Origin of the sequence: Zavarzinella formosa DSM 19928, from assembly GCF_000255705.1 — a bacterium.
Classification (GTDB): domain Bacteria; phylum Planctomycetota; class Planctomycetia; order Gemmatales; family Gemmataceae; genus Zavarzinella; species Zavarzinella formosa.
In genome coordinates this window covers 192,082-241,641 of sequence record NZ_JH636450.1, presented here as the reverse complement: position 1 = coordinate 241,641, position 49,560 = coordinate 192,082, and the positions used below count along the sequence as shown (strand labels likewise).

Sequence of the window (49,560 nt, the reverse complement as noted above, 5' to 3'; positions counted from 1 at the left end):
AAACCAACCTTTGAAAACCCAAACCTCAAAAAGCGCAACTTCAAAACATTGCCCCTTGGGGCGAATACCATCAACACCAAGGCCGGGACCGGCAAACAAAAGCGGTCATCGGTCGTCTAACAAACGGGCATTATTGTCAACCCCGCCCGACGAGGAGACCGGTCATGAACGCGCGAACGTGTTGTTTGCCTTTGCTGGTGGTCGCCGGCATTTTTCTTTCCGCAAATCCCGCGGGGGCCTTGGGCTTTCAGCTTGGCGAAACGAAAGAGCAACTCAAGCTGAAATACGACGTGTCGGTGACGGATCACGGCAATGGCCGGGTGAGCATCACGCTGACCATCGCCGACGAAGGCCGGCTGACACCGCTAAACTCGGTGGATTTGCACATTCCAAGCCAGGACGAAACCGGTTATGCCGATCTCTCGCTGTCAATGGCCGCGAAGAAGGTTGACGGGAAACTGGTGGCCTCGGTTCATTTGAAAAAGGAACTGGCCGAACGGGCGCAGATTCAGCTCCGGACATCAAGCCTTGATGGCAAACGGTTGGGGCTGACGTGGTACTACCTCTCGATCCCGCTGGCCGAACATCTCAAGAAAGCGGCCCCGAAAAAGGACTGACCCGCGAACGGCATGCCCCGCGAACGGCACGAAACCGGCTTTTTCCACCCCTGACGAGCAACCTCTTTGCGGCGACCACGGTGCCGCTGGCGTGCCCAATCTTCCGGGCACGCCACACCCTTCGTTCGCCTCAAACCGCGTTGACGGTTTTCGCCCCAAACAGAGGCCGGAGTTCGCTGTCACATTTTCACGGGCTTAAGTCATCGGAGGATTCCAGCCCTCTCTCAGTCATTGACAATCAACCCCGGCCAGACACTCAAGGGCTGCTTGGGCGGCCGCGGGCAATCCTCTCAAGCTCGAAACTTGGTCATGCCGGAACTACGATTGATCAGACGGGGGGGGCGAAAACATGGCCGCCAGGAAACAGACATACTCCTCATGGTTTACCGAGGAAATGTGGCTGACCAGCGAAGACCCGCACAGTCTCGGAACCGGGATGGCGGGATTGATTCTTGATGGCTTCTCGGGGATCACCGCCCGGAAAGTCCAGTTGTTCATGGTGGCGTGCGCCCGGCGGGTCGTCCATTTGTTGCCGGGTGATCTCTGCCGCCGGGCAATCGACTTGGCCGAAACCGCCGCCGACGCGCCGGGAGGATTGTTCGCCATCTCACAACTTCCAACCTTCGACCAGATTCAACGAGAGTTGAATCCGCAAGAACCGCCGCCGGACATGCTGACCATCATGGGGCTGGCGATGGCGAAGGAGTTGACCCGCCCCGAGGACACGGGCGCCCGCATGCGGCACATGATCGGCGGCTGGGCGGCCGGCGTCGTCGCCATTGCCACCAACGAACCCGGTTCTGACGCCGAAATTGGCCCGCAAGTGTTGCTCCTCCACGACATCTTCGGCAACCTCTTCCGTCCCCCCGCCCTCGACCCGGCCTGGCTGACATGGGACGCCGGGACCATCCCCGCCATCGCCCAAGGCATTTACGAAGAATCAGCCTTCCACCGCCTCCCCATCCTCGCCGACGCCCTCGAAGACGCCGGCTGTGAAGACGCCGACATCCTGGCCCACTGCCGGGGACCGGGGCCTCACGTCCGGGGGTGTTGGGTGGTTGATTTGATGTTGGGCAAGAAGTAGCCTCGATCCATCATTAGGCGAAAGAGGCTGTCAACGGCTCGGTGACCGGAGTCGGAAGCGATGGAGCCCCGATTGCTCCGCGGGACGATTCCAAGGGAGGATATGTAAATGACGAAGGGCCTGCGGTTTAAGAAGACGGGGCGGGAGGTGAAGGCAGCAGTCTCCAAACGGATCGAGCGCCTTCAAGGGCGGCTTGCCCGGCGAGATCATGCGCTGGACGAATTTCTCAATGATCGCGTGATGGTTCGCTCGCTATTGATTCGGGCCATCGGCGGCCGAGTCCGGCGTCGGAACCCGTCGGATGCGACCCCGTTGTATCCGGAGACCGATATCTCTGGCGAGCAAATGGAAGAGGTTCGCAAGATATGCGAACGGATATTCGAGTTGGAGGCCGAACTTCGGCGACTGCGTCTCTTGGTCAGTCATCTGGCCGACGACGAAGTCTTTGAACTCAGCTTCGCCCAACTCTCCTCGTATGGTTTCGAGCCATAAAACGCCGAAATCAGCCGAATTTAAACAGCCGGAAAATTGACGGCTGATGTGGCAGGACGGGGTCGCCTGACCGGAGAGGACGCCATCATCTGCCGGCAAAATACAATGGCAATTGCTCCACCCATGGAAACTCAGCGGCAAAGGTCATCGCCAATGCGGATTTTTGTGCGAAACGATCCTTGGGCGAAGACATACTTCGACTTCGATGAAGTGCCTTTGAGGCCGGACATTGGGAAGCTAATTCGTGAAGTGGTCGAGCCATTTTGCCGTGGCCACATGGTCATGGACATTGCCGGGCGACTCTGGCTTCGGCCAACAGGCATGGAAAAAGAGTTGCAATACATTAACTGCCGTGTGGAGACGCTGGCCAACGCTTGCGAACGCTGGCTTGCGACGCCTAAACAACCAGGCCCGATTGCTGATTTTGAGGAATGGCTTTATTCCGTCGACGAGGCTTGCAGGACGTATGAAGAAACTCACCCGTTCACTTTCTGGGGTTGCGAGATCGGAGATTGCCTGGAGCCGTTTTTGCCACTCCCGGAGTAATTGCCCCCGCCTTGGTCATTGATCGGCGGCATCTTGGTTTTGCATGTGTTTTCTGATGTTTGCCAGGTTCGGCCACGGAGCGAATGCCTGGCAATAGAGGATGTCTCAATGGACAATAAAGCCATCGCCCGCGAGGCCATTCACCGCCATGTCTGGTCGGGGTTCCCCGATGAGGATGAGATATTCGAGATTATCTCCGAATCACATTTCTGGCAGAACGAGATTGATCCAGGTTGGCTCCGGCGTGAGATCGCCGAGGGATTCCGTCTGAAGCAAGCCGAAGAAGCAAGCTGGCCCGAGGTCAGCGATTGCGATCGGCTCGACGCGGTCTTCGGCGCGCTTCATGACGACGGCATTCTGGCCTTGCATAACGCCGGTTACACCCAGTCCGACGGGACGTCCGACGTGGCCGAGTTCTACCACGAAGATGGCGGCGAAGAGTCGGGCATCGACGGATACTGCTTTTATCACGGCCAGGACCTTGAGGGAGTCATTGAAACAGGCGATCTGTTTCTGACGTTCGGGGACATCGACGGCGATGACGCCAGGGGAGTCGAGGTCGGCCGCCGCATCAAGGGCGAATTCGAGTCGGCCGGGTTCGTGGTCGAGTGGGACGGCTCGATCAAGACGCGGCTGTTGGTCAAAGGCATCAAATGGCGGAGACGAGGCAGGCCGGACAATTCGCAATGACGAACGTGACGGGCGTGTTTTCAGGACACATCATTATTTGCTGATCTGTTGATAATTAACACGGATCGCCTGTTTGCCCCGATGGCCTTTGCGAGCGGGCGGGCGGGAATCCGCCGGGAAAGGCTTTGACAACCGATGACGGGGCGGGTTAGCCTGACGATATGGACGAGTGCGGCCAAATGATTGTTGGCCAACGGAGTGATGTGCGGGGCGAATTCGCCTCGTCTTTCGACATGAGCGAGGCGGATCGAATGAAGCAGACATCGGCCGGGCATTCGACTTGTGACGAAGCACCCGGCCGGGTTGTGCCGGTTGTCGATCCTCGCCGGTGCGAAGACAAAGGACCGTGTGTGGAGGCCTGCCCGTATGATGTGTTCGAGATCCGAAAGCTGACGCCGGGGGAACGGGGGGCGTTGCCACTGCTGACCCGGTTCAAGGTCTGGGTTCACGGCGGCCGACAGGCGTTTGTCGTTCGCCCGGACAGTTGCCACGCCTGCGGCTTGTGCGTCACCGCCTGCCCGGAGAAGGCGATCACGCTGGCCAAGGCTCCGGGAGCCTGAACTGGTTCGCGAGATTTCCCAATGCGTGGCGAGATTGTCTATCGCGTTTATGCCCTTCACGAAGGCCGCGAGAAGGAATACTACTTCGGGGCCTTCCGCTCCGTCGCCGAAGCCGAGGCCGAGATCGCGGCGCTTCGCCTGCGGGAAATGAACGGGCGCAATTGGGCGGAGCAATATCACAACCGGGGCTTCGTCATCCGCGAGGCAGCCGTCGAGACTGATTTCGAGATTCCCCCGCTTCCGAAGCCTCGGGACAAGTTTGCTGTCCGAGGCACAACGAAAGCAAACCAACCGGGGGCTTGGGACTCAACCATTGTCGAGGTCTTTCGACGGGCCGGCCCGCAAGGCGCTCCCGAGAAGATTTGCGAATACGAACGATATTACTCCCTGCTGCAAACATTTGAGCCGTTCCGACAAGGAGGGCGAGAGTTCGCCCTGATCTCGCGCGATTACACAAGAACGGCAGTGCTGGACCTCGCGACCGGCGAAGTGATCGCCGAGGAGACCGATGACAGCGGAGCCGGTTTTTGCCCGGTCGGCTTCTATGTGCCGGACTGGTGGGACGTGAACGACGGGTCGATCATCCCCGGAAGCGAGCATTGGAAAACCGGTCATGAGTGGCCCAACGGGAACTTTGGCTTCGTCTGGGGCTGTCACTGGGGTGACGACGGATCTTGGAAAATCCAATACCTCGACCTGAGCCAGATCCAACAGGGAGTCGTGCGCCGAGAGGAACGATTCGGATACGTGGAACTGGCGACGTTCGGCCACAAAAACCACTGTCTGGACTTGGAAGCCGAGGTTCCCCGGAAAAGCGCCCCGCCCCCGTTCATCAGGGTTTCGAGTGACGGCGGCAAGCCCCGGCTAACCTTCGCCGTCGAGATGCGATTCGATCTCGAATCGGGCCAGCCGACAGAATGGCGGCGACTGAACGTCACGGACATGGAATGAGGGACAACGATCCTCAACCCCTCGCTCCAAGACATCGAACCAAGGTTCCCTCCGAAGTGACGCCACCGAACCAACCACCGCGTCCGGGTGTCTGTGGGCGTCGCGATTTCAAGCTCCCCAAACGGGGAGCGCTCATCCACAGCATTCGGGGAATCAGATGGCTTTCACTTACATGCAAGGCGAGCGGGGCGAGCGTAACGGCTGGCTGTTCCATTATGTCGGCGAGGAACTCTCGCCTCGCGCGAAGGTCAAAGCGATGGCCCTGCTCGATGATGAGCGGAGCATCGAACGGGCGTTGACGACCTGTCTGTCCGGCGCGGCGTACTCCGGGCGGGAGGAAGACATCAGCCGGTTCCGCAAGCGCCTACGAGAAAAGGGCGAGGAACGGGAACGGTGCGAACTGCTCGCGCGGGAACTGGCCCGCGCCGGGGAGCGGGTGTTCTCGCTGGCGCTGGGCGACCTCGTTTACTTCGGGATGGACGAGGCAATCAGCGACCCGGCAACGGTTGTCGTCTCCGGGGAGTCGTCAACCTTCCAGACCGATGACGACGAGTGAACTGGTTGCGTGCCATCAGACCACCGGAGTCATCGCACATTGTCTTTTCGGCAACAAAGAGGTGATTCATGGCGCCGACACTTCACCAATGGTATTCGGCGAACGACGCGATCGCGGCGTTCGGGGCCGGGGAGCCGCCGGAGTCGTTTTGCGAGGGGCAGTTTCTCGTTCTGCCGTCAGTGGTGCTTTGCTTTGTCACGGTCGGGCACGCCGATGACGGGCCGGATGTCTCGTCGCCGTCGAACGTCGCGTGGCGGCCGAAACCCGGCCGCACACCGGTCAGCGAGGATGATTGGCTGCCGGAGAAAGTGCAAGATGTCTGGGACCGGTCCGGCGAAAAGATCCGGAAGCTCAGGGATCATCACATCTTCATCCGCCCCACGGACGACGACCTGTTCTTCAATGCCGGCGAGGCCCACTTGGGCGCCCTCGCCAATGGGCGCACGAGCGACGGCCAGCCGGGATGGGCCGCCTATTTCTCCCTCACCCATAAATTGCCCCGCGAGATGTGGCTCAAGCTCGGCGGCTATCCGGGGTGGCTGGTCGAGATTAATCACAATAGCCACCGCATCGCGGCCGACGACCTGACGGCGTTCGAGCGGCTGGCAGGCCAATTATCCTCCCAAGAGTTCTCGCACCTGTCCATGACGCGCTACGAGGAGGATTCGCTCACCGTCCACACCAACGCCTCGCGCGGCTGGCTCATGTACCTGCGTCACCCGTCCGACGGCGGGCTGTACACTCGCGACTTGGAATACGACGGTCCTCCGGAATCGGAGGAAGTATTCCTGTGCGGATGCGGAATCGACCTTGAGTTTTCCGCCAGCCGGACCATCCCGCGCGAACTGGCCGCCCAAGCCGCCTTGGAGTTCTTCCAAACCGGCCGGCTGCCTCAATGTGTGCATTGGGAGTTGGAATGGCGTTGATAAACGAAGCTGCATTCCTGCTGGCAATTGACGCGGCCTCCGGAGACATGGCGCCCGTGTTGGCGTTCGCCGACTGGCTTGACAGTGGCAACGACCCTCGCGGGGAGTATGTGCGATTGCTCATGATTTTGGAGACGCCGGAAGCCGTGGGGTTGTGGCCGTCCGTCCGCGTCTGTCTGCGTGAACTCCGGCCCGGCATCAATCCCGACTGGACTGAGCAGGTTGGCCGCCGGTTGCTGCGATGGCGGCGGCCGCTCTGGTCAGCCCTTGGCGACCTGTTTCTGGACCAAGACTCGGAGGTTGACGGAACCTATCCGTTTGTGGCCTCGCGGGTGGCGGATTCGATTTACACCCCGGCCGGGGTTCGGGCCATCCTCTGGGACGAGGTATTTCCAGCCGTCGAATGGAACCGCCGACACCCGTGTGGGGAATGGACCCCGTTCCCGGAAGACTGGCTGGAGGCCAGGATTCTTAGCGTCAGCCCTTGGCCGACGGCAGCCGACTCGCCCGAGATTGCCCGGTGGGTGCGGAAAGATTGGGAGGCCGTGTGCCGCCACTTGCCGCCGGACTTCAGATAACTGGTGGCCGAGTGATTTGCAAGCCTCTCGCATTCTAATGAGAGTCAAGTGGCTTGGCGGCCCTGCTCCCGGCTTACGCACGCTTGAATCCGCCGGAAATGGTTTTGACAGGCGGATTAGGGTCGGATAGCTTTGCCAGATTGTCGAAGAGCCTGTCAGCTCCCGTGCGACGGAATGCGAAAATCCTGTCCGCCACAGGCGAGGCAGCCAAAGGGGACGTTCGCGAATGATGCATACCTGTCAATTGTGTGGGATCGACGCCCCGACTCAGGAGGTGATGCTCCATCAGAACATCGGCTTGCTGTTCTTCCGCATTTCGCACTCGACGGAAGGCCACCTGTGCCGGCGTTGCATCACCGCGACGTTCAAGCAATACACACTGGTCAGCCTGACCCTCGGATGGTGGGGGGTTCTCTCGCTCTTTCTGACACCCTTGTTTCTGGTCACCAACCTGATCCAGTACCTCGCCGCCCTCAACCTGCCCCCCGTCCCCGACGACGCCGGCCGGCCGCGCCTGACCGACGAGATCCGGGCGCTGCTGGCCCCGTTCAACGGCGAGATCGTCCTCTGCCTCGGCCGGGGCGACCCGCCGGAACTGATCGCCGTCGCCCTTGCGGAGCAAACCGGCGTCACCCCCGCCCAGGTGCTGCTCTATATCAGGTTCGAGGCCGATGCCGAGCCGACGTGAGGCCAAACCGCCTGATTCTCGCGTCACCGGGGCACATCAATTCTCAAGGATAAAACGATGTTTCAATGGGTGGCGAGACTGTTCGGCCGGACGGAAAAATCTCCGATCCGTCTGGCCTCGCGTCCAAAGCGGCTGATCCCGGAGGCCGCGAGGAAGGTTCTTGAGGGCGCCGAGACGATGATCGTCCACTCGCTTGACCCGTCCAGCCCCGCTGGCGACATTCCCGGGAATTTTCACGATTGGCGGGTGCTTGGATCGGTCTCCGTCGAGTGTGCGGCCACCCGCGCCCGGATCGCCGCCGAGATGATTGCCGCCAATCAGGCAAGCGACGGCGGGCCGAAGTGTTTCAACGCGACACATGGCATCCGGGTCGCTTCACAGGGCCAGGAAGTCGATCTGCTCGCCTGCTTCTGGTGTTCATGGCTGGAGGTCATCGGACCAGACGGCGTGTGGGGCGGGATGGTTCCTGTCGGCTCGGGGCCGAAGAGAATGCTGGACCGCTTGCTCCGAAAGGCGGGCGTGCCGCTTGGAAAAGACCCGCACCGGTGGATTTGAAGCTCCAAACGCTATTCTGAATCGCCTGACCCACGCCATTGCTTCCCGCGCCAACAGGCCACCCGACCCGGCCCTCCGCCTGTCAAAAATGGTTACCCATCGATATGCGGTTCAAGCGTGATTCCCAAGTCACCTAGCAGATGCTCGACGGACTCGACCTTCCCCTGATCGCCGCCGGCGGCCTCGACAAACATCTCCCACTCCCACTGCTCTAGCGGGATGACAGGGGCGGCGGAGGCGACTCGCCGTTCGTAAATTGCCCAAGCCGCGCGCCGGATGAGATCCGGCATGTCCGTTCCCTGCCACCATTCCCGCAGGGCTTCCTCCGGCGGCAGAAGATAATCGCGCAGCACCCAAAGGCTGTGGTCGAACACATCTTTCCAAGGCTCGACCGCCGTGAACTGCTCGCCGATCGCCCACATCGCGGCGGTGATGACCGCCCCGGCCGGGCTCCGACACTGGTTGTCGAGGTTATACATGTGCGAGAGGGCGCGATCACGAGCCGGTTCCAAGTGGCCGGGCATTCCCCGGAAATACCAAGATTGATCGTAGGGCGGCCTTCCGTCCGGGAACGGATTCCGGGAAGACTCGCTTGAAAAGAACACGGCGACCGCCCCGCCTTCGGGGAATGACACGGCCCAATGCTCGCCTTCGCCGTTGGCCCCGAAATAGGTGTCTCCATCGCATTCCATCTCGAAAGCCGGTTCGTGAGCGACAAGCCAGAACGAGCGGGCGATGCAGTTGAGCAAGATGCCCCGGCGCAACTGCCCGATTGTGGGAAAACTGGCGTCACGGACGGGGTCGGGCGGCAGATCACGCATGTGCATCACACTCCTGCTCACGTTCCGGCACCGGAACCTTGTTCATATCAACGGAACCTGCGCCATCAGCCAGTCGCGTTCGTAGAGGCGAAGCGGCCGGGACCAAGGGCCGTGATCCGCCAGCCCGGACGCGGCGGCCAGCAACTGATCCCGGCCAAGATTTTGGTATGGCTCGTCATTCCACACGCCGTCTTCCAAGCAATACGACAGGTAATGGCCGGCCGGTTCGACCAAACCCATGTGTTCGAGTCCGAGGGTAATGTTGAACGGGACGCCTTGAAAGACATAGAAGGGAGAGTGAGGACAGGCAGTGTTCTCCGCCCCGCCAAGCAACATCCAGGCAACGCTCCACCGATCCCGGAGCGGTTGATCTCGGGGCCGGAACAGCAACCGGCAGAGGTCGAAGACGGTCTCGTCATCGGCCTCCGCCATGCGACGGAGTTCGGCGACCCCCGTGCCCGCTTGCCGTGCCTCCAAATCCTGTAACCGGGTGCATTGGGCGCGGGTCTCGGCAATATGCTCCCGGACACTTGCAATTGCCACATCCTCGATCATGTGAGAGTTACCCGGAGGATCATTTCCACTGCCGAACACCGATGTTCAGCCTCAAGCAAATTGATCATGTCGTCCGCCAAAATCCGCGGCCAAGTCATGGCCCTACCACAAGGCCACCACGACCATCCGCACTTGATCCGGCGGTCCCAGACGGACGAATTGCGGAAGAACCTGTCCGACGAACTCGGGGACGATCTCGGCATACGTCTCCAGCCATTCGACTTCGATCCCGTCGCGGCTCCACCCGGCGTAGCTGACCGGCACATCGGCCGGCCAGTGATCCCAAGGGAACCCGCGCGGACAACCCGCGAAAAGCGGAGCCGCCTGCGGGGCGACATACGCCCGTCGGCGCATGATTCGCTTCGTCCACCCGAACCCGGCCGCTTCGCGGGCCGTGAACCATGTCGGGAAGAACCACTGCCTGCCGGAGTGCCATTCCTCGATTTTGTATCGCGAAAGCCAGCCGGCCAGTTCGGGTGACAGATCGGCCGGGAAGCCGCGACGGGGCACGATCGGCACATACGGCTCGCTCGACCGGATGGGATTGCCGGAGTCGGTCAGGATCGCCGCCAGTTCCTTGTGATAAGAGTGGAACAACTGCTCCGGCATCAGTTCCGGCTCGTCGGCATCGTACTCACGATCGGGGTTCGGAACCATTCGCCCGACAAACGCCCACCGTCCGGCGACCAATGCCTCCGCATATCCGTAAATGTCCACTCCCATCCGCCTTGCTCCTTGCTTTTGAAGTTGGGGTTTGGGTTTTCAAGGTTGGTTTTGGTATTGGCGAGCCGAGCAGCGTAAGCTGCCGGGTGGCTTCCGGCGGGGAAGTCGCCTGAGCCACGGTTTAAGTCCGGCTGAGTAAAAGGGAGGCGGCTCAACCACCGAAAGTTCACGCTGCTCGGCTCGTCAACACCAAAACCAACCTTGAAAACCCAAAACGCGCCAGCGAGAAGACCGCGTTTTCAAATGGTCCGACGGATTGGCACCCCCGCCGATCAGCCTTTGGGGATTTGACCTTTAAACCGCCACATTTTTGCGGAACTCTTCGGCGTGTCTTTAGAACTCGAGCAGCAGACCGCCCGGACTGGGCGACACCTGCCCGAAGTACGTCCCCTCGACGACGCCCCCCGCGATGATGAAGTAAACCGACCTAATGCGGCCGCCATCCGATCCGGCCGCATAACGCCACGTTTCGCGGTTCGGCCCGGCGGGGGTCACGTCATTGGGCGCCCCCAGATATCGCCGCACTTGGGCCGGGGTCATCCCCTTGACGCCGGCGACGGCCCACGTCGGCGGACCGGCGAACCGGCGGGCCGACCGGGCGACTTCCTCGACAACGGCCCTCGGTGCAAAGATACGGGCCACACGCCCGGCCAATTCTTGATCGACCGGCGCCGACCAAAGCGCCACCCAGATCAGACTCATCAATCCCATTGGCTTGCCTCCTTGCTACCAGTTATCCGCGGTCGACTGTCCCGCCGGGGAACACAATCGGTTACTCGCCCCCGATCATGAATCCAAGAGCAAGCAAAGCCAGGAACACGATCAGACTGCCATAAACGACGCCACGGCCGACCTGTCCGTTGGCCGATCCCAGTCCGAAGCGAGGCCCCTGGCGGTGCCACAGCCACAGCCCGGTCGGCGCGGTCACCGCGCCGAACAACCACAAATGCCACGGCTGCGAACCATGCTTGAGCATTTCACCGCAGTCGCCGACGCGGTCGAACGCCCCCACACCGATGTACAACCCGTTGGCCAGCAGGCAGAACCCGGCGAAGAACCGCGGCAAGAAGGCCCAAGTCATGCGAATCGCGGCCGTGACACCCCAGACGATTAGCGGGACCGCGACGCCGATCAACGGGCCGGACCACACGACGACCAACGGGCGAGGGTTGTCGGCTAGGTCTGTTCGGGAGATAGTCAGCGGGTTGAGGACCACACGAGCCACGCGGCCGCCGGTCACCCACGCCCCGAGGACATGACCCGATTCGTGAATTGCCTGCATCCCCAGCCAAGAACCGAGAATCGTCGAGCCGATCAGCACAACTTGATACCAGCGTGTCACCGCGTCCTCCGCCGCCAAAGCGCAAATTCCGGCACCCGTCGGGCGGCATCCTGAACCATCAACCAGTGCCGGGGGGCCTTGTCCCGCCGCAACGCGCGGCCTTCTCCCTTTCGCGGCGTGACTCATCCCAAGTGTTGCCGCATCTCGTCGTCGATGCTCTTGCGTAATTCCATCAGACGCTTGGCGTATTGTTCCTGCGACCGGTCCTCTTCCGTCTCGGGCGTCCAAGAGGGGACGGGCACGGTTTCCCCCTTGTCGTTGACGGCGACGAAGATGATGACGCAATGCGTCGTGTGCGTGCGTTCGCCGCCGCGAGGATCTCCGGCCCGCACGTCAACGGCGATGTGCATGCTGGTGCGGCCGGTGTGGATCACCCTGGCTTTCACTTCAACCATATGCCCGATCAGCACCGGCTTGAGAAAGCGGATGCCCCCCACGTAGACGGTGACGCAGTAGCTGCCGCTCCACCCGACGGCGCAGGCATAGCCCGCCTGGTCGATCCATTTCATGACGGCGCCGCCGTGGACCTTCCCGCCAAAATTGACATCCATCGGCTCCGCCAGAAAACGAAGCGTAATCTCCCGTTGACCGTTGCTCACGCCGTCTCCCCCGGATGTTGACTCAGAGATCAATCGCTATTGCACCTTCTCGCCCTTCATGACGATGCGGCCGCCGGGCCTCTCCGACCGATTTACCGGACACTACTTACTACTTGGCGGCTTCCCGCTGGCACCAATCGAAGAGAAGCCGCCATTCGAGAAATTGCACCCGTTTGGCGGTCTCCTCATCGGGATTGCCGGTGTCCCGCACTCGCTCCACAAAATCAATGAAGGCGAAGGGATCGGTGAATTGATAGCCGACGGTCGGCGCCTTCTCCCGAAGTTGGGCGAGGACGGGGTGGTTCCCCGCTTGCCGGAACCAATACTTGCTGTTGAAAGCATCGGGTTCGCGGCGGTGCATGATGCCGTGCCAGTAGGAGCCTGTCGGGGTGTCGATCTCCTGGCTGATCGTGTGGGATTCATCCAGAAAATCGTGAAGGAGCCAAAGGGCTGACAGACAGGCGCGGGCCATCGCCGGGTTGGTGTGGCCCGGAACGACATCCTCGGGAGTCAGGCCGGCCAGCAAGGGTTTGACGGCCATGTTCGGCGTTCCCGGCCCCAGTTCGGCCAGCCGGTCGACGAGGAGATTTTGCCGGATGTCAACGGATTTGGAGTTCATTGAGTCATGTTAAACCCTCCGGGAATCGCCAACAAGACCCGGCGACTTGCACCCCGCGTGTCGAATCGTAAAAAATCCGCATGTGTCAACGGGGGTTCTCATGAAGTTTGATTTGGCGGTGGTCGGTGGCGGGATCGTTGGCTTGGCGACGGCCTACCAATTCACCAAGCGGTTGCCCGGCAAGCGGGTCGTCGTGCTGGAAAAAGAAGCCAGGGTGGCCGAGCATCAAACCGGGCATAATTCCGGCGTGTTGCATTCCGGCATCTACTACAAGCCCGGCTCACTGAAGGCCATCAATTGCCGGGCGGGCAAGAAGGCGATGGAGGCTTTCTGCGCGGCCGAGGGAATCGCCCACGAGATTTGCGGCAAGGTGATCGTCGCCATTGATGACAAAGATCTGGAATCATTGCAACGAATCTATGATCGCGGCGTCGCCAACGGTATCAATTGCGCCATGATCGGGAAAGAACGGCTGAAGGAACTGGAACCGCACGCGGCCGGGATCAAGGCGATCCATGTGCCCGAGGCCGGGATTGTCAACTATCGACAGGTCTGCGAACGGTTGGCCGAACGGGTGCGGGAATCCGGCGGGGAAGTCGTCCTTGGGGCGCGCGTCACCGGAGTGAAGCACCACCCGGACGGCGTGACCGTGCAAAGCACGGCCGGGGATTACGAAGCCAGCCAACTGGTGAACTGCGCCGGCTTGCATTCGGACCGCGTGGCAAAACTGACCGGCGAAAAACCGGCGGCGAAGATCATCCCCTTCCGGGGGGAATATTTCGAGTTGAAGCACTCCGCACATCACCTGTGCAAAAACCTGATCTACCCGACGCCGGACCCGGCGTTCCCGTTCCTCGGCGTCCACTTCACCCGGATGATCGACGGTTCCGTGGAATGCGGCCCGAACGCGGTGCTTGCCTTCGGGCGCGAAGGCTACAAGTTCTTCAGCGTCAATCCGCGCGACCTGTTTGAATCGCTGACCTATCGAGGCTTCGTCCGCATGGCGTTGAAGCATTGGAAGATGGGCATGGGCGAAATGTGGCGGTCCCTTAGCAAGAAGGCTTTTGTGCGGGCGCTGCAACGCCTCGTGCCAGAGATCACGGCCAACGATTTGGAATCGGCCCCCGCCGGGATTCGCGCCCAGGCGGTTTCCCCGGACGGTGGCTTGGTGGACGACTTCCTGATCCAAGAAGCCGACCGTGTGGTGAACGTGTGCAACGCCCCGTCCCCGGCCGCGACCGCTTCGCTCCAAATTGGCGAAACCATCGTGGACCGCCTCGCCGTGCGTTTCTCTTGAAAGATGTGTGGAAAAAAAGAGTTCTCGCACAGAGAACTCTTCACCCAATTTCGTTCTAGCTGATTCTTTGGCCGAAAACCAAAAACAGAAAACTGAAAACACATCCCGGACGTACAATATTGTAATACGTTATTGCCCCGGATGCCTTCGATGAAATCACGACGCCTCTTCCTGGCGGCCATCACCGCCGCTTTCATTGGTTTGACGGGCTGTTCGTTCCGCACCTCTTCCGATGAGTGGGGAAGCGCCGGGTCAAAGCCCAAGGTTCTCGTCTCCTTCCCCGGTCTCTACAGTTTCGCGGCGGCCGTCGGCGGGGATGATATCGTCCTCAAATCGCTGACGACCAATCGCGGGATTCATTTCCACGGCGAGGTGACCGACCGGGAAATCCAACTGGCTCGCGGGTGCGATGTTTTTCTCGCCAACGGCCTCGGATTGGATGACTACGTCGTCAAAAAACTGGAAAAACCGGCCGGGAACAAGAAGTGGAATGCCGTCTTCCTCGGCAAGGCTATCAACGAAGACTGGCTCCATGAGGGAGAATGCAACCACGCGCACAACCCCGGCGAAAAGCACGATCACGGGTTTGATCCGCACGTCTGGCTTGGCATTCGCCATGCGAAGAAAATGGTCGAGGCCATCCGCGAGGAATTTAAGAAACTCGATCCGGCCCACGCGGCCAATTTCGACCGCCGGGCGGCCGAATATCTGAAAAAGCTCGACACCTTGGAGGAAGACGGCAAAAAACTCTTCGCGGACAAGAGCGAGAAGAAGTTTGTCACCTTCCACGATTCGCTCCAGTATTTCTCCGAGTCCTACGGCATCAAAGTCGGCGCGGTGATTGAAACCAAAGAAGGAGTCGAACCCACGACGGACGACATCAACGAAATCGTCCGGATCTGTCAAAAACAGAAAATCCGCGTGATCGCCGTGGAACCGCAGTTCCCGCGAACCACGTCGGCCCGCGTGATCCGCGAGACATTGCAAAAGTCCAAGGACAACCCGGTGGACGCCCAATTTGCCGCCGTGGACCCGCTGGAAACGGCCGATGAAGTGGAACTCAGCCCGGATCTGTATGAACGAGTGATGCGGGAAAATCTGGCCAACCTCGCGAGCGTGTTGAAATGAATCCTGTCCTCGCGTCCATCCAAAACCTGTCGATTTCCCTTGGCGGCCGCCAGATCCTCAACGGCGTCAACGCGGATATCTTGCGCAACAAGATCACCGCGTTGATCGGCCTGAACGGGTCCGGCAAGTCCACCTTGCTCAAGGCGCTGATCCGCGAGATTCCCTATCGCGGCCAGATCAAGTTTTTCTGCGGCCACGACCACACGCTTCCGCAACCGAAACATGTCGGCTACGTGCCGCAAAAGCTGGCCATTGACGGCCGGTTGCCGCTGACGGTGCGGGAGTTTTTCGCCTTGTCTCTGCAACGGCGCCCCATCTTTTTGGGAATCGCCGAACGGGTGACGCAAACAGCCGACCGGTTGCTGTCGATTGTCGGGGCCAGACACCTGCTCAACCGCCCCATCGCCAAGCTCTCCGGCGGAGAACTTCAACGGGTATTGCTCAGTCTCGCCCTGCAACCGAACCCGGAATTGCTGCTTCTCGACGAACCGGCGGCCGGCATCGACTTCGCCGACGAGAAGCCCTTTTACGACCTGCTGGCTGACATCAACCGTCGGCAGGGCGTCTCCATCCTGATCGTCTCGCACGACATTTCCATTGTCAGCGAGCATTCCCATCATGTGCTTTGCCTGCAAAACGGCAAAGTGGTGTGCCAAGGCCCGCCGGGCGAAGTTTTGACGCCCGAACTCATGGGCACCACCTTCGGCCAGGGGAAACGCCTCTACGGCCACGACCATGCCGACGGCGAACACTGCGAACACGACGACGGCTGCGGACACTCTCACGGGATGTGAGCCGGGCCGTACCTAAAATTTGCCCAAGCTCGGCCTATTGTTGCCAATCGCCACGCTCAGTGTTTCGACGGCCGTGCTGAAGTAGTTCTTCGTGTCTTTGGCGATGGTGCTGACCAACCCGGCCAGGTTGCCGTTTTGCGAATCCCAAGCCTTGTAACTCAGCGTGGCGACTTGGGCGGCCGATCCGGCGGCCGGGACAAACATCAACGTGGCGGTGGACGGCAGCAGCACCGCCGCCGTCGCCGACACTTTGCCGATGTTCACGAACCCCGATCCGGTGTCGGCCTGCCATGTTCCCTTGCCGGTCAACCCCGTCACCGCGATGCCGAACGATGTGCTTTCGGGACTGCTCACCGCCCCCGCCAGCAACGCGGCCACGCCGGTCGTCGTGCCCGCCACAGATTGCAATTTGCCAATATCCAATGTCGGAGCGTCAAACACCGAGGTGACCGTGATCTTCGAGGTCACCGCCGCACTAAAGGCGTTGAGGCCTGCGTCCGTCGTGTCCGCAACTTCACCGGAGGCGCCCGCCGTTTGGTCCCACCCCTTGTAGGTGATCTTCGGTTCACTCCCGGCCGTGCTGAATTGGTCCTTGCCGGGCGAAAATCGAATCTTCATCGTGTCCGTCAGAAGCAGGGCGGTGGAATCACTCACGCCGGTGATGGCCGTCCATGTTTTGCCGGCGTTCAATGTGTACTGCCATTCGCCGATGGCGCCGGTGTCAACCCCCGTGACCGCGATCCCCTTTTTGCCAACAGCCGTGTCTTGGAAGTTTGTCCCGAGGAGTTTGGAGACCGCATATCCCAAATTGGTCTTCGGATCTTCCGTGATCGAGGGGAATACCCCCGGCACGGTCAGTGTCGGGGCTTCATTGCCGACTTCGACGGTCAATGTCTCCTTGCCCGTGCTTAATGAATCCGCCTTTGTGCTTGTTCCGTCCCATGCCTGATAGGTCAGGGAAGCCAGCCCCTTCTTGCCCGAATCGCCGTCAAATCGCAACAGCGTTGTCGGCGGCAGATATGCCGGGAATTTCGGCAGGCTGTTGAAGGATGATCCATCCGTGCTGTATTTCCACTGGCCCGGCCCGCTTGCCGCCGTGATGGCAATGCCAATCTCGTTGACGGGCGTGTCTGCGTCAGTCGTCCCGGCGACCAGTGTCGCCACCGTGACCGTGTTTGACATTCCACCAGACGGGATGAGCGGCAGAAACTTTATCCCGGCGGTGTCGAGAATCGGCGAGTCATTCACCGAAGAAACGACCTGCGTGGCTGTCCCCTCGTCGGCGCTGAAAGCCGTGCCGATGGTCGAGTCAAGATAATCCCCGGATGTGCCGGTGGTTTCATCCCAGGCGTGGAACGTGATCGTCGCCGAACCGTGGAAGTTGGCGGCCGGAACGTACCGCAATCTGGCGGTGTCGGCCAATGCCAGCGCGTTCCCCGCCGTCACCGTGCCCACGGCAAGCCAGTTCTTGCCATCAAGGGAATACTGCCACGTTCCGTTGGCGTCGTCGGCATCGGTGAGGGCGGTGCCCTTCCGGTCGGTCTTGTTCGCGTCGGTGATCTTCGCCGCCGTGATGATGCTTTTCACCGTTATCCCGGCGTTGGTCTTCGGATCTTCGGTGATCGTCCCGAGGTTAACGGCCGTGTTTCCAATGGCCGGGGCTGTGTTGCCTAATGTTGGCCCGTCCACGGCCAACGTCTCGGTCATGAAGCTAAACGCCATCCCGGAGGCGTTGGCCCGGTCGCCCGCATGGCCAGGGAGAGTGGCGATATTCCATGCCTTGTAACTGACGGGGGCCCCGGCGAAGCCCGTGACGGCCGGAACGAATGTGAGCATGGCCTCCGGCGGCAGCAACAACGCCGACGCCAGCGTCGCCTTGGTGATCGGCACCGCCCCGCCACCGGCGATCTCGTATGACCACGTCCCTTTGCCGGTCAATCCGGTGATGGCGATGCCGACCGAGTCGGCGCCGGTGTCGGTGACCGCCCCTGTTAGCAAATTGCCGACGAGAACGCTCGAAACCAGCTTTCGCTCCGGGGAGATGTCCAACACCGGCCGGGCAATCACACTCACCTCGGCCGTGTCCTTGACGGCGCTGAACGCGGTGCCAACCGCCATCACCGCCCGCTCGCCGATCTTGCCGACGGATTGATCCCACACCCGGTAGCCCAGCGAGGCCGTGCCGAAGAAACCGGTGTTTGGCAGGAACCGCACCTTCGTCGTCGGCCCGAGCAGTAACGCCGCGGAATCCGAAACCCCGGTGATGTCCGTCCACTTCCCGGCTGATTGCCACTGCCACTTCCCGTGGGTGTCGTCAACATCCGTCACCGCGAGGCCCAGCACGTTTTTCTTGTCCATATCGTTCGCCAGTTGGCCAAGAAGAATCTTTGCCTGATCGCCCGCCGGAGAAGTCGAGTTTTCGGAAATCGTGGTGAAGCGGGGATTGCCGTCAAGTCCGATGGCTGGCGTTGTTTTGCCAACGGACACCGAGGCTTTTTCGGTGGCCGTGCCATAGGCGGTGCCGAGGAGCGTGTTGCCGAAGGAGGGCGTCATTCCCGTGGTCGCCGTGTCCGTCGTCATGTCCCAAGGCTTGTAGCTCAACGAGGCAAAGCCGGTGAACGTGGCATTCGGCTTGAACCGAACCCGGTTCGCCGGGATATCGGCCAGCAACAACGCGCTTGCGTTGCCAGTTCCTGTGATGTCGGTCCAGTTCACGCCGCTGTTCGTGCTGAACTGCCACTGCCCCGTGGACGACGACGAAAACGCCGAGACGATGGCGATCCCCTTCACCGCCCCCGCATCCACGTCGGTGACGTGGGCCGTCAGCCCACTTACCGGAGAGCCGTCGAACACTTTCGCCTTCGCCGGGATGATCTCCACGATAATCCCCGGTTCGGTGTCGATCACCGGCCGGTCGTTCACCGGAGTCACGTTGACCGTGAACGTCTTCTGGATCGTGTCAACGCCCCCGTTGTCCGTCGTGCCGTCGTCCTTGACGGTCACCGTGATGACCGTCGAACCATTGGCGTCGGGCAGCGGCGTGTAATTGAGGCTCCAGATTCCGTTGGCCTGGGTGGCGGTCACGGCGGCGATCAAACTCGTGTTGCTCGAAACGGCCGTGACGGACAACGCCTGGCCCGACTCGTTGGCGGGCAGGCCGGGGGAGACACCCGAGAGCGTCACCGTTTGTTCCGGGGCATCCTCAAGGATGGCCGCCGGATTGGCGATGTCCGCAAGAGTCGGCTGATCGTTGACGGAGGCCACGACCACGTTAAATGTGTCCGTCACACTCAACCCCGCCTCGTCGGTTACCCGCACCACAAAGGTCGCCGTGCCGAATTGATCAGCCAGCGGCGTCAGAGTCAGCATCGATCCGACGAGCGAGGAAGAAACGATTCCAGTCGCCGAATTGGAGTCCACGCCAAACCGGAGATTCGCGGGGAGCGTCTCGGTATCCGCGAAGAAATCAGTCAGGTCCAGCGTGAAGGGGGCCGCGTCTTCGTTCTTCGATTGATCCGGGATCGGCGTCGTCACCACTGGCCGGTCATTCTTCGAGATGAAGACATTCGTCTCATCGAACAGCCCGCCGGAGTCGGTCACCCGCACGGTGAGGTTGTAAGTCCCGGAAATCATCGACGCGCCCGGCAACGAGATTTCCCCGGTCGTCGGCTGAATCGCAAAGATCAGCGGGTCGCCATTCACGATGGAGAATGTCTTGGTGTCCCCGGCGTCCACATCGGTCGCGGTGACGGCGCCGAGGACGGTGTTGTCCGGCAATCCCGTTTGATAGAAGAACGAATACAGCCCGCCGGTGATCGTCGGCGCCTCGTTGACATCGCTCACCGCGATGGTGAGATCTTTTTCAAAAGACAACCCGCCCGAATCTGTTGACCGGACGCGGACGGTGTAACTCTTCTTGGTCTCGTAGTCGAATTTGGCGGCCGTTTGAAGGGTGTCGCCGTTAATCGTGAAGTCGCCGTTGTCGTTCAAACCCTGCCCGTCCACAAGCAAGTAAGTGAACGTTTCCCCGGCATCTTGATCGGATGTCGTCAGCGAACCGACCGCCGTGCCCGCCGGCTGATTTTCGGCGACCGAGGCGGCCGACAATCCGATGTCTGTCGGGGCGTCGTTGACATTCGAGACATTGATGGTGAATTGCTTCTCTGTGTGCAAACCGCCAACATCCGTGGAACGCACGAGAATGGAATACGTTTTCACGGCTTCATAGTCGAAAACGGCAGCCGTTTGCAGGGTGTTGCCGTTGATGGTGAACTGCCCGTTGTCCTCGCCGCCAACGCCGCTCACCAAGCTGTATGTGAACATGTCCCCGGTGTCATGATCGGTGGTGCTGAACGTCCCCACGCCCGTGCCCGCCGGTTGATTCTCCGCGGTGGTGTTATTGGAAAGGGAAATATCCGTCGGCGGGTCGTTGATGTTGGCCACGTTGATCGTGACGACCTTGTCAACGGACAGGCCGCCCGAATCGGTCGCTCGAATTCGGATCGAGTACGAGTTCTTAACCGAGTAATCGAAGACGGCGGCCGTTTGAATCGTGTTACCGCTGAGTGTGAACGAACCGTTGTCATCACCGCCGACACCGCTCACGAAGCCGTATGTGAAAGTGTCGCCAACATCGGGGTCGGCTGTGCTCAAAGCGCCCACGGTCGTCCTCGTCGGTTGGTTCTCCAAGATGACGGCGGGCGAGAGCGTGACATCCGTCGGCGCGTCGTTCACATCGGTCACGGTGATCGTGAAAATCTTTTCGGTGAACAGCCCTCCCTGATCCGTCGAACGAACCCGGATGCTATAAGTCTTCTTTGTCTCATAGTCGAAGACGGCGGCCGTTTGAAGAGTGTTGCCGCTGATGACAAACGCCGCGTTGTCGCCGGAACCGGTCCCGCTGGCCAGCGTGTATGTGAACGTTGTGCTATCCGGGTCGGTCGTGCTGAACGTCCCCACGGTGGTGCCCGTCGGTTGGTTCTCCGCAATCATCGAAGCGGAGAGGGCGATGTCCGTCGGAGCGCCGTTGGTGACGGTGATTGTCGTGGTGATGGTGTTGCTGAGATTGTTCGATCCGCTGCCGTCGTTGGCTTGTGTGGTGAGGGTGACGCTTGCTCCCGCGCCGGGGGCCGTGTAAGTCAGCGTGCCGAGGGCCGTGTTCACGGCGGCCAGCGTCCCCGCGATGCTCAGGGAACCGCTGCGATTGCCGGTGACGGTCGTGCCGCCGACCGTCACGTTCAACACCCCGGCGGTCACCGAGAGCGTGATGGTTTCATTCGTCGAATCCGAATCGGCCACCGAAAAGACATTGCCGGTTCCCGTGAACGCCAGCGTGCCGTTATGCGCGACGCTGCCGCTCGCCGGGCCGGACATGACCGGGGCGGCGTTGGTGATCGTGACCGTCGTGGTCAGCGTGTTGCTGAGATTGTTCGACGCGCTGCCGTCATTGGCCCGGACGGTCAGCGTGGCGGTCGTGCCCGAACCGGGGGCCGTGTAAGTCAGCGTCGCCAAGGCGGCATTGAGCAGGACAATATTGCCGGAAAGGGTGAGTGTTGATGAGTTGTTGGCCCCGGCACTGATGGTCGCGCCCGAGGCAAGGCCGGAAGAGAGATTGACATTCACCGTCCCGGCCGTGGCGGTCACGGTCACGCTTTCGGAAGCCGCCGCATCGACATCGGAGACCGTAATCAGGTTGCCGGCGGTGAAGCTCAACGCGGCGGAACGGCCGACCGAAACGGCCAAGGGACCGGAGACCACCGGGGCCGTGTTGGTCGAGACATCAAACGCCGTGGTGACGGATTCGGTGATGCTCGTCACCTTGCCCGAACTCATGGAAGACCCGTAATACTGCCGGCCAAGAATGTATGGGAAAGCGGCCGCCCCGGTTGAATCGATGGTGTCGAAATAGGCGTAGGTGCCGTTGGAGAATTCGGGGGTGACACACCAACGACCGTTGAATTGATCCAGATTCCCGGAGCCGGGCACATAGGCATAGTCTTCGCCATAGCGGCCAAGCGGGTAAGTCGAACTCACGGTCGGACCGGCATAGGACGATTGTTGTGCCGTCGTCATGGTGTAAAAGGCATCGGGCGCCGTGGCGGCGGCGGTGGCGCCAAGTTTGGCGGAATCAAGCGCCGCCGACCAGCCGGGGACCGAGATACGCGGGCTGCCGGTCGTCAGGTCGGTTCGCAGGGAAAAGCTGGACTGCATCCGGACGACGGGGCTGGTGGGGTCCGTGGGATCGGAGTAGCCATACGGCCCGTAAATCGGATAGCCGTCGAACATCCAGCCGATGATCGGCGAATGGTGCAGATTAGTCGTGTGATCGACGAAATCTTCGCTGGCATCGTCGCCGTGCGTCAGAAGATAGGCCGCCGAATCATACGGGAAAACATCCGTGGTGCCGACGTAGTCGATATTGTCGTTGAGCTGCGCCCGGAGGGCGGGCGGGTCGGTGTGATAGTGATACTGGCCGTTGCCAGGTTGGTGGCCGTTGCCCTCGTCGAACGTGGCCGACTCGGCATATTCGGCCTCGCGGTTCCAAATGCCGTCGCCCGTCATCCCCACATCGGCGCCGGAGGAATGGACATAGGAAAACGCATCCCCGTTGTTGTAAAAGACCACGCCGTTGACGGCGATTCCCACCGGCCCGCCCCCGGCGGTGGCATGGGTGGCGGACGGGTAGGTCGTGTTCAACGCCACCCGGAAGATGGAATTTTGGTTGCTCGGATAATTCATGAACGGGTGCTGCTTGGTGGAATCGCTCCACCAAGGCCCCATCGTGTAGCTGGCAAGGTCCGGCGTGTTCACATAAACGTAGTTGCCGCTGTTGGAATAGCTGACCTTCTGGACATCGCCGATCACGGCGGTCGTCTGCCCGGACCACGTCGTGCTGGGTCCGATGGTGGTGCCGCCGTTGACGCCGCTGATGACCTGGGAATACTCCCCCTGCCCCGAGACAAACCAAGAATTCAGCACGGCGGTCGAAACAGAGAACAGCGTCCGCGACTCAAGGTCTTCCAGATGCAAGGCCTGTCGGATCTTCCGGGCTGACTTGGTTTGACCAACCGCACCCGGTGTCTTCACGGCCCATTTACGCACGGCAACTCCCCTTGATGATCCGACCGAGATTTGAAATTCAAGCCAATTGCCAGGGTGACGGCCCCGTGACTATAACCGGGCAACCTGAAGCCAACGTGAAGCGATGACAAAAGAGCTTTTCGGAAGAGTTGGACCGACTGGAGTGAAAAGGCGAACGAGAAGGAAAGGCAACAAACAACCGGCCTGTCGCGGATGAAGGACTGGCCGGTGATGACGACTTGAGGGTGTTCTTGTTCCGGCCGAAATCAGAAGCTCGTGTCCGTCGATTCCCCGGCTTGGGCTTGCGGGGTCGCCAGCGCTTTCCAAACCGACAGGCTCACGGAATTCTTGGCGAATCGGACGCCGCCGTCCCCCATCAGCACATTCACTCCGCCCGTGTGCCGGCTCCGGGCAGTGATGATGACGGAGCGGGTGTTCCACGCCGTGTAAGTTCCGGTGCAGGGAGCCATCGGATCATTGATGCAGTAATTGATCCGGACTTGGTCCACCCCGCTGTTGGGCGTGTTGTTGTGTTGGTAAATCGGTCCCTCGGGATAATAACGGATGCCGCGCATGTCATCCCCCTTGGGATTGATCACCTCGGACATGAACGCCGTGTTGCTAGTGCCGTCCGTGATGTCGGCCATGCGGGTTTTGCTGACGTTGTAAAACACGCCTTGAACCACCTGATCCAGACCGTTTGATGTGGAGGGCATGATTTGCGGGCCAATTCCCCCGTTGGCGTTGTAGTTCCCGCGAACACAAAAACCTCCGAAACCCATGATCGCGTTCGGGTCGTCCGACGGGCAGGACATCATCGGAATCCGCGTTGACCTGATCGTGAGGGTTCCCGTCGAGGCCGAGCCAAACCCGTTGGCGGCGCGGGCGGCGACATAATCAACCGTGTTGAACAACGAGTCCTGCTCAAGATAAGGCAGGATAAAGTAGCACCAGCTGGCCTCGCTGGTGTCCGACACTCCGTTAAAGGTGCTGTTGTTGGCGATGTAGCCGGGAGGAAAAACTTGATTGGCGCTCTCGTAATTGTGGAGGCCGAGGCCCAGTTGCTTCAGGTTGTTGGTGCATTTCATCCGGTTGGCGGCCTCCCGGATTTTCTGCACGGCCGGCAACAACAGGCCGATCAGGATGGCGATGATGGCAATGACCACGAGCAGTTCAATCAGCGTAAACGCGACCCGGCGGGATGATCCCAATCTCATCGAAGACTCTCCCAAAAATGTGATAAAAGCGGGTGAAATGGCGGGAGAGGAGGCCAGCCACAGTATGAGGCAAGCCATCGATTTCCGAAAGGAAATAATCAAAAATTGAAGCGGTTTTCTTCAATCAGGGAAGCCGGGCAGAGCGACCGGCTTCCCTGATTCATGACCAACTTAAAAGGGAAACAACAACGGAGCAGTGTTGACCGACAGGGTGACCGTTTCGATGGCCGTGCTGAACGCCGTCGAGGTGGTCGGGACGGAACTGCCGGGCACGGAGTGGTCGGACTGATCCCACGCCTTGAACTTGAACGTCGTCAGCCCCGCGATGCCGGGCAACGGCACGAACCGGATGCGGTCCGTGGATCGCAGAACCACGGCTTTTGCCGCCGACACACCAGTGAGGGGGGTCCAAGTCGTCCCGTTGTTGACACTGAATTGCCACGTGCCGTTTTTGCCATCCACGGCCGTGACGGCCATGCCGGAAAGGGCTCCGACATCGGGATCATGGACCAATGTTCCCAACACGGCCGAGACAAGCGTGCCGGTTTGCGAACTGCCGGCGTTTAACGGGATGGCCGGCAACCGCGTGTCCGGCGCGGTGTCCAACTGCGGACGGTTATTCACGTTCGCCGTGTTGACGTACACCGTGGCCGTTTCCGATGCCTTGCTCAAGGCGGTCCCCGTCGTCGCCCCGGACTTGCCTGCGGTTCCGGCCGTGCCGTCCCATCCGCGGTAACTGATCGTGTCCGTGCCTTGGAATCCGGGGACGGGCACGAAGCGGATTTTATCCGTGTCCCGCAGGTAGAGGACGTTGGTGGCGCTCAACCCGGCGATGGAGGACCAACCCGTCGGGCTGCCGGGGGGAACGGGCGCCTGCAACTGGAACTGCCAGTTCCCCTTCACAGACGAGCCGGCCTTGGTGATCGCGATGCCCCGAACCGGTCCCGGATCAATGTCCGTCAGGGCGGTTCCGAGCAGCAGGGACACCAGATCGCCGGCCGGGTTGGTCGCGCCGGACAAAACGGAGGTAAGCATGGGATTTGGCGTGATGTCCAAAACCGGGGGATCATTCACGGGTGTCACGGTGAGTGTGCCGGTTTCCTCGTCCGTGCTGAAGGCAGATGTTCCGTCGGTCGCCCCGAGGGGGACGAGATTGGCCCGTTGTCCGGCCGTGCCCCGCGTCTGATCCCATGCGTGATAACTCACCGAAACCGTGCCGTTGAAGTCCAGATTCGGCAGGTATCGAATCTGGTCCGTAGACTTCAGAAGGATGGCGTTGTCCGGGGAGACCACTCCGACCGGCTTCCATGTTTTGCCGTTGGAGGAATACTGCCACACGCCGGTGGTTCGACCCGTCAGCCCCGTGACGGCAATTCCCTGGAGCGGGCCGCTGTCGGTGACCGCCGCGCCGAGCATGGCGAAGACGGGGGTTCCCGCCGGATTCTTGTTGTCCTCGGCGGTTGCCGTCAGGACCACGTCCGGCGTGTTGTCGAGCAAGGGGGCGTCATTCGGGGCGGGCGCCGGGTTGGTCGTCACGTTGACCACCGCCGTGCCGACGGCGACGCTGAAGGCCGTGGTCGTGGTCGCCGTCGTGCTGACCTGTTGGGCGATGGTTCCCCCCCCGGATCGGTCCCATGCCTTGAAGGAGAGCGTGGACTGGCTGACGAACTTGCCGGCGGCCGAGGCGACCGGCAGGAACCGGACCCGGTCGGCCGGGCCGAGCAGGAGGGCTTTGGCGGCGCTCACGGCCGGCATGGGCGTCCATGTGGTGGCGCCATCCAGTTGATATTGCCAGGTGCCGCCGGTCTTGCCGACGGCCGTCACCGCCAGGCCGGGGGGCAGGCCCGGATCGGGATCGGTGACCGTGGCGGCGAGAATATCGGACACAAGATCCCCGGCCGGATCGGCATCGGTCGGCGTCACGGTCGGGTTCACCGGCGTGAGGATCGCCTTGGAGGCGGCATCGAGAACGGGTTTGTCGTTCACCGGGGCCACGCGGGCAAAGATGATGTCCGTGGCGCCGCTGAACGCCGTGCTGCCGCCGACACTCGCGGGAGAAGCAAGGTTGAAGGGCACGCCGGGTTTGCCTTCGGTCTGGTCCCACTCCCGGTATTTGAAATAGGCTTCCCCGGATTGATTGGTGTCGGCCACAAAGCGGATCTTGTCCGTGCTTCGCAGCGGGAGGGCGTGGGCGTCATCAACAACGCCGAACGCCTTCCACGCCCCGCCCGTCGAATATTCCCAATGGCCCGGCAGGGTTCCCCCAAAGCCGATGATGGCCGCGCCCTGCAAGGACTTGAAGTCGGTGTCCTTCACCGTCGCGCCGCGGATGTCGGAAATCTTGTTGCCAAGATTCGCCCCGTCCTCCGGGGTGATCGCGATCACCGTGGCCGCGCGAAGGGTGGCCGTTTCGCTGGCCACGCTGAACGCGGTCGCCCCCCCGGTGCCGGCCGTGAGGTCGGCGGTGTCCCCATCATCGCCCGATGTCTGGTCCCAGGCGTTGAAGGTGATGGTTGTCATGCCCGAGTATCCGCTGTTTGGCCTGAACCGCACCAAATCGGTCGGCAACAGCAACCGGGCCGACGACAGGCTGACCGTCGAGAGGTCTCCCCATGTGGCCCCGGCGTCAATCGAATAATCCCAATGGCCGTGGGATGAATCCACATTGGTGACGGCGGCGGCCCCGAAGATCGTTCCGGGATTCACGTCGCTGTATCCGGCCGTCGCAAAAGATCCGACCGGCGTGGGCTGGGGATTCGTCGTGCTCTTGGCGACGGGAATCAAGACGGGAGAACCGGAATTGTCGAGGACCGGGGCGTCGTTCTTCACCGTGTAGTCTGCGGTGTCGGTCTCGGCGCTGTAGGCCGATTCTCCGCCGTTGGCGGTGACATCGGCCGTGCCGCCGTTGACGCCACTCGTCTGGTCCCACGCCCGGAAGGTCAGGCCAGAAGAGAACGTGCCGCTGTATCCCCGGACCGGCTGGAAGTACAGCCGGGTGCCGGCGTCGGCCGCCAGCAAGCGGGCCGTCGTGTCGGAGGACGTCCCGAGGGGCGACCAGTTGACGCCGTTGTTGGTTGAATAGAACCACGTTCCGTTTGTCTCGTCCGAGGCGATGACGGCCATCCCGGTGAGCGGGCTGAAGTCGGCATCCGTCACGTTGTTCAAGCCGGAGCCGCCCGTCAGATCCACCAAGGCGGACACCAGCGTCCCGACCGCTCCCGCCGGGGCGGGGCTGTTCTGGCCGATGATGTCCAGCGCCACGGCCGCATCGGCCAGAGACGGGGCGACGTTGAAGACTTTGATGCTGGCGGTGTCGGTGGCCGTGCTAAACGGCGTCTTCCCGCCATTGGCGACAACGCTGGCCGTGCCGCCGTTCGTGCCGGTTGTCTGGTCCCAAGCCCGGAAGGTCACGGCGGCTGTGATCGTGCCGATGAAACCATTGGCGGGCTGGAAGTACAACCGGGTGCCGGCGTCGGCCGCCAGCAAGCGAGCCGACGTTCCGGAAGGCGTCCCAAGAGGAGACCAGTTGCCGCCGTTATTGGTCGAATAGAACCAGCTTCCGTTGGAGACATCGGAGGCGACCACGGCGATCCCGGTGACCGCGCCCGGATCGCCGTCGGACACATTGTCCAACCCCGACCCATCGTTCAGATCAACAAGCGATGACACCAGTGTCCCGACTGCTCCCGACGGGGCAGGGCTGTTCAGGGCGATGTTGTTCAGCGTCACATTCGCGTCCGTCAGGACCGGCGCTTCGTTGGCCTTGAGGACGGTGATGTCCGCCGTGTCGCTGGCCGTGCTGAAAGCGGTCTCGGCCCCGTTGACGGAGGCATCGGCCGTGCCGCCGTTGACGCCGCTCGTCTGGTCCCACGCCCGGAACGTCAGGACGGACGGGACCGCTCCGAAGAATCCCGCCACGGGTTGGAAGTACAACCGGGTGGCGGCGTCGGCCGCCAGCAAGCGGGCCGTCGTGTCGGAAAGCGACCCGAGGGGAGTCCAGTTGGCTCCGTTGTCAGTCGAATAGAACCATGTTCCCTTCGTCTCGTCCGAGGCGATGACAGCCATCCCGGTGAGCGGGCTGAAGTCGGCATCCGTCACGTTGTTCAAGCCGGCGCCGCCCGCCAGATCGACGAGCGCGGACACTAGCGTCCCGACCGGCCCCGCCGGTGTGGGGCTATCCTGAACGACGCCGTCCAAGACGACATTGGTGTCGGCCAGCGCCGGGGCGGCGTTGGTTACCCGGATGCTGGCGGTGTCCGTCGCGATACTGTAAGGGCTCGTCCCACCGGCGAGGGTGACGTCGGCCGTGCCGCCATTGGTTCCGGCGGTCTGGTCCCAGGCATGGAACGTCAGCCCGGTCGCCACCGTGCCCACAAACGCATTGACCGGCTGGAAGTACAACCGGGTGCCGGCGTCGGCCGCCAGCAACCGGGCCGTCGTGTCGGAGGGCGTCCCGAGAGGCGACCAGTTGGCGCCGTTGTTGGTCGAATAGAACCAACTTCCCTTCGTCACATCCGAGGCGGTCACGGCGATCCCCGTGACCGCGCCCGTGTCGGCGTCGGTCACGTTGTCCAAGCCGGAGCCGTCAACCAGATCAACGAGCGCGGACACCAATGTGCCGACCGCTCCCGACGGGGCCGGGCTGTTCTGGCCGATGTTGTTCAGCGTCACATTCGTGTCAGCCAGGACCGGCGGGTGGTTGGGTTCCAGGACGGTGATGGAGGCCGTGTTGGTGGCCGCGCTGTAGGCGGTCTCGCCTCCGTTGGTGGTGACGTTGGCCGTGGCTCCGGTTGCTCCAGACGTGCGGTCCCAGGCGCGGAAGGTCAGGCCATCGGGGACGGTTCCGAAGTAACCGGCGGCGGGCCGGAAGTACACCCGCGAGTTGGCATCGGCCGCCAGCAACCGGGCCACGGTGTCCGAGGGCGTGCCAAGGAGAACCCACGACGACCCGTTGTTGAGCGAGTAATACCAGACGCCGTTCGTCTCATCCGAGGCGATGACGGCAATCCCCGTGACCGCGCCGGGGTCGGGGTCGGTCACGTTGTCACGGCCGGAACCGTCAACCAGATCGACCATCGAGGAAACCAGCGTCCCGACCTGGCCCACGGGAACGAGGCTGTCCTGGGGGATGCTGTTCAACACGACATTCGTGCCGGCCAATATCGGGGCGACATTGCTCACTTTGATGCTGGCGGTGTCGCTCGTCGTGCTGTAGGGGGTTGATCCTCCGGCCGTTGTCACATTGGCGGTGGCGCCGTTGGTCCCGGCCGTCCGGTCCCAGGCAAGGAACGTCACACCGGCGGCGATGGTGCCCGCAAACCCGGCGACGGGGCGGAAGTACAGCCTTGTGCCGGAGTCGGCCGCCAGCAAACGGGCCGCCGTGAGGGAGGGCGTCCCGAGGGAGGCCCAGCTTGATCCGTTGTTGGTCGAATAGAACCAGCTTCCCTTCGTCACATCCGAGGCGACAATGGCGATCCCCGTGACCGCATTGGTGTCGGGATCGGTCACGTTGTCACGGCCAACGCCGTCGGCCAGATCGACCATCGAGGAAACCAGCGTCCCGACCGGCCCCGATGGCAGGGGGCTGTTTTGCGCGACATCATTCAGCGTCACCACGACATTGGACAGGACCGGCGCCACGTTCGACCAGGGGGGAATAAAACTGGACGTGATGTCATCAATGTGCCAGCCCGACGAGCCGACGATATCGTCCGTGCCCTCCCGCCAGCGAAGTTTGACGCTCTGTCCGACCCCGGAGGCGGGCAGGTTGACAATCGTCTGGGTGTATCCGCCCGAATCGCCCGACCACGCCGACCGCCCGGCCAGCGGGTTGCCGTAGTTGAGGTCGATCGTGTTGTTGTAACCCCCGGCGACGAAATTCCCCCCTGTGGCCGTGATGTCCGTGAAGGCCCCGCCGTTGATCGAGATTTCCAAGACGCCGCCGTCGTAGGTGTTCTCCATTTGGTAATAGTTCTGGAAGGAGATCTGCGCCCCGGCGGGATAGGTGAAGGAGGGCGAGATGAGGATGTTGTCGGCGATGTCGCCGTTGTCCGCCACAAACGCACTGTTCGGCGCGCTGTTGCTTGTCGATGCCGAAGTGGTCCAGTTTGAGAACCCGTTCCCGGAGGCCGACTGGGTCCATCCGACCGGAAGGTTCGGAGTGGTCACCGAGTCGAAGTTCTCGAACACACTGCCGATTTGGAAGGCGTAATCCTCGACCTCGCCGTCCGGCAGCAGGCCGAGGGGACTCGGCGAGGCGACCGTCGCGCTCGTGAGGCGGAAGCGGACATACAGGGTGCCCAAGGTCGGGCTGGCCGGCAGCGTGATGCTGACGAGGTTGTTGCCGGCGGTCATCGCCTTATTGATGGCGAACTGCTCGCCGGCGTCGAATATGCTGTTGCCGTTCAAGTCGGCCCAGGCATTCAGGAAGCTGGCCGCCGAGACATTGACCGTGAAGGAACCGGTCGTCCCCGCCCGGAGAACTCCCGCCGTGACGCCGTCGTCGTCGTCGATTCCGGAGAGGTCGTCCCCGGTGCCGTCGAGCGGAAGAGCGGCGTCGGGTTCGCCGTCTCGCTTCGTGCCGAGCGTCGGTCCCGTGGTCGTGTGCCGTGCGCCGTTGGCGGCCAGCGAGGTGCCGTAACTGTCCGGCAAATCGCCGAAGTCCGGTTGCGGCGGGACATCCAGGGAAACGTCGTCGATCCGCCAGCCGTTGCCTCCCGTGCTGGCGTTGGTGGTGAGTTGCCAGCGGAATTGCACCGGCTTGCCGATGGCGGACGCCGGCAAGTTCACGCTGGTCTGAACGTATCCCCCCGAATTGCCGCTCCATCCGGAGCCGGCCGTGTAGCCCGCCCCGCCCGTCGCAAAACTCCCGCCGGCCGTCACGATGTCGACGAACGGCGCGCCGTTGATCGAGATGTCCAGAGAGGCGAAATCCGCGCCTGCTTGAGTGTCGTAGGAATTTTGAAAAGAAAGCTTGTTATTGGAAGCCAGATAGGTCAGCACCGGGGAGACCAGACTGGTGTCGCTGGCGGTGGCGACATCCGGCACGAACGCATCGTTGGCGCCGCTGAACGGCGTGGCGGTCGAGGTCGTCCACGACGAGGAGCCGGAGGCGCTTTGCGAGGACCACTCAAAAGGCAGGGCCGGCGACGTGACCGAATCGAATTTCTCCTGGATGATCGCGGCGGTGGGCAGGTCAAACGCCTGGGACACGGTCGTTGAGTTTGAACTGGCCCCCGAACTGGCGCTGGCGCCAAGGCCGCGCCGGGCGAAGACGGTCCAGAGTTCGGCGAAGTTCTTGCCGCCAGTCAGAGCTTGGTCGGCCGCGATGATGGCGTTACGCGCCTGTGTGAAGGTCGGGTTGGCGGGCTGGATTTTCAGCGCGTCCATCACGAGTTGCAGGGCCAGCTTGTTGCCCGCCGCCGCCGGGGTTCCGAGGGCGGCGTTTTTGTCGTAGCCCGTGTACAGGTTGGAATCGTAGCCGTATTTGTTGATGAGGGCCCAATTCATGTCCCACAACGTCGAAGCCCAGATTTCGCCGGTGTCGTGGACCTCGCCGTCGCCGTTGTAATCGTTGAGCGTGTGCGGATCGACGGTCATGTTGAAACTGTACGGATACTGGCGAATGCCCCCGCCGGTGGGCGACTGTCCCTCCACATAGGTGCCGAGCGGCATCGCCTGATTCTGGGTGTCCGTCGGCCGTTGGGTCAGCATCAAGGCCCAGAAATCGCTCCAGCCCTCGCCCATGCCGCCGCTCTGGGTGGCGTCGAGTGCGTTTGAATTCGCCGGTCCGCCGGTCAGCCGGTTGGACACGCCGTGGCCGTATTCATGGAACATCACCCCGTTGTCGAGTCCGCTGTCCCGGCGGGGTGACGTGGCGGTGAACTCGTACATCTGCATCCGCGGCGACTGGCCATCTGGCGGGGTCGCGAAATTTGCGTTGTCAATGTTCGGGTCATTCGGGTCATACGGAAGGTCCGCCTTGTCCTGCCCGTCGGCCTGGACGGCGTCTCCCCCCGTGCCCCCCTTGCCGTAGTTGTTGACCTGGAAGTTCCCGGCCGACTCGGTGAAGCCGTAATGGTAATGAATGTCATGCAGAATGTTGTTCGCATAAAACATGTTCAAGACGGAGGCATTTTCATTGACCGTCGCGGAAGGCGCGAGAGACGGATTGAACGTGTAACTGCTGAAATCGAGGCTGGCCCCGCCGGAGGGGCGGCTTCCCGCATCGGGCGAATCATTTCCGTCCCGGTCCAAATGCGCGTCGACGTTGTTGCCTTCCGTGTCCGTGAACTCGGCCCCGGCGACGCCGTTGGTGTCGTGCCAGCCAAACGGCGACGCGGTCGGGTCTTGCGGATTGGTTATCAGGCTGAAGCCGCCATCCTGAACGCTTTCATTCGGTATCGCCAGCGCCTTATAAGTCGCGTGGTCCACCCAGTCGTTGTTGGCGACGAGTTTGCCGGTCGATGCGTTGGCGCTGGCATCGTACCAATGTTCTCCGTCCGTAGTGCGGATGACCAGTTTCCACGCCAGTTCAACCCCGTCGGGGGTCACCACGTATTGCAATTTGGCCGGAACGGGGTCTTCGGAGATTCCCGGCGCGCTCAACAGGCTGGCCTTCGTCAAGTCGTTGCTCAGGTTGAGCGCCTGCACGGCCTTGCCGGAAGAAGAGGAAAGCCCGAGCTGGCCCGCCACGTCCGTGAGGGCTTGGGCGGCCGTCAATTGCGGGGTCGCGGCCGTCAGGGACGGCGACGACAACCCTTTGACGAATGTGCTGTAAGCGGAGATCACCTCACCGGTCGCTGACACACTAATATTCAACAGGGCATTTGAAACCGGGAGGCCGTTGTGAGTCTGCTGCAGGTAAATGAGCGTCATGCCGGTTGGCTGGCTGACGTATTGGTCGGTCACCACATAATTCGAGAGGTCGCCGGTGGTCACGCCCAGTTCGTCCGCGTGGGCATTGAGATAATCGGTGGCGATTGTAAAAGCGTCGCCAGACTTGGGACCGGTCAGCAGACTGCCATTATTGGATAATTCATGCGAGGGAGGGGCGTAGGTCAACGCCGGATCAGTGTCCACTTTTTTGGTCGCGACCGTCTCCAGCGGCCCCACGAACGGATTGGCTCCGTTCATCACCTCACGGGATTCGAGCGTCTCAATTTTGAGTCGATATTTCGAAGACGCGGGACGCAGCCGATTTCGGGTGGAGAACTTCTCGGGAAAGCGCATGAATGTCTCAAGGAGGAGTCGCGAGAATGCGAGATTAAGAAATGGTAACTCGGATGGGTAGTTTCTGTCAAACGCAGATCGATTGATTTTCAAAATGGTTTGTTACAAAAGTTCCATCCTCGTTGAGGTTCGGCCCCGAGATTTCATGCCTTCCCTCAACTTTGCCGGGCATTTTGATTGGCCGACTTGGCGAATCTACTTACTTCCGACCGCGATAACGCCGAATCAGGTTGTTCGTCGAGCTATCGTGGGCCAAGGCGGGTTCGGCCTCCCCTTCCAGTTCGGGGGCGATCTTTTGGGCCAGCACCTTCCCGAGTTCCACGCCCCATTGATCGAACGAGTCGATGTTCCAGATCACCCCCTGCACGAACACGCTGTGTTCATAAAGGGCGACCAGTTTGCCCACGATGGCCGGGGTGAGCTTGTCCATCAGCAGCGTGTTTGACGGCCGGTTGCCCTCGAAGGTCTTGTGCGGGATCAACGGCGAGGCGACCCCCTCGGCCTTCACCTGTTCGGCCGTTTTGCCGAAGGCCAGCGCCTCGGCTTGGGCGAAGACATTCGCCATCAGCAAATCGTGATGGCGGCCAAGGGGATTGAGCGACTTGGCAAACGCCAAGAAATCGCAGGGGATCAGTTTTGTCCCTTGATGAATCAACTGGTAGAAGGAATGCTGGCCGTTGGTGCCCGGCTCCCCCCAATAGATCGGGGCGGTTTGATAACTGACCGATTGGCCGTCGAGCGTCACGCTCTTGCCGTTGCTCTCCATCGTCAGTTGCTGGAGATACGCCGGGAACCGCTTCAGGTATTGGTCGTAGGGCAGCACCGCCACCGTTGCGGCATCAAAGAAGTTCGTGTACCAGATGTTCAGCAGGGCCATCAGCACGGGAAGATTTTGTCCGAGCGGGGCCGTGCGGAAATGCTCGTCCATCTCGTGAAAACCGGCGAGCATCTCCCGGAAACCCTCCGGGCCGACGGCGAGCATCGTGGACAGGCCGATGGCCGAATCCATCGAATACCGGCCCCCCACCCAATCCCAGAAGCCGAACATGTTGGCCGTGTCGATGCCGAACTTGGTCACTTCGGCGGCGTTGGTCGAAACCGCCACGAAATGCCGGGCGATGGCCGCCTGATGTTTGAGGGTGTGCAAGGCCCACGTCCGGGCCGTGTGGGCGTTGGTCATCGTCTCTTGCGTGGTGAACGTCTTGGAGGAAACAATGACCAGTGTTTCCTCGGGGTCGAGATCGCGCGTTGCCTCGTGGAAGTCCGTGCCGTCCACGTTGGAGACAAACCGGAAGGTGAGTTCCCGTTTGCTGTAATGCTTCAGGGCCTCATACGCCATCACCGGGCCAAGGTCGGAGCCGCCGATGCCGATGTTCACCACATTGCGAATCGGCTTGCCGGTGTATCCTTTCCACTCCCCGGAGCGGACGCGATTGGCAAACTCGCTCATGCGGTCCAGCACATCGTGAACCTGCGGAACCACATCCACGCCATCGACGATGATCGACGAACCCTTCGGCGCCCGGAGGGCAACGTGAAGGACCGCCCGGTTCTCGGTGATGTTGATTTTGTCGCCGCGAAACATGGCGGCCGCGCGGTCCTTCAGGCCGCTTTCCTCGGCAAGCTGGATCAGCAATTTCACCGTCTCGTCGGTGATGCGGTTCTTGGAGTAATCCAGAAAAATGCCGGCGGCCTCGGCCGTCAGCCGTTCCCCTCGTTTGGGATCGGCGGCAAACAACTCCCGCAGATGGGTTCCATGAATTGTTTGATGGTGGGCGGCAAGGGCTTTCCACGCCGGGCGTTCGGTCAGGGGAATGGTGCTGGCGCTCATCGTCGAATCTCCTTCGGGAATCATCCGCGAATGGGGAAGTAGGTTGTTCGTCAATCACCCAGATGGTGGCCGTCGTTCCAGAGACGGACGACCGGTTCTTCGGTTCCGTGGTCGTATCCCAGCAAACTGAGCGTCGCCGTCCCCAATAGAAGAAAGCGGCCGAAGGATACATCCAACCCGCACCAACGGGCGGTCAAGGCCCGGAGGAAGTGCCCGCTGGAGAAAACCAGCACATCGTCCCCGACGGCCCGCAACCTGGCCACCACCCGGTCCGCACGGGCAGTCACATCCGCGACGCTTTCACCGTTCGGGCACCCGTTGACGAAGACATTCCAGCCTGGCTGAATCTGGCGAATCTGGTCGCCGATCAGTCCTTCGTAGTCGCCGTAGTTCCACTCCACAAGATCGGGATCGACCACCGCCACGTCGCCAAAGCCCGCGAGTTCGCAGGTTTTCTTGGCCCGTTGAAGGGGGCTGGTGAGGACGGCCTTGTAAGTTCCCTGTTGAAGTCGTTTGCCGAGCAACCGTGCGCCCGCTTCGCCGCGTTCCGTCAGGGGGATGTCCGTCAGTCCGGTATGTCGGCCGGATAACGCCCAAGCCGTCTCGCCGTGGCGGGCCAGTTGGATCACCGGGAAAGTTGAACGCATCATCGCTCCGAAACAATTGGGACTCGGATGCCGCCACTCAGCCGACCGGCCCCCGGACGATGACGCCGGCGCTGCTGCCGATCAGCACGGTTGGATTCATCCCCAAGAACAAGCCGGTGCCGACGACGCCGGGGATGGCCCGAATGGCCGCTTCCAATTGCTCGGGCTGGCTGATCGTCGGGGTGTCACAATCCAAGATATGATTGCCGTTGTCCGTCAGCATGAGTTGCCCTTCGCGCATTCGCGGCCGCGGATTCAACCCGAGCGAAGTCAGTTGGCGGGCGCATGCCCCTTTCCCAAACGGGATCACCTCGACCGGCAACACCCCGCGAGAACCCAACACCGGCACCAACTTTTCCTCGCCCACCAAGATGACCACCCGGCGGGAGGCGGCCGCCACGATCTTCTCCCGGAGCAACGCCCCGCCGTAACCCTTGATGAGATTGCCGGCCGGGTCGGCTTCGTCGGCGCCGTCCACATCCACGTCGATGGAATCGACTTCATCGAGACTCGTCAACGGGATACCCAACTCACAAGCCAGGCGTTCGGATTCAAGCGAGGTCGGCACGCCGCGAATCGGGAAACCCGCCCGCACTTTCTCGCCCAACACATGCAGGAAAACCGTCGCCGCGCGGCCGGTGCCCAATCCCACCACGGCGCCTTCGGAGATGAAGTCGAGAGCCTTCGCGGCGAGGGCGTTTAGTTCATTGGTGTTCGCGGCCATCAATAACTCGGTGATATGTCGGGGCTTCAAATCCAATCTATCGGAAATGGAAGACGCCACCGCCCGCAAGCGAACACTTCCCCAAAATCATCATGACAACGAGGGATTGAACTTACAAAAATCAAACCGCCCCGTTGGTCGTCCGGCCCGGCCGAAAAAATTCCTCTTGAATTCTTCATGTTTAATTTGCATGCGAGTTTCGGGAAGGGTATTATGCGAGTAGGTGGGGATGAGTGACCCGCCAAGTTATCAACACTCGAGGGAGAACAGCGGTATCAACGTTTTTGAGTCGATTGATTTTGCCATTGCCGAGTGCCATGACCGATCACGATCAGAGCCACGTGTGACTGCTGGATTCAAGAGCTGCGACCAAATGATCTGAACACTGACATCGCCAGTTTGCCAAAGACGGATAACTGTCATCGCAAACCGGCCATCGTGATGTGAGATGTTCTCGAAATGCAGCCCGTCTTGCCAAAAAGGTTCTGTTGCTGCTTCTGACCGCGAAATCGGCAAACCAACGCATCGGACTGGTCAACAAGACACCCCAAACCGAGAAAAACCCCGGCTAACAACCGGGGATTTTTTTTGCGATTCAACGGGGAACACATGACCGCCAATCTATTTTCCCATTTGCCCGCCAATCTGGCGAATGAAGTGATTCAAACACTTGTCTCCAACAACAATATTTCCATCGAACGAATCATCTCGCTTGGCCACACTTCGCCCGATGGTTTCTGGTACGACCAACCCAGGCATGAATGGGTGATGGTTCTCCAAGGCGAGGCCAAGGTGCGCTTCGAGGGAGACGAGCATCCTGTCCTCATGCGGCCCGGAGACGCCGTCAACATCCCCGCCCATCGCCGGCATCGGGTGGAATGGACAACGCCGGACGAACCCACGATCTGGCTGGCTGTTCATTACGGGGATTAAGGACAACTCTTCTCTGCTTTTCTCTTCGAGTGATTTGCTTGAGATGCCCTCCCATCCGGGGTATAGTCGGTTTCCCAACGTGATCCCGAAGGAGCAGCCATGCGACAGAAGTTTTTGGGAGGCGGTTTCATCATGCTGATGACCGCCGCCCTGGCCGTCGGCGCCGAGCCGAAACAGATTGTGATCGACTTGTGGCCGGGCGTGGCCCCCGGCGAGAAGGGGAACATTCCGGAGGAGAAATTCGAGGCCCCGAAGGCGAACGAAGTCCAGCCGGTCAAACGGCTTGGCAATGTCTCGAAGCCGACGATTACTATCACCAAACCGCCGTCGTCCATCGACACCGGGGCGGCCGTCGTGATCGCCCCCGGCGGCGGCTACACCATCCTCGCGTGGGAACACGAGGGGACGATGGTGGCCGACTGGCTGAACAAGATCGGCGTGACAGCCGTGGTGTTGAAGTACCGGGTGCCGCGTCGGCCGGACGCCCCCAAGGACTCCCCGCCGGTCTGGGCCTTGCAAGACGCCCAGCGGGCGATGGGCATTGTCCGCAGCCGGGCCAAAGAGTTTGGTGTTGATCCGGCCCGGATCGGGATGCTCGGCTTTTCCGCCGGCGGCCACCTGACGGCCTGGACCAGTACCAACACGGACAAGCGGGCTTACGAACCCGTGGACGACGCGGACAAAGCCAGTTGCCGGCCGGACTTCGCCGTGCTGATCTATCCGGGCGGCCTGCTCGACAAGGACAAGAAACTGAAGGCCGAGATCAATGTGAGCAAGGACACGCCCCCCTGCTTCTTCGCGGTGGCCTACAACGACGACGGCCCGCTGATGAGTTCGGTGGAGATGGTGAAGGCCCTGCGGGAATTCAAAGTGAACGCCGAAATGCACGTTTACAGCACCGGCGGGCACGGCTTCGGCATGAAGGCCAGCGACAAGCCCTACGCCACATGGCCAAAACGATGCGAGGAATGGATGCAAACGCAAGGATATTTGAAGAAGTAACCCGGCCTGTCATTCCTCCGTTGTCAGTTCCCCGGCCAGTTGTCTGGCGGCCGGGAGTTTGGATTTGAGCGTCACCCGGTGGATGCCCAAATGCTTCGCGGCCGAGGACATGTTCCCCTGGCAGTGATCCAACACCGCTCCGATGATGGCTTGCTCGTAAGCGTTCATCAGCGGCGTCAGCACATTTTGATCGTTCGAGGCAATCCGTTGAAGCACCTCCTCGCGAAGCGCCACCGGATCGAACGGCGTCGGCGCGACCCGCGCCTCCTTGGGCCGGGGATCGGAAACCAAACTTTCAAACTGAGCGGGGATGATCGTCGGCCCCGTAGCCTGCAACACGGCTTGTTGCACCACGTTGGCCAGTTCCCGAATGTTGCCGGGCCAGTGATACTTCCGAAGAATCTCAAGGGCACCCGGCATCATCGAGCGGACGGACCTTTTCAAATCGTGGGCCGACTTCCGCAAAAAATGCTCGGCCAGCATGGGGATGTCGTCCCGCCGGTCGCGGAGCGCCGGCAACCGGATCACGACGCCGCTCAGCCGGTAAAACAGATCCTCCCGAAACCGCCCGGTCCCGGCCTCCTCACGGAGATCATGGTTCGTCGCGGCCAGAATCCGGGCGGTCGTGCGGACCGTCTGGGAGCCGCCGAGCCGGTAAAATTCCTGGTCTTGAATGACTCGCAGCAACTTGGCCTGCACGGCCAAGGACATGTCGCCGATCTCGTCGAGGAACAATGTGCCGTTCCCGGCGAGTTCAAACTTGCCCGTTCGCTGACGGTCGGCCCCCGTGAACGCCCCCTTCTCGTGACCGAACAATTCGCTTTCCAGCAATGACTCCGGGATGGCGGCGCAGTTCACCGCGATGAAGGGGCCGTCCCGTTGCGGGCTATGGGAATGGATGGCGCGAGCCACCAGTTCCTTGCCAGTCCCCGATTCGCCCAGAACCAAGACCGTCAATGACTGGGACGCGACCCGGCCAATCAGTTTGAACACCTCGTACATCTCATCGGTGTTTCCCAAGAGCGGTTGCGTGTCATGGGGATCGATGACCGGCACGGACACACTTGGCTCTTCGGGCCGAAGCGACTTGAGCGTCTCCCGCACCATGCGCGCCGTTCGCTTCGCCCCGAACGGTTTGACGAGGTAATCACTCGCCCCGAGGCTCATCGCCCGGATGGCCAGTTCCGTGCTGCTGTCCGCAGTCATGACGACCACCGGAACCATCGGATTGAGCGCCTTGATCCGCTTGAGGACCGCGATCCCGTCCAGCTCCGGCAGGACGACGTCGCAAAACACCATGTCGGGTCGTCGCGCGTCGTAGAGGGCCACTCCCTCGGGTCCGGCGCCCGCCTCCAGAAAGGTGTGCCCGTCTTCATGCAACAACGCCTTTAACAGTCCCCGAATCCCCGGTTCGTCGTCAATGATCAGAATTGTGGCCATGTGTTTGCCTCGCCATCTGAGAAAGAGACGTCGAACTCTACGACAAACTCATATGTGCAGTGTCGATTCTTTCGACATGAGAAACAACATGAAAAAGCATGAATTCATTCTGTTGTCAACAAATGCGACCACACAAGAGTTTTGGGTCGTTCCCCCTCGGTCATTATTCACTGGCGATGGAAGATCTCAAGCTAAACAATAATGCGGGATTTGGCCCGCTGCTTGCTTTGAATGACGCATCCCTCGACATTCAATGACGCAATAACTCCCCGGTTCGCCTGTTTATGTTTGATGAGGAAGTGGCGACGATGTGGATCAGATCACAGTGGAAAGCCGGGCTCATAACGGTCGGCTGGCTGGGCGTGGTGGCCGGGGGATTTTGCTTCTGGGAAAAATATGACCGGACCCCCGGTGTGAGGCAATTTGAGCCGGGCGAGGAGGAAGAAGCATCACCGAACCGCCGCCTTCGGATCGTTTTCTTCGCCCATCCTCATTGCCCTTGCTTGCGGACAACTCTCGGCATGCTGGCCGAGGTGATGAAGAAGGCCCCGGCGGATGTGGAAATGGTGGTGGAATATGTCCGCCCGACGGGGGTTCCCGAAGGCTGGGAAAAAACCGATTCCTGGAAACAGGCCTCCGCCCTGCCGGGGGTGACCGTCCATTGCGACGCCGGGGGGGTTCAGGCCCGGCGGCTGGGGGCGACAACCTCGGGACATCTCATGGCGTTTGACGCGACGGGGAAAACGATTTTCTCCGGGGGGATTTCCACGATGAGAGGACGAACCGGGCGGTCGGCCGGTCAGCAGGCCCTGGAGGACTTGCTGGCCGGACGGACACCGCAAACAAAGGAGACGCCGGTGTTTGGGTGTCCGCTGTTTTCATCAGAAGATCGTCTCCGCGAGAACCAGGAGGGCGTGGCATGTCCCCGACAGTAAAGACAACAACGATGGCTCAGTCGAAGCGTGTTCAGGAACTCGCCTCGCAGGCCCGCCACTCCGTGGCCTGCCGGACCGACCGGCTGTTCGTCGGCTTGCTGGCTTTCCAATGGGTGATGGCGATTGCCCTGGCGGTCTGGGTGTCGCCGCTGGCGTGGGCGGGAACCGAAAGCCGGATGCACCCCCATGTCTGGTCGGCGATCTGGCTGGGGCTGGCGATCATCAGCCTGCCCGTTTTTCTGGGAGTGTTCCGGCCGGGGCGGGCATTCACCCGGCACATTATCGCCATCGGGCAGATGCTGAGTTCCACCCTGCTGATTCACCTTAGCGGCGGACGGATCGAAACGCATTTCCATGTGTTCGGATCGCTGGCGTTTCTGGCGATTTACCGCGACTGGCGGGTGCTCCTCACCGCGACGGTGGTGACGGCGGTCGATCACGTGGCCCGCGGATTCATCTGGCCGGAGTCCATTTACGGCGTGGCCGCCGGGGCCGACTGGCGCTGGCTCGAACACGCCGGGTGGGTGGTGTTCATCGACGTGTTTCTCATTTATTCCTGCTGGCTGGGGGACCGGGACATCGTGGCCACCGCCACCCGTCAGGCGCTGATCGAGTCGGCGCATGAGCAGGTCGAGGAAGTGGTCCAGGAACGCACGGCCGAACTTCGGGAAAGCGAGGAGCGTTTCCGGGGAGCGTTCCGGCACGCGGCCATCGGCAAGGCCCTGATCTCGCCCGATGGCGGCTTTTTGCGGGTGAATCCGGCGCTTTGCGGGATTGTCGGCTATTCCGAGGAGGAATTGCTCGCCCGTGATTTTCAAGGGATCACCCACCCGGATGATCTGCAAGCCGACCTCGATCAGCTTCGCCGGCTGGCCGGCGGCGAGATCGAGACTTACCAGATGGAGAAGAGGTACGTCCACAAGGCCGGGCATTTCGTTTCCATCCTGCTCAGCGTGTCCGTCGTCCGGAATCCCGCCGGAATCCCGCTCCACTACGTCGCGCAAGTGCAGGACATCACCAAGCGCAAACAGGCCGAGGAACTGGTCGTGGCGGCCAGCCATCGCCTGGCGGAACAACAAATGATTCTGCGCAACGTCATCGACCACATCCCCTGCGTCGTGATGTGGAAGGACCGGGAGGGGCGGTTCCAAGGGTGCAATCAGATGATCGCCGACGAACTGGGCTTTGCGTCGGTCGATGACATCGTCGGCAAGACCAACGCGGAATTGATGCCCGATCCCGAAAAGGCAAAACACCTCGAACGCGCGGAAGACGAGGTGATGGAAAGCGGCGTCGCCCGGCTCAACTTCGAGGAGAGCATCATCAAGCCCGACGGGACCCAGACCCAGATTTTGGGCAGCCAGGTTCCCCTGCACAATCCCCAAGGCGAGGTCATCGGGGTGTTGATTGTCACGATTGACATCACCGAGCGAAAGCGAATCGAGGCCGAACTCCGCCGGGCGCACGAGACGGCCGAGGCGGCCAGCCGGACCAAGAGCGAGTTCCTGGCGAACATGAGCCATGAGATCCGCACGCCGATGAACGGCATCATCGGGCTGACGGACCTGGTTCTCGAAACGGAACTCACCGGCGAACAGCGGGAATCCCTGAAAATGGTCGGCTCGTCGGCCGACGCCTTGCTGACCATCATCAACGACATCCTCGATTTCTCCAAGATCGAGGCGGGAAAGCTCGACATCGACCCGACGCCGTTCCCCCTGCGCGACACCGTCGGCGACACGCTGAAGACGCTCGCCCTGAAGGCCCACGCGAAGGGGCTGGAACTCGCCTGCGACATCGCGAGCGACGTCCCGGACTGGGTCGTCGGGGATTCCGGCCGGTTGCGACAGGTGCTCACCAATCTGATCGGAAACGCGGTCAAGTTCACCGCGTCCGGCGAGGTGGTGGTGCGGGTGGAGCATGCGGCATCCGAAGGGGGCGGAGAGCGGCTCCGGTTTGGCGTCCGGGACACCGGCATCGGGATCCCCAAGGAAAAACAGGCGACGATTTTTGACGCCTTCACGCAAGCCGACGGGTCCACCACGCGAGAGTACGGCGGCACCGGGCTTGGCCTGACCATCTCGTCCCGTTTGGTGGAATTGATGGGCGGCCGCATCTGGGTGGAAAGCGAACCCGGCAAGGGGAGCGAGTTTTGCTTTGAAGCCTCTTTTGAACGCCATGAAAGTTCGCAGGAGCGCCTGATCCCCCGCCCGCCGGTCTCGTTGCGGGGAGCGTCCGTCCTCGTCGTGGATGACAATGCGACCAACCGGAAGGTGCTGGGGGAAACCCTGCGTCTTTGGGAGGCCGTGCCCACCTGCGTCGATTCCGGCAAGGCGGCCCTCGCCGAGCTTCGCCGGGCCATTGACGCCGGGAAGCCTTACAAGCTGGTGCTCCTCGACGCGATGATGCCGGAGATGGACGGGTTCATGGTGGCCGAGGCGATCGCCAAAGAACCGGCCCTGGCCGAGGCGCCCATCATGATGCTCACGTCGGCCGACCGCCAGGGGGACGCCGCCCGGTGCCGGTCGCTCGGGCTGGTGGCGCATCTCGTCAAGCCGATCAAATCAACCGAATTGTTGCGGGTAATCACGGCGGCGCTGGGCAACATTCCGGCCGACTCCGATGCGACGCCGGTGACGAAAAAGACGGTGACGCCCGGCCAGCCCGTCGAACCGGCCGGCCACCGCGTCCTGCGGATTTTGCTGGCTGAGGACAACCCGGTGAATCAACGGGTCGCGGTCCGGATGCTGGAGAAAATGGGGCACACGATCATCGTGGCCAACCACGGCGGGGAAGCGCTCGCCGCCATGAGCGGAGATCGCTTTGACATCGTGTTGATGGACGTGCAAATGCCCGAAATGGACGGTTTCGAGGCCACCCGGCAGATCCGGGAGAACGAAGCCGTGACCGGACGACGGACGCCGGTCGTGGCGATGACCGCCCATGCCATGAAGGGGGATCGCGAGCGATGTCTGGCGGCCGGAATGGACGACTACCTCTCCAAGCCGGTTCGCAAAGAGGAACTTGCGAAAATCCTGGGCGACGTGGCGGCCGCGGAAACCCCGTCGGTCGAGCCTCCAGATCAGGCGGAGGCGTCGGAGACGCCGGAGGAGGTGTTCGACTATCCGGCCGTCCTCGCCCAGTTCGACGGAGACACCGATCTGTTTGCCGAGATTGTCACGCTCTTCCTCACGGACGGGGCCGGCCTCGTGGAAGACATCCGCAAGGGTCTTTCGTCCGGGAATGCCGGCGAAGTCCGACGGGCCGCCCACAGTTTGAAGGGAACAACCGGCTACCTGGGCGGCGGGTCGGCCGAAGAAACGGCCAAACGACTTGAATTGATCGCGGCCAATGGTGATTTGACGGCCGCCCCCGCCGTATTCGGGGAACTTGAGCATCAGGTTCGCCGCCTGTCAAAGGCGTTGGCAGTCCATCTTCCTTCCTCAAGCATCCCGGCGACCGGGACACTGGCAGGCGCCATATGATTGAGACCAAATTTCCCTCCCGGATGCCCGCCGAAAAGACCGGGACGCGAGAGGCTCCGACCGTCCGGCCGTCCAGGGAGAATCTGATGAGTTCCAACACCATTCTGATCGCCGACGACGACCGGATGTGCGGTCGCATTCTTCAATCGTGGCTCGTCAAATGGGGCTACGAGGTGGTGGCGGTGAACAACGGGACGGCCGCCTTCGAGATGCTCGGCCAGCCGGACCCGCCCCGCGTGGCCATCCTCGACTGGGAAATGCCGGGAATGGACGGCCCCGAAATCTGCCGGCAAATCCGGGCGAAACCCGACCAGCCGCAACCCTACATTCTCCTGCTCACCGCCCGCGAGGGGAAGGAGCACATCACGGAGGGAATCCGGTCCGGCGCCAATGATTATCTGTGCAAACCCGTGGACGCCAACGAACTCCGCGTCCGCCTGAGCGTCGGCCTGAGCCTGCTGGAAAAAACGGATCTGGAGGCGGCCTCCCGCCAGTTGGAAAAGCAGGTGGAAGAGGGATACGTCGAACTGGCGACGGCTCACGCCAACAATGAGCGGCTGCTCGATTCGATGCCCTGTCTGCTGGTCGGCCTCGACGAACACGGCCGCGTCAGCAAGTGGAACCGGATCGCCGAGGAACTCTTCGGCATGACCGAGGAACAGGTGATGGGCCGGCCGTTTGACTCGCTCGGAATCGACTGGGGCGAGACTCCCCTTCACCCCCAGATCTCGACATGCACCCAGACCCGCCGGCCGGCCCGTCTCGCGAATGTGTCCTTCGCAGCGCCAAACGAGCGGCGGGGGGTGCTCGATTTCACGCTGGCCCCGGTCCAGCGGGCCGGCAAAGATTCGTCGCTGGGAGTGTTGATCCTCGGGGAGGATCGCACCGCCCAGCGATCGCTCGAAGTCCAGCTCGCCCACGCCCACAAGCTGGAAGCGATCGGACAGTTAGCGGCCGGGATTGCCCACGAGATCAACACGCCGATCCAGTATATTGGCGACAACACTTATTTTTTGAGGGATGCCTTTCAAACCCTGATGGCGGAGCAGGATTGTGTTCGCGAACTGCTCAAACTGGCCGCCGAAACCGCCCCCGGCCCGGCGGCGGCGATCCGGGCCAGGATGGAAGATCTCGGCCTTGATTATCTGAGCGAGGAAATTCCCAAGGCGATCCAGCAAACGATGCACGGAACCGAACAGGTGTCCCGCATCGTCCGGGCGATGAAGGAATTCGCCCATCCGGGTTCCGAGGAAACGACGCCGTTTGACATGAACGCCGCCGTGGAGACCACGCTCACGGTCGCCCGCAACGAATGGAGGTATGTCGCGGAGGCGAAGACAGACCTGCAAGCCGATCTGCCGCACGTTCACGGTTATCCGGGCGAGATTAACCAAGCCCTGCTGAACCTGATCGTGAACGCGGCCCACGCGATCGCTGACAACCCCAAACCCGACGGAACCAAGGGGCGCATCACCATCCGGACACGGCTGGCGGAGGGGTTTGTGGAAGTCTCGATCAAGGACGACGGGTGCGGCATCCCGGAGAAAATCCGCCACCGCATCTTTGACCCGTTCTTCACGACGAAACCGCTTGGCAAGGGCACCGGGCAGGGGCTATCCATCGTTCATGCGTCGATCGTGAACCGCCATCGCGGAAGCATCCGGGTCGATTCGGAGATCGGTCAGGGGACAACATTCACGCTGGCGCTGCCGGTCGAGCAATCGGCGGTTGAAGGAGGCATCCGGTGAAACGCGTTCTGTTCGTCGACGACGAGCCTCTCGTGCTCGGTGCAATCCAGCGATTGCTCTGGCCCATACGACGCGAACTGACGCCGAAATTCGCCGGTTCCGGCGAGGAAGCCCTCAAGCTGCTTTCGAGCGAACCTTTTGATGTGATTGTTTCCGACATGAGAATGCCGGGAATGGACGGGGCCGAACTGTTGTCGGCAGTGCGAAGCCGCTGGCCGGAAATTATTCGCATCACGCTGACAGGCGAGGCGGGGGCGGGAATTTTGACCAGGGTGCTGCCCGTCGCCCATCGTTTTCTTTCCAAGCCATGCGACCCGGAATTGCTCCGCAGCACCATCACGCGGGCGTGCGAGTTGAGGCAGCTTTTGGAAAGCGGCGAACTCCGAAACTTGGCGGCCGGGCTGCGGGGCCTGCCGAGCCTGCCGAAACTGTACCGTGAAATCGTGGCGGAACTGGAAAGCCCCGATCCCTCCATGCAAAATGTCGCGGGGATTGTCAGCCAGGACATGGGCATGACGGTCAAGCTCATCCAGGTGGCCAACTCGCCGGTTTTCGGCCGCCGCTTCCCGGCCGCGAACATCGGCCAAGCCGTGATCGCCCTTGGCATGGAGATGACTCGAAATCTCGTGCTGGCGGGGGGGCTTTTCTCCGGCTTTCCGCCGGAGGCCGAGGAAACCTTTCAACTGGGCCGCCTCTGGGAGCATTGCCGGCTGACGGCGGAGCTTGCCCGCATCGTCGCCGAATCGTGGAACGCGGACGCCCGGATCAAGCAGGACGCGGCCACCGCCGGCTTCCTTCACGAAGTCGGCCAGTTGGTGTTCGCCGCCTCGATCCCGGATCGCTATGCCCGCGTGTTTCGGGCGACCAGGCGTTCGTCGGCCATGTTGCTGATCGAGGAGACCAAGGAATTCGGCACGACCCATGCCGCGATCGGGGCCTACCTCCTCGGACTCTGGGGAATCCCGGAAACGGTGATCGAGGCGGTGGCGTGGCACCACACGCCGAACCGGCCCAATGCCGCCGAGCCAACCGCCATCGCGGCCGTGCGAATCGCCGACGAATTGATTGACTCTTTTGACGAAGAACGTGCCCCGAATCTTTCCGAATTTTCCACGCTCGCCAGCGCCGGCCAACAGGCCGAATGGCTGGGCATGATTCCGACTCTCAAGGGAAAGTAACCCCCATGTTGCCTCGCGTGTTGTTTATTGACGACGATGCCCGCGCCCTCGAAGGCTATGCCCGCGTGGCCCGTTTCTGCGCCAGCGTGGAAACCGCCCCCGGCGGCGCGGAGGGGCTGGCCGCCCTCGTCGAACGCGGACCGTTTGCCGTCGTTGTCTCGGACATGCGAATGCCCGCGATGAACGGGGCCGAAGTGCTGGCGCGGGCCAAGGTGATCTCGCCGGACACCACCCGGATGATCCTGACCGGTTATGCGGACATGGAATCGGCCGCGGACGCCGTCAACCGCGGCAATATCTTTCGGATGCTGTCCAAACCCTGCACCCCGGATGCGTTGCAGGCCGCCCTGCGGCACGGCGTCGAGCATCACCAGTTGGTCGTCTCCGAGCGGGAACTGCGGGAAAACACGCTGCGGGGAAGCGTGAAGGTGCTGGCGGACATTCTCGAAATGCTCCATCCCGAAATGTTCGGCCGGATCGGGCGGGTGCGCGACTTGGTGGTCGCCCTCGGGCAGCGAATGGGCGTCGCCGACCAATGGCAACTGTCCATCGCCGCCAGCCTGAGTTTGCTGGGAACAGTCACCATCCCGGACGGCATCCTTTCCAAGGGCTTCGGCGGCGACCGGCTTCCCCCCAAGGATCAGGACTTATTCGACACGCACCCCCGCGTCGCCTACGAGTTGCTCACCGGCATCCCGCGCATGCAAGAGGTGGCGGACGCCATCCTGTATCAGTCCCAGCGGTATGACGGCAACGGCCTGCCTTTTTGGGGCAAGCGAGGCCCGGCCATCCCAATCGGCGGCCAACTCCTCAAGGTGGCGCTTGATTTCGAATCCCTGATGGCGCGCGCCCACGAGAAGACCCACGCGATTTCCGAGATGAAGAGCCGGGTTGGCTGGTACTCGCCGGAAATTCTTGACGCCCTCGCCCAACTCGTGATCGGAGAAACGCCCCCCCGGCGGTTGTTTGTCTCCCTGCATCAGATCCGCCCCGGCATGATCCTGGCCGACGCGATTCAAAAACTCGACGGAACCTTGCTGCTGAACCGCGGGCACACCATCAGCGAGCCGATGATGTTCCGGCTGCGGGCCATCGCCCAAACCGACGGCATCCGCGAACCCATCGAGGTGATTATCCCGGATGGAGTTGATTCCGTCGCGAAATGAACCGGTGACTCGCCCTGAATCGAATCTCCCGCCACTCAATCTGACTGGAGCCATCATTTCCTTCGATTGTCAATCACTCGGATGCTTTCTTCCAAGACTTGGGCGGGTAGAATTTCGGTCTCCGCTTCATGGCGATCATAACGATGCCCGCTTTCTGGTTGTCGAGGGAGTGATTCCGAGGGCGACAGATGACGGAAATGGAATGGCTGGCGGCGACAAACCAGATTCCGATGATGACATTCCTTGACGGCAAGGGGAGCGACCGAAAGTTGCGGTTGTTCTTCTGCTGGCTCGCTCGCCAACTACCTGAGTTGATGGCTAATGACATATCAAGACATGGGGTAGAAGCGGCTGAACAGTATGCTGATGGCCTCCTCTGTGACCGAGAGCGCGAGACTGAAAGACTTGTGCTACAAGATAGAGTGAAACTGCTGGTAGAAGAAGAATGTTTTGACATGGCGGCAATTGTGCGTGAGGCGAAACTCCGTCTCAGCCAGCGTCCAAAGTGGTTTTTTCACTATCCCGGTTGGGGGCAGGCACCACATAGCCCGCATGTAATCCGAGACATCTTCGGCAACCCATTCCGCCCCATCATCATTAAACCTTCTTGGCTCACACCGGATGTTCTCGGTCTCGCCGAGGGAATTTACGACGAAAAAGCCTTCGCCCGACTGCCCATCTTGGCCGACGCCTTGGAAGATGCTGGATGTGACAACGAGGACATCCTGAGCCACTGTCGGGATGGCGGGCCGCATGTTCGCGGTTGTTGGGTCGTGGACTTGGTGCTGGGGAAAAGTTAGGGTGTGGCAAATCTTTCTGGCG

General features: G+C 61.5%; 37 protein-coding genes. 23 read left to right on the top strand and 14 right to left on the bottom strand.

Going from position 1 to position 49,560, the window contains the following annotated elements; genetic code table 11:
* Positions 1-164 precede the first annotated feature (164 nt).
* The 12 genes from BGIM_RS0142450 to BGIM_RS0142395 all read left to right on the top strand — a co-directional run bounded on the left by BGIM_RS0142450 (position 165) and on the right by BGIM_RS0142395 (position 8,243).
* On the top strand, positions 165-617 hold the full coding sequence (locus tag BGIM_RS0142450) for a hypothetical protein (protein ID WP_020475671.1): 453 nt from the start codon (positions 165-167) through the stop codon (positions 615-617).
* Positions 618-966: 349 nt separating this feature from the next.
* Complete coding sequence (locus BGIM_RS67585) at positions 967-1,701, top strand: hypothetical protein (protein ID WP_029631810.1); 735 nt, start codon at positions 967-969, stop codon at positions 1,699-1,701.
* Positions 1,702-1,809: 108 nt separating this feature from the next.
* Entirely contained in the window at positions 1,810-2,193 is a 384-nt protein-coding gene (locus BGIM_RS0142440) for a hypothetical protein (protein ID WP_020475669.1), read from the top strand.
* Positions 2,194-2,229: 36 nt separating this feature from the next.
* Positions 2,230-2,739: a hypothetical protein gene (locus tag BGIM_RS0142435; protein ID WP_157369839.1), complete on the top strand. Its 510-nt coding sequence runs from the start codon at positions 2,230-2,232 to the stop codon at positions 2,737-2,739.
* A 108-nt stretch (positions 2,740-2,847) separates the two neighbouring features.
* A complete protein-coding gene (locus tag BGIM_RS55445; RefSeq protein WP_020475667.1) occupies positions 2,848-3,429 on the top strand; it encodes a DUF6891 domain-containing protein in 582 nt (193 codons plus the stop codon).
* 179 nt (positions 3,430-3,608) lie between these two features.
* Positions 3,609-3,989, top strand: a complete 381-nt coding sequence (locus BGIM_RS0142425; RefSeq protein ID WP_020475666.1) for a 4Fe-4S dicluster domain-containing protein — start codon at positions 3,609-3,611, stop codon at positions 3,987-3,989.
* 21 nt (positions 3,990-4,010) lie between these two features.
* Entirely contained in the window at positions 4,011-4,940 is a 930-nt protein-coding gene (locus BGIM_RS0142420) for a hypothetical protein (protein WP_020475665.1), read from the top strand.
* A gap of 157 nt (positions 4,941-5,097) precedes the next feature.
* On the top strand, positions 5,098-5,496 hold the full coding sequence (locus tag BGIM_RS0142415) for a hypothetical protein (protein WP_020475664.1): 399 nt from the start codon (positions 5,098-5,100) through the stop codon (positions 5,494-5,496).
* A gap of 68 nt (positions 5,497-5,564) precedes the next feature.
* Positions 5,565-6,422 (top strand): Imm1 family immunity protein, encoded by an 858-nt coding sequence (locus BGIM_RS0142410; RefSeq protein WP_020475663.1) that lies wholly within the window; start codon positions 5,565-5,567, stop codon positions 6,420-6,422.
* Entirely contained in the window at positions 6,413-7,000 is a 588-nt protein-coding gene (locus BGIM_RS59310) for a DUF7079 family protein (RefSeq protein ID WP_020475662.1), read from the top strand. The genes BGIM_RS0142410 and BGIM_RS59310 overlap by 10 nt, the downstream gene beginning before the upstream one ends.
* A gap of 226 nt (positions 7,001-7,226) precedes the next feature.
* Entirely contained in the window at positions 7,227-7,688 is a 462-nt protein-coding gene (locus tag BGIM_RS0142400) for a hypothetical protein (RefSeq protein ID WP_020475661.1), read from the top strand.
* Between the two features lie 57 nt (positions 7,689-7,745).
* Positions 7,746-8,243, top strand: coding sequence for a hypothetical protein (locus BGIM_RS0142395; protein WP_020475660.1), 498 nt, complete (start codon positions 7,746-7,748; stop codon positions 8,241-8,243).
* Positions 8,244-8,335: 92 nt separating this feature from the next.
* Here BGIM_RS0142395 and BGIM_RS0142390 read toward each other — a convergent pair whose 3' ends face one another.
* The 7 genes from BGIM_RS0142390 to BGIM_RS0142360 form a co-directional block, all read right to left on the bottom strand.
* On the bottom strand, positions 8,336-9,064 hold the full coding sequence (locus tag BGIM_RS0142390; protein WP_020475659.1) for a hypothetical protein: 729 nt from the start codon (positions 9,062-9,064) through the stop codon (positions 8,336-8,338).
* A 42-nt stretch (positions 9,065-9,106) separates the two neighbouring features.
* A complete protein-coding gene (locus BGIM_RS0142385) occupies positions 9,107-9,619 on the bottom strand; it encodes a hypothetical protein (RefSeq protein ID WP_020475658.1) in 513 nt (170 codons plus the stop codon).
* A 102-nt stretch (positions 9,620-9,721) separates the two neighbouring features.
* Positions 9,722-10,342: a hypothetical protein gene (locus BGIM_RS0142380; RefSeq protein WP_020475657.1), complete on the bottom strand. Its 621-nt coding sequence runs from the start codon at positions 10,340-10,342 to the stop codon at positions 9,722-9,724.
* A 333-nt stretch (positions 10,343-10,675) separates the two neighbouring features.
* A complete protein-coding gene (locus BGIM_RS0142375; RefSeq protein WP_020475656.1) occupies positions 10,676-11,053 on the bottom strand; it encodes a hypothetical protein in 378 nt (125 codons plus the stop codon).
* Between the two features lie 61 nt (positions 11,054-11,114).
* A complete protein-coding gene (locus BGIM_RS59305) occupies positions 11,115-11,684 on the bottom strand; it encodes a hypothetical protein (RefSeq protein WP_157369838.1) in 570 nt (189 codons plus the stop codon).
* A 122-nt stretch (positions 11,685-11,806) separates the two neighbouring features.
* A complete protein-coding gene (locus tag BGIM_RS0142365) occupies positions 11,807-12,235 on the bottom strand; it encodes an acyl-CoA thioesterase (RefSeq protein ID WP_052640250.1) in 429 nt (142 codons plus the stop codon).
* Positions 12,236-12,392: 157 nt separating this feature from the next.
* A complete protein-coding gene (locus tag BGIM_RS0142360) occupies positions 12,393-12,902 on the bottom strand; it encodes a hypothetical protein (RefSeq protein ID WP_020475653.1) in 510 nt (169 codons plus the stop codon).
* Positions 12,903-13,002: 100 nt separating this feature from the next.
* Here BGIM_RS0142360 and lhgO point away from each other — a divergent pair, with 100 nt between their 5' ends.
* The 3 genes from lhgO to BGIM_RS55430 all read left to right on the top strand — a co-directional run bounded on the left by lhgO (position 13,003) and on the right by BGIM_RS55430 (position 16,121).
* Positions 13,003-14,199 (top strand): L-2-hydroxyglutarate oxidase, encoded by a 1,197-nt coding sequence (gene lhgO, locus BGIM_RS0142355; RefSeq protein ID WP_020475652.1) that lies wholly within the window; start codon positions 13,003-13,005, stop codon positions 14,197-14,199.
* Between the two features lie 150 nt (positions 14,200-14,349).
* Positions 14,350-15,327, top strand: a complete 978-nt coding sequence (locus BGIM_RS0142350; protein ID WP_020475651.1) for a metal ABC transporter substrate-binding protein — start codon at positions 14,350-14,352, stop codon at positions 15,325-15,327.
* Positions 15,324-16,121: a metal ABC transporter ATP-binding protein gene (locus BGIM_RS55430; RefSeq protein WP_020475650.1), complete on the top strand. Its 798-nt coding sequence runs from the start codon at positions 15,324-15,326 to the stop codon at positions 16,119-16,121. Before BGIM_RS0142350 ends, BGIM_RS55430 begins: the two co-directional genes overlap by 4 nt.
* A 12-nt stretch (positions 16,122-16,133) precedes the next feature.
* On the opposite strand, the gene BGIM_RS59300 is transcribed toward BGIM_RS55430, so the two are convergent.
* The 6 genes from BGIM_RS59300 to rpiA all read right to left on the bottom strand — a co-directional run bounded on the left by BGIM_RS59300 (position 16,134) and on the right by rpiA (position 36,851).
* On the bottom strand, positions 16,134-23,222 hold the full coding sequence (locus BGIM_RS59300; RefSeq protein WP_020475649.1) for a cadherin domain-containing protein: 7,089 nt from the start codon (positions 23,220-23,222) through the stop codon (positions 16,134-16,136).
* A 245-nt stretch (positions 23,223-23,467) separates the two neighbouring features.
* Positions 23,468-24,418: a DUF1559 domain-containing protein gene (locus BGIM_RS55420; protein ID WP_020475648.1), complete on the bottom strand. Its 951-nt coding sequence runs from the start codon at positions 24,416-24,418 to the stop codon at positions 23,468-23,470.
* 171 nt (positions 24,419-24,589) lie between these two features.
* Positions 24,590-33,553: a M36 family metallopeptidase gene (locus BGIM_RS55415; RefSeq protein ID WP_238537822.1), complete on the bottom strand. Its 8,964-nt coding sequence runs from the start codon at positions 33,551-33,553 to the stop codon at positions 24,590-24,592.
* A 295-nt stretch (positions 33,554-33,848) separates the two neighbouring features.
* Complete coding sequence (pgi, locus tag BGIM_RS0142320; protein WP_020475646.1) at positions 33,849-35,480, bottom strand: glucose-6-phosphate isomerase; 1,632 nt, start codon at positions 35,478-35,480, stop codon at positions 33,849-33,851.
* Positions 35,481-35,530: 50 nt separating this feature from the next.
* Positions 35,531-36,127: a histidine phosphatase family protein gene (locus BGIM_RS0142315; RefSeq protein WP_029631801.1), complete on the bottom strand. Its 597-nt coding sequence runs from the start codon at positions 36,125-36,127 to the stop codon at positions 35,531-35,533.
* Positions 36,128-36,164: 37 nt separating this feature from the next.
* Positions 36,165-36,851 carry a ribose-5-phosphate isomerase RpiA gene (gene rpiA, locus BGIM_RS0142310; RefSeq protein WP_020475644.1) on the bottom strand — a complete coding sequence of 229 codons (687 nt, stop codon included), beginning with the start codon at positions 36,849-36,851 and terminating at the stop codon, positions 36,165-36,167.
* A 609-nt stretch (positions 36,852-37,460) separates the two neighbouring features.
* Here rpiA and BGIM_RS0142300 point away from each other — a divergent pair.
* Both BGIM_RS0142300 and BGIM_RS0142295 read left to right on the top strand, forming a co-directional pair.
* Positions 37,461-37,784: a cupin domain-containing protein gene (locus BGIM_RS0142300; protein ID WP_029631797.1), complete on the top strand. Its 324-nt coding sequence runs from the start codon at positions 37,461-37,463 to the stop codon at positions 37,782-37,784.
* A 99-nt stretch (positions 37,785-37,883) separates the two neighbouring features.
* Positions 37,884-38,786 carry an alpha/beta hydrolase gene (locus tag BGIM_RS0142295; protein ID WP_020475642.1) on the top strand — a complete coding sequence of 301 codons (903 nt, stop codon included), beginning with the start codon at positions 37,884-37,886 and terminating at the stop codon, positions 38,784-38,786.
* A 9-nt stretch (positions 38,787-38,795) separates the two neighbouring features.
* Here the strand turns inward: BGIM_RS0142295 and BGIM_RS0142290 are convergent, their stop codons facing one another.
* Positions 38,796-40,226: a sigma-54-dependent transcriptional regulator gene (locus BGIM_RS0142290; RefSeq protein WP_020475641.1), complete on the bottom strand. Its 1,431-nt coding sequence runs from the start codon at positions 40,224-40,226 to the stop codon at positions 38,796-38,798.
* 308 nt (positions 40,227-40,534) lie between these two features.
* Here BGIM_RS0142290 and BGIM_RS59295 point away from each other — a divergent pair, with 308 nt between their 5' ends.
* The 6 genes from BGIM_RS59295 to BGIM_RS67580 all read left to right on the top strand — a co-directional run bounded on the left by BGIM_RS59295 (position 40,535) and on the right by BGIM_RS67580 (position 49,538).
* Complete coding sequence (locus BGIM_RS59295) at positions 40,535-41,161, top strand: thioredoxin domain-containing protein (RefSeq protein WP_063607967.1); 627 nt, start codon at positions 40,535-40,537, stop codon at positions 41,159-41,161.
* Entirely contained in the window at positions 41,146-44,646 is a 3,501-nt protein-coding gene (locus BGIM_RS59290; protein ID WP_020475639.1) for a response regulator, read from the top strand. Before BGIM_RS59295 ends, BGIM_RS59290 begins: the two co-directional genes overlap by 16 nt.
* A gap of 86 nt (positions 44,647-44,732) precedes the next feature.
* On the top strand, positions 44,733-46,394 hold the full coding sequence (locus tag BGIM_RS55400) for an ATP-binding response regulator (RefSeq protein ID WP_162136344.1): 1,662 nt from the start codon (positions 44,733-44,735) through the stop codon (positions 46,392-46,394).
* On the top strand, positions 46,391-47,572 hold the full coding sequence (locus BGIM_RS55395) for a response regulator (RefSeq protein WP_020475637.1): 1,182 nt from the start codon (positions 46,391-46,393) through the stop codon (positions 47,570-47,572). The genes BGIM_RS55400 and BGIM_RS55395 overlap by 4 nt, the downstream gene beginning before the upstream one ends.
* Positions 47,573-47,577: 5 nt before the next feature.
* Positions 47,578-48,738, top strand: coding sequence for an HD domain-containing phosphohydrolase (locus BGIM_RS0142265; protein WP_020475636.1), 1,161 nt, complete (start codon positions 47,578-47,580; stop codon positions 48,736-48,738).
* 188 nt (positions 48,739-48,926) lie between these two features.
* Positions 48,927-49,538: a hypothetical protein gene (locus BGIM_RS67580; RefSeq protein WP_020475635.1), complete on the top strand. Its 612-nt coding sequence runs from the start codon at positions 48,927-48,929 to the stop codon at positions 49,536-49,538.
* The last annotated feature ends 22 nt before the right edge of the window (positions 49,539-49,560 follow it).

Bases quoted from the DNA above. Each gene is read 5' to 3' on its own strand.
- BGIM_RS55445 (WP_020475667.1), top strand. From the start codon at position 2,848: ATGGACAATAAAGCCATCGCCCGCGAGGCCATTCACCGCCATGTCTGG.
- BGIM_RS0142390 (WP_020475659.1), bottom strand. From the start codon at position 9,064: ATGCGTGATCTGCCGCCCGACCCCGTCCGTGACGCCAGTTTTCCCACA.
- BGIM_RS0142300 (WP_029631797.1), top strand. From the start codon at position 37,461: ATGACCGCCAATCTATTTTCCCATTTGCCCGCCAATCTGGCGAATGAA.
- BGIM_RS0142380 (WP_020475657.1), bottom strand. From the start codon at position 10,342: ATGGGAGTGGACATTTACGGATATGCGGAGGCATTGGTCGCCGGACGG.
- BGIM_RS55415 (WP_238537822.1), bottom strand. From the start codon at position 33,553: ATGAACGGAGCCAATCCGTTCGTGGGGCCGCTGGAGACGGTCGCGACC.
- BGIM_RS0142315 (WP_029631801.1), bottom strand. From the start codon at position 36,127: ATGCGTTCAACTTTCCCGGTGATCCAACTGGCCCGCCACGGCGAGACG.
- BGIM_RS55430 (WP_020475650.1), top strand. From the start codon at position 15,324: ATGAATCCTGTCCTCGCGTCCATCCAAAACCTGTCGATTTCCCTTGGC.
- BGIM_RS55420 (WP_020475648.1), bottom strand. From the start codon at position 24,418: ATGAGATTGGGATCATCCCGCCGGGTCGCGTTTACGCTGATTGAACTG.
- rpiA (WP_020475644.1), bottom strand. From the start codon at position 36,851: ATGGCCGCGAACACCAATGAACTAAACGCCCTCGCCGCGAAGGCTCTC.
- BGIM_RS0142425 (WP_020475666.1), top strand. From the start codon at position 3,609: ATGATTGTTGGCCAACGGAGTGATGTGCGGGGCGAATTCGCCTCGTCT.
- BGIM_RS59310 (WP_020475662.1), top strand. From the start codon at position 6,413: ATGGCGTTGATAAACGAAGCTGCATTCCTGCTGGCAATTGACGCGGCC.
- BGIM_RS0142400 (WP_020475661.1), top strand. From the start codon at position 7,227: ATGATGCATACCTGTCAATTGTGTGGGATCGACGCCCCGACTCAGGAG.
- pgi (WP_020475646.1), bottom strand. From the start codon at position 35,480: ATGAGCGCCAGCACCATTCCCCTGACCGAACGCCCGGCGTGGAAAGCC.
- lhgO (WP_020475652.1), top strand. From the start codon at position 13,003: ATGAAGTTTGATTTGGCGGTGGTCGGTGGCGGGATCGTTGGCTTGGCG.
- BGIM_RS67585 (WP_029631810.1), top strand. From the start codon at position 967: ATGGCCGCCAGGAAACAGACATACTCCTCATGGTTTACCGAGGAAATG.
- BGIM_RS0142415 (WP_020475664.1), top strand. From the start codon at position 5,098: ATGGCTTTCACTTACATGCAAGGCGAGCGGGGCGAGCGTAACGGCTGG.
- BGIM_RS0142385 (WP_020475658.1), bottom strand. From the start codon at position 9,619: ATGATCGAGGATGTGGCAATTGCAAGTGTCCGGGAGCATATTGCCGAG.
- BGIM_RS0142375 (WP_020475656.1), bottom strand. From the start codon at position 11,053: ATGGGATTGATGAGTCTGATCTGGGTGGCGCTTTGGTCGGCGCCGGTC.
- BGIM_RS0142350 (WP_020475651.1), top strand. From the start codon at position 14,350: ATGAAATCACGACGCCTCTTCCTGGCGGCCATCACCGCCGCTTTCATT.
- BGIM_RS67580 (WP_020475635.1), top strand. From the start codon at position 48,927: ATGACGGAAATGGAATGGCTGGCGGCGACAAACCAGATTCCGATGATG.
- BGIM_RS0142450 (WP_020475671.1), top strand. From the start codon at position 165: ATGAACGCGCGAACGTGTTGTTTGCCTTTGCTGGTGGTCGCCGGCATT.
- BGIM_RS0142410 (WP_020475663.1), top strand. From the start codon at position 5,565: ATGGCGCCGACACTTCACCAATGGTATTCGGCGAACGACGCGATCGCG.
- BGIM_RS0142395 (WP_020475660.1), top strand. From the start codon at position 7,746: ATGTTTCAATGGGTGGCGAGACTGTTCGGCCGGACGGAAAAATCTCCG.
- BGIM_RS0142420 (WP_020475665.1), top strand. From the start codon at position 4,011: ATGCGTGGCGAGATTGTCTATCGCGTTTATGCCCTTCACGAAGGCCGC.
- BGIM_RS59290 (WP_020475639.1), top strand. From the start codon at position 41,146: ATGTCCCCGACAGTAAAGACAACAACGATGGCTCAGTCGAAGCGTGTT.
- BGIM_RS0142360 (WP_020475653.1), bottom strand. From the start codon at position 12,902: ATGAACTCCAAATCCGTTGACATCCGGCAAAATCTCCTCGTCGACCGG.
- BGIM_RS0142365 (WP_052640250.1), bottom strand. From the start codon at position 12,235: ATGGATGTCAATTTTGGCGGGAAGGTCCACGGCGGCGCCGTCATGAAA.
- BGIM_RS0142290 (WP_020475641.1), bottom strand. From the start codon at position 40,226: ATGGCCACAATTCTGATCATTGACGACGAACCGGGGATTCGGGGACTG.
- BGIM_RS0142440 (WP_020475669.1), top strand. From the start codon at position 1,810: ATGACGAAGGGCCTGCGGTTTAAGAAGACGGGGCGGGAGGTGAAGGCA.
- BGIM_RS55400 (WP_162136344.1), top strand. From the start codon at position 44,733: ATGAGTTCCAACACCATTCTGATCGCCGACGACGACCGGATGTGCGGT.
- BGIM_RS59295 (WP_063607967.1), top strand. From the start codon at position 40,535: ATGTGGATCAGATCACAGTGGAAAGCCGGGCTCATAACGGTCGGCTGG.
- BGIM_RS0142295 (WP_020475642.1), top strand. From the start codon at position 37,884: ATGCGACAGAAGTTTTTGGGAGGCGGTTTCATCATGCTGATGACCGCC.
- BGIM_RS0142265 (WP_020475636.1), top strand. From the start codon at position 47,578: ATGTTGCCTCGCGTGTTGTTTATTGACGACGATGCCCGCGCCCTCGAA.